Origin of the sequence: Bacteroides sp. AM44-19 (assembly GCF_003603395.1) — a bacterium.
Classification (GTDB): domain Bacteria; phylum Bacteroidota; class Bacteroidia; order Bacteroidales; family Bacteroidaceae; genus Bacteroides; species Bacteroides uniformis.
Genome location: NZ_QTNB01000002.1, coordinates 230687 through 288357, shown reverse-complemented (window position 1 = coordinate 288357; position 57671 = coordinate 230687). Strand labels below are relative to the sequence as shown.

Annotated in this window: 34 protein-coding genes (2 of these 34 running past the window's edge); 11 read left to right on the top strand and 23 right to left on the bottom strand. The window is 46.7% G+C overall.

The window, feature by feature from the left end; translation table 11 throughout:
• From DW947_RS05650 to DW947_RS05610, 9 genes are all read right to left on the bottom strand, one after another.
• A protein-coding gene (locus tag DW947_RS05650) for a RagB/SusD family nutrient uptake outer membrane protein (RefSeq protein WP_117588434.1) crosses the window boundary here: on the bottom strand, positions 1-322 show its 5' portion. Its footprint begins 1652 nt before the window's first position; the window shows 322 of its 1974 coding nt (coding positions 1-322); the start codon lies at positions 320-322; the stop codon falls past the left edge of the window.
• An 11-nt stretch (positions 323-333) separates the two neighbouring features.
• A complete protein-coding gene (locus tag DW947_RS05645) occupies positions 334-3465 on the bottom strand; it encodes a SusC/RagA family TonB-linked outer membrane protein (RefSeq protein ID WP_117865944.1) in 3132 nt (1043 codons plus the stop codon).
• A 297-nt stretch (positions 3466-3762) separates the two neighbouring features.
• A complete protein-coding gene (locus tag DW947_RS05640) occupies positions 3763-4842 on the bottom strand; it encodes a glycoside hydrolase family 18 protein (RefSeq protein WP_229077977.1) in 1080 nt (359 codons plus the stop codon).
• A gap of 40 nt (positions 4843-4882) precedes the next feature.
• Entirely contained in the window at positions 4883-7198 is a 2316-nt protein-coding gene (locus tag DW947_RS05635; protein ID WP_178291849.1) for a glycoside hydrolase family 3 C-terminal domain-containing protein, read from the bottom strand.
• Positions 7199-7688: 490 nt separating this feature from the next.
• Positions 7689-9422: a glycosyl hydrolase family 18 protein gene (locus DW947_RS05630; protein WP_117588431.1), complete on the bottom strand. Its 1734-nt coding sequence runs from the start codon at positions 9420-9422 to the stop codon at positions 7689-7691.
• Positions 9423-9694: 272 nt separating this feature from the next.
• A complete protein-coding gene (locus DW947_RS05625; RefSeq protein WP_117963476.1) occupies positions 9695-10954 on the bottom strand; it encodes an MFS transporter in 1260 nt (419 codons plus the stop codon).
• A 53-nt stretch (positions 10955-11007) separates the two neighbouring features.
• A complete protein-coding gene (locus DW947_RS05620) occupies positions 11008-11739 on the bottom strand; it encodes a 6-phosphogluconolactonase (protein WP_005833056.1) in 732 nt (243 codons plus the stop codon).
• A 22-nt stretch (positions 11740-11761) separates the two neighbouring features.
• Positions 11762-12703 (bottom strand): ROK family protein, encoded by a 942-nt coding sequence (locus DW947_RS05615; RefSeq protein WP_005833057.1) that lies wholly within the window; start codon positions 12701-12703, stop codon positions 11762-11764.
• Between the two features lie 130 nt (positions 12704-12833).
• Positions 12834-16766 (bottom strand): hybrid sensor histidine kinase/response regulator transcription factor, encoded by a 3933-nt coding sequence (locus tag DW947_RS05610; protein ID WP_117963475.1) that lies wholly within the window; start codon positions 16764-16766, stop codon positions 12834-12836.
• Between the two features lie 125 nt (positions 16767-16891).
• On the opposite strand from DW947_RS05610, the gene DW947_RS05605 reads away from it, so the two are divergent.
• Positions 16892-19861 (top strand): PEP/pyruvate-binding domain-containing protein, encoded by a 2970-nt coding sequence (locus tag DW947_RS05605; RefSeq protein WP_005827042.1) that lies wholly within the window; start codon positions 16892-16894, stop codon positions 19859-19861.
• A 1-nt stretch (position 19862) separates the two neighbouring features.
• Here DW947_RS05605 and DW947_RS05600 read toward each other — a convergent pair whose 3' ends face one another.
• On the bottom strand, positions 19863-20930 hold the full coding sequence (locus DW947_RS05600) for a metallophosphoesterase (protein WP_044467338.1): 1068 nt from the start codon (positions 20928-20930) through the stop codon (positions 19863-19865).
• Positions 20931-21000: 70 nt separating this feature from the next.
• Between DW947_RS05600 and menA the strand changes: the two genes are divergently transcribed.
• Entirely contained in the window at positions 21001-21912 is a 912-nt protein-coding gene (gene menA, locus DW947_RS05595) for a 1,4-dihydroxy-2-naphthoate octaprenyltransferase (RefSeq protein ID WP_005827044.1), read from the top strand.
• Positions 21913-21958: 46 nt separating this feature from the next.
• On the opposite strand, the gene rfbB is transcribed toward menA, so the two are convergent.
• From rfbB to DW947_RS05580, 3 genes are all read right to left on the bottom strand, one after another.
• Positions 21959-23101 (bottom strand): dTDP-glucose 4,6-dehydratase, encoded by a 1143-nt coding sequence (rfbB, locus tag DW947_RS05590; protein ID WP_005827045.1) that lies wholly within the window; start codon positions 23099-23101, stop codon positions 21959-21961.
• A gap of 87 nt (positions 23102-23188) precedes the next feature.
• A complete protein-coding gene (gene rfbA / locus DW947_RS05585) occupies positions 23189-24061 on the bottom strand; it encodes a glucose-1-phosphate thymidylyltransferase RfbA (protein ID WP_005827046.1) in 873 nt (290 codons plus the stop codon).
• Positions 24062-24425: 364 nt separating this feature from the next.
• Positions 24426-24920: a metallophosphoesterase family protein gene (locus DW947_RS05580; protein WP_005827049.1), complete on the bottom strand. Its 495-nt coding sequence runs from the start codon at positions 24918-24920 to the stop codon at positions 24426-24428.
• Between the two features lie 155 nt (positions 24921-25075).
• Here DW947_RS05580 and DW947_RS05575 point away from each other — a divergent pair, with 155 nt between their 5' ends.
• Positions 25076-27136 carry an RNA degradosome polyphosphate kinase gene (locus DW947_RS05575; RefSeq protein ID WP_117963474.1) on the top strand — a complete coding sequence of 687 codons (2061 nt, stop codon included), beginning with the start codon at positions 25076-25078 and terminating at the stop codon, positions 27134-27136.
• A gap of 27 nt (positions 27137-27163) precedes the next feature.
• Here the strand turns inward: DW947_RS05575 and DW947_RS05570 are convergent, their stop codons facing one another.
• From DW947_RS05570 to DW947_RS05540, 7 genes are all read right to left on the bottom strand, one after another.
• Positions 27164-29191, bottom strand: coding sequence for a glycoside hydrolase family 97 protein (locus DW947_RS05570; RefSeq protein ID WP_081027257.1), 2028 nt, complete (start codon positions 29189-29191; stop codon positions 27164-27166).
• A 29-nt stretch (positions 29192-29220) separates the two neighbouring features.
• A complete protein-coding gene (locus DW947_RS05565) occupies positions 29221-32253 on the bottom strand; it encodes a M14 family zinc carboxypeptidase (protein WP_022401144.1) in 3033 nt (1010 codons plus the stop codon).
• Positions 32250-33395: a beta-aspartyl-peptidase gene (iadA, locus tag DW947_RS05560; protein WP_009037984.1), complete on the bottom strand. Its 1146-nt coding sequence runs from the start codon at positions 33393-33395 to the stop codon at positions 32250-32252. The genes DW947_RS05565 and iadA overlap by 4 nt, the downstream gene beginning before the upstream one ends.
• 15 nt (positions 33396-33410) lie before the next feature.
• Positions 33411-34805: a C4-dicarboxylate transporter DcuC gene (gene dcuC, locus DW947_RS05555; RefSeq protein ID WP_022401143.1), complete on the bottom strand. Its 1395-nt coding sequence runs from the start codon at positions 34803-34805 to the stop codon at positions 33411-33413.
• A 116-nt stretch (positions 34806-34921) separates the two neighbouring features.
• A complete protein-coding gene (locus DW947_RS05550) occupies positions 34922-36721 on the bottom strand; it encodes a RagB/SusD family nutrient uptake outer membrane protein (RefSeq protein ID WP_022401142.1) in 1800 nt (599 codons plus the stop codon).
• Between the two features lie 42 nt (positions 36722-36763).
• The gene (locus DW947_RS05545) at positions 36764-39799 is read right to left on the bottom strand and encodes a SusC/RagA family TonB-linked outer membrane protein (RefSeq protein WP_118940672.1); all 3036 of its coding nucleotides are present in this window, start codon (positions 39797-39799) and stop codon (positions 36764-36766) included.
• A 296-nt stretch (positions 39800-40095) separates the two neighbouring features.
• Positions 40096-41754, bottom strand: a complete 1659-nt coding sequence (locus DW947_RS05540) for a DUF6377 domain-containing protein (protein WP_220392987.1) — start codon at positions 41752-41754, stop codon at positions 40096-40098.
• A 403-nt stretch (positions 41755-42157) separates the two neighbouring features.
• Here DW947_RS05540 and DW947_RS05535 point away from each other — a divergent pair, with 403 nt between their 5' ends.
• Positions 42158-44410, top strand: a complete 2253-nt coding sequence (locus DW947_RS05535; protein ID WP_034522753.1) for an inorganic phosphate transporter — start codon at positions 42158-42160, stop codon at positions 44408-44410.
• 36 nt (positions 44411-44446) lie between these two features.
• Here the strand turns inward: DW947_RS05535 and DW947_RS05530 are convergent, their stop codons facing one another.
• A complete protein-coding gene (locus DW947_RS05530; protein WP_008664002.1) occupies positions 44447-45877 on the bottom strand; it encodes a CCA tRNA nucleotidyltransferase in 1431 nt (476 codons plus the stop codon).
• Between the two features lie 129 nt (positions 45878-46006).
• Here DW947_RS05530 and DW947_RS05525 point away from each other — a divergent pair, with 129 nt between their 5' ends.
• Entirely contained in the window at positions 46007-46837 is an 831-nt protein-coding gene (locus DW947_RS05525; protein WP_117713856.1) for a hypothetical protein, read from the top strand.
• A gap of 68 nt (positions 46838-46905) precedes the next feature.
• On the opposite strand, the gene DW947_RS05520 is transcribed toward DW947_RS05525, so the two are convergent.
• Positions 46906-47307 carry a response regulator gene (locus DW947_RS05520; RefSeq protein ID WP_044468311.1) on the bottom strand — a complete coding sequence of 134 codons (402 nt, stop codon included), beginning with the start codon at positions 47305-47307 and terminating at the stop codon, positions 46906-46908.
• An 86-nt stretch (positions 47308-47393) separates the two neighbouring features.
• On the opposite strand from DW947_RS05520, the gene DW947_RS05515 reads away from it, so the two are divergent.
• The 6 genes from DW947_RS05515 (at position 47394) to DW947_RS05490 (ending at position 56811) form a co-directional block, all read left to right on the top strand.
• On the top strand, positions 47394-49028 hold the full coding sequence (locus DW947_RS05515) for an ABC-F family ATP-binding cassette domain-containing protein (RefSeq protein ID WP_117713857.1): 1635 nt from the start codon (positions 47394-47396) through the stop codon (positions 49026-49028).
• A gap of 83 nt (positions 49029-49111) precedes the next feature.
• Positions 49112-50488, top strand: a complete 1377-nt coding sequence (locus DW947_RS05510; RefSeq protein ID WP_117713858.1) for an FAD-dependent oxidoreductase — start codon at positions 49112-49114, stop codon at positions 50486-50488.
• A gap of 62 nt (positions 50489-50550) precedes the next feature.
• Positions 50551-50961: a DUF6769 family protein gene (locus DW947_RS05505; protein WP_098032118.1), complete on the top strand. Its 411-nt coding sequence runs from the start codon at positions 50551-50553 to the stop codon at positions 50959-50961.
• 119 nt (positions 50962-51080) lie between these two features.
• Positions 51081-52301, top strand: a complete 1221-nt coding sequence (locus DW947_RS05500; RefSeq protein ID WP_117963457.1) for an efflux RND transporter periplasmic adaptor subunit — start codon at positions 51081-51083, stop codon at positions 52299-52301.
• A gap of 168 nt (positions 52302-52469) precedes the next feature.
• Complete coding sequence (locus DW947_RS05495; RefSeq protein WP_057097545.1) at positions 52470-55592, top strand: efflux RND transporter permease subunit; 3123 nt, start codon at positions 52470-52472, stop codon at positions 55590-55592.
• Positions 55585-56811: a TolC family protein gene (locus tag DW947_RS05490; protein WP_057255759.1), complete on the top strand. Its 1227-nt coding sequence runs from the start codon at positions 55585-55587 to the stop codon at positions 56809-56811. Before DW947_RS05495 ends, DW947_RS05490 begins: the two co-directional genes overlap by 8 nt.
• 56 nt (positions 56812-56867) lie before the next feature.
• Here the strand turns inward: DW947_RS05490 and DW947_RS05485 are convergent, their stop codons facing one another.
• Positions 56868-57671: the 3' portion of a serpin family protein gene (locus tag DW947_RS05485; RefSeq protein ID WP_005827075.1), read on the bottom strand. Its footprint extends 429 nt past the window's final position; the window shows 804 of its 1233 coding nt (coding positions 430-1233); its start codon lies off the right edge, out of view — the gene reads right to left on this strand; it ends in the stop codon at positions 56868-56870.

Below are 57671 nucleotides of genomic sequence, written 5' to 3'. Positions count from 1 at the left end.
AGTACTTTCCGAGATTGTGCCATCCGCAGTACGACTGGCAAATATCGGTCAAAGCATCGGGGTGAGAATACCATACTGCACCTGTATAGGTGAAAGGATTGTGCATGGCACCGTACATGTGCCAGAGGAAACGCTTTGCATTCTCTCCCTTGACAAAGATGGAGTCTACGGTCACGTCGACACCCGGCTGCTTGTCGAGGAAGCCATTTCCGATGTTGATATCATCGACACAGGAGCCCAGCGACCCCATCCCCATCATGATACTTGCTACATATATAATAATAGTAGCAGTTCTTATTTTGAGTTTCTCTATAAGATTCATTGTCTTGAATGTTAGAAGTTTAAGTTGATACCGAAGTTATAAACACGGGTCATAGGATAACGTGTGCTACCATAGCCGGCTTGTGCCTCCGGGTCATTGGCCTTGAAGCTTGTGAAAGTAAGGAGGTTATAGCCATTGGCATAAACACGGATGTTGTTGATGGGCACACCGGGTATGCGGAACGAATAACCAATCTCAAGGTTCTTCAGACGGATATACGATGCATCGACCATCCATGGGTCTGAAAGTGAGCCGTTATGCTCGCGTGCCGATTTCTCAAGAGAGATACGCGGCAGGCTGGCACCGGGGTTATCCTCAGTCCAGGAGTTGTCATAGACCCATTTATTGAGCATGGACTGGTTACCCGTACCGAAGGCCGGAGTATAGAAAGAACTGAGCTGACGGTTGACGTGGGTGGCACCTACCCAAGTCATGGAGAAGTCGAGACCTTTCCAGTTGAGCGTTGCGTTTATGCTACCGGTATACTCAGGAATATCGCTGTAGCCGATAGCATGTACATCGTTGGCATCCACCTTACCATCACCTGTGAGGTCAACGAATACGCTGTCACCAGGACGCAATGTAATCTGCTGGTCCGGCATGTCCACACCGTAAACTTCCTTGTAGCGCTGTTCGGTTTCACCGGGAACATAGAACTCAAAGAAGTCGTAGCCGAAAGGCTGACCTACAGGATGACCGGTACGGTACATGTGCGGGAATTCCTTCTTCACTTCTGCCATTTCCACCACCTTGTTGCGTGCGAAAGCGAATGTAGGAGCTATCGAGTAGTCCACTTTACCTATCTTGTCGGCCCAGCGCAGGGTCATTTCATAGCCATGGTTCTTGACACGGCCAAAGTTGATGGAATTGGGCTTGAGAGCGGAAATACCCGCGATGGTTGTTTCGTTGGAAACGAGGATGTTCTTGCGGTCTTCCCAGAAGAGGTCGACACCGAGACTCAAGCGATCTCCAAAGAAGTGTACATCGGCACCATAGTTCTGCTTGGTGGCTGTTTCCCAAGTAACATCGGGGTTACCGTTGCTGGATTCGCGTGCACCGGGCATGAACACACCGTTGTTGGTACCGAAGTTACCTGTACGGTCGTTGGTCCACCATGCACCACCGTTGTTGGTGTAGAACTGCCATGTACCGGGCAGATAGAGGAAGCGGCCGACACCCTGGTCATTACCTACTTTACCGATAGAACCGCGAAGTTTAAGATAAGAAACCACCTTGCGGATAGGCTCCCAGAATTTTTCAGAGGAGATGATCCAGCCGAGAGAAGCAGAAGGGAAAAAACCAAAGCGTTTACCTTTGGCGAAGTTCTCTGAGCCATTATAGCCCATATTGAGGTCTATCATATACTTAGTCTGGTAGTCGTAAGTGACACGGCCTACCATACCTACATAACCACGGGGGATAGAATTATAGACACCGCCAGGATAGTAGTTTTTAGATTCATTATAAAGAACGAGCGCACCGAAATTGTGGTCACCGAACTTGCGGGTATAGTTGAGACTCGCCTCTGCATACCAGTTCCTGCCCCCCCATTTCTTCTCTTCATAGCCAAGAGGCCATGAGTCACCCTGACGGACATAAACCACCTTTGGAGCACCGTCTTCCTCGTATTCACCCTTAGCGATGGTGGCCTTGTAGCTGATACCACCGGAAGTAGTACGTGCTTTCTGCTGTGTATAGTCAGAGTTGTAGGAACCCTTGATACGGAAATCAAGCCCTTTGGTGATAAAATCGAGCTTGAGCTTGTACTGAAGGTCGAGGTTTACGACATTCTGGCGTTGAACAGTATAACCGTGCTGGTAGATAAGACCGAGACCATCGGAGCCAACCGCGCCAACAAGGTCAGGGTCGGAAACAATGCGATGTCCCTCACTGTCAAGACCGTAGCCTGACATTGGCGTACCATTGTTGAGAAGACCTTCCACGCCAAAGACACCCGACTGACCGTTATACTCACCATTACCGATAGAGTTACGTCTGCCGATGCGGCCACCGATACCGATGGAAAGCGTGCTCAGCTTAGAGAAATCCACATCGAGGTTGGCGCGGAAGTTGTAACGGCGGTATTTGAAGTTTGTGTCATCGCCTTGGTCGAAGGTTTTGAAAAGGCCGTCCTGATTGAGCATGCCGACGGAAACGAAATAGCGGGCACGTTCAGTACCACCCGACACATTAATATTATATTGTTCCTGCCATGCGTGGTCATTCATCAAGTACTTGAACCAGTTGGTGCTTGGATAAACGGTAGGCATATCCATATCCTTCCAGTGCTGTATAGCTTCCTTCGAGAACTTCCATCCGTCCTCGGCTACTCCTTCCACTTCCTGAGCATGATTGTAAGCCGTTGCATACTCGTAGGAGTTTGCCGGCTCAAGGAATTTGGAAATCTGCTGAAGACCTACTGAAGTGGTCAGTGTGATGGCAGGCTTGCCTACCTCGCCGCGACGTGTTGTAACGAGAATAACGCCGTTGGCACCACGCACGCCGAAGACTGCCGTAGCGGAAGCGTCCTTAAGAATAGAAATGTCCTGCACCTCGTTCGGGTCTATCTGGCTGAACTCACGCTCTACACCATCGACAAGCACAAGAGGTTCGGCGCTGTTGAACGAACCGATACCACGGATGCGGATAACAGGGTCGTCGGCACCGGGAACGCCGGTATACTGCACCGACTGGAGTCCCGGAAGCTTACCCGAAAGGGTATTGCCAAGCGATGCGGCCGGCGATTTGAGAAGTTCCTTACCTCCTACGTTGGAGACAGAACCCGTCAGCGTCACTTTACGCTGCTGGCCATAGCCGATGACAACCACTTCATCAAGCAGTTCATCATCCGATTCCATGACAACATTAAGAGAAGCTGATGTCACCTTTACTTCTTTCGACTTGTAGCCGACATACGAAAACACCAAGGTTGAACCCTTGGGAACTCCCGACAAAACATAGTTGCCACCGCTATCCGTTATCGTGCCTTTCGACTTGTCTTTAGTCTGCACGGTAGCCCCGATAAGTGGCTCGTTCTGCTCGTCAGTAACACAACCTTGCACTTTTAAAAGATTTTGTGCGAAGGACACTCCCGGTAGCAACAAAGCCAACAAAAGGAGATGTAATCTGCATAACTTTCCCATTAGCATTAGAATTAGAATTAAATAAAATCATTAGTGTTAGAACTTCTGCAAATGTATTAATGAATCTTTCCAATAGCGGGTAAAAAATAACATTTGAGGTTTAAAATACGACATAACATCGCATAAGTTTAAAAACTATCAAGAAGGTTTAAAATACATCATACCCCCCAGAAAGCATACTGCCTAAAAAAAGAGAGTCCATCTAACTTCTTAGTTGTTAGACAGTCCCGTTTTTCTACCAGAAAGCACCATTCCTATATTAAAGCAATCTACTGATATATATAGCTTATATAGTTGTCAGTTAGATTTAACAAAAAGTTTATTAGCTATAGTCTTATGAAGCGTGTCGTTACTGTCATCGCCGGCATCGTCCCAGAACATGGCTCCAAGAAGTTCGTTTTCGAGAATATAATCACATTTCAAACCTATTGAGCGAGCGTTGTCGTAGCTGAGGACAAAACGTCCATTCTTGTCGGTCACATAAGGGACCTTTGCCTCGTCGTCCCAACAGTTGGTGTACCCCGAGGGCACCTTTACATTCTTAAAATCTGTGGAGTGGTCGTAAATATCGGTTCCATGACCATAAAAAGGCATACCGAGCACAAGCATCGATGCGGGCACTCCCTTGGCACAGTGCGCCTTGACCGCCATGTCACAGTTAAACCATCCGGGGAATTTTGAAGACTGATATAGGGGAGCATTGTGCTTAGGAGGATTCTCCATGTCGTACGCCATGATGTTGACAAAGTCAATATAGGGCATAACGCCTTCAAAATCGATGTAATCGGCAGAGCATACTGTTGCGAGCGTCAGAAGCTTGTTGCTTCCTATAGCCTGACGAATGTCGCGCATCATCAGGTTGTAGTTGCGAGTGTCGTCGGGTGACGAAGAGATACCTGCCATGTTACTCGTAGGAAATTCCCAGTCTATATCAATGCCGTCGAGACCAAACTCATCAATCACGCGCTTACAGTCGGCAGCAAAAGCGAGGCGATTGTCGGCATCTGCTGCCATCTCACTGAAGTTGCCACTGCCCCAACCTCCTATCGACAAGAGCACCTTCAAGTGGGAGGCTTGCTTCTTCAAGGCAACAACCGACCTCAGACGTTCCTCGTTGGAGATTCCGATACCACGGAATGTTCCCTGCACATACCCGAAGGCATAATTGATATGGGTAACATATTCCGGCTTCACCTCATGATTTGACCATGATGTAACATAACCGACAACTATTTTGTCGGTAGAACCAGGAATGGGATTTGGCTCCTCTATCACTGGCTCGTCCGGAAGAGATGGAAGTTCTTTCAGCTCATCGCCCTTTGAAGAGCATGATATCATCGAAACAATCATGAGCAGTATCATTGAAAAGTTTTTCATAATAAAATAGTATTAGTTTATATATAAAAGAGTTATTCAATTACTCCGGTTCATTAAGAGACATTGTTGGTTTCAATACGTCATTAACTTTTTTAGTAAATTCTTTAGATAACCAATAAGCTCCTATACCACGGATATCTTCAATGGAAGCACCAAATTTTACAATATATTTTCCTTTGGCACTTACCCAACTTTGTATACTTTCGTCAAAAGAAGCCAAATCGTAGTCGGATACATTGAATATCAGTATTTCACTCTCACCAGGTTGCAATAGTTTAGTTTTAGCAAAAGCTTTCAATTCACAAGCTGGTTTTTCCAGTCCACCGGCAGGAGCGGAGACATAGAGTTGAACGCTTTCACGCCCTGCCACTTTACCAATATTCTTTACGCGGATACTAGCTTTGAAACCTTTACCGGTAGCTTTTACAACAGAATTGTCATAAGAAAATTCCGTGTAGCTCAATCCGTAACCAAAAGGATAAGAAACCGGTCTGTTTACAGTATTAAAATAACGGTAACCGATATTGATACCTTCTTTGTGCAGAGTATAGTCTATATTTTCACGTCCGGCACTACCTCTTTGTCCTTTATATCCATTGAGTGGAAAGTTACGTGAAGAAGGATGATCCATGACAGTGATAGGAAAAGTCATGGCCAGCTTTCCTGATGGATTTTCTTTACCCAGCAATACATCTACTACAGAGTTTCCTCCTTCCTGACCAGGCTGCCATGCCAACAGAATAGCATCGGGAAGACTTTTCCATGAAGCAGTTTCAACAACACCACCCACATTGAGCACTACAATCACCTTCTTGTCAAGGGCATGAAAAGCGTTGCAGAGGTCACTTAGCAGATTCTGTTCAACTTCACTCAGATTAAAATCGTTTTCAATCGTGCGGTCATTACCTTCTCCAGCCTGACGACCGATGGTAAGGATAGCCACATCAGCTTCCTTGGCTTGATAAACGATACAATCTTTGCTGACAGGCATTTCCAGTATATCCTTTTCTTCACCATAATAACCTTGAGATTTGCCACGGTCGCAACGGTTCTTGGCACGTTGGTAGTCGAGGTATTTATTATATAGCTCTTCCAGATTTCCTGTGGTTTCAAATTCGGCATTATTAAGGCCTTGTTGCATATTCACAACATAAGGCTTAACGACATTACCCGAACCAGTGCCACCTGCCCAAAAGTTGTAAGAGGTACAACCGAAGAGTGCGACTTTTTTCACGTTTCTCAATGGCAATGCGCCATTATCGTTTTTGAGCAACACCATACCTTCGGCGGCCGATTGGCGAGCAAGGAGAGCGTGAGCTTTCAGATCTGGGTTATCGCTATATTTATATCCTCTGAAATGAGGGGTTTTAACAATGTAGTTCAGCATTCGTTTTACACAAATATCAATGTCTGCCACAGAAAGTTGGTTGGTCTTCACTTTGTCGAGAAGGTCATCCACTTGCTTTTGCTCGCCCGGCTGCAGGTGGTCATTGCCGGCATGTATCTGGGCAGCAGTGTTGCGAAGCCGAATCCAGTCGCTCATTACGATACCGTCGAACCCCCATTCGTCACGTAAAACGGTGGTCAGCAGTTCGTAATTTTCCTGGGTATAAGGACCGTTCAGACGATTGTAGGAGGACATGATGGTCCATGGGTGGCTTTCTTTCACAGCTATTTCAAAACCTTTCAGGTAGATCTCGCGCAGCGCGCGTTGGGAAACAATCTCGTTTACTTCCGTACGATTCGTTTCCTGGCTGTTGACGGCAAAATGCTTCGGACAAGCTCCTACACCATTACTTTGGACACCGCGAATATAGGCAGCGGCAATTTTGCCAGTCAATACAGGATCTTCAGAGAAATATTCATAGTTACGACCACAAAGCGGTGAACGGTGTATGTTCATCCCCGGTGCCAACACAACATCTACGCCATATTCCAAAATCTCATTACCTATTGCCTGGCCGATGGTTTCTACCAGCCCTGTGTTCCACGAGCAGGCGAGCAGAGAACCTATGGGAAATCCTGTGGCATAATAATTCTTCTTGCTATCTGGACGCGTCACAACAACAGCACCGGCAGGACCATCGGCAAGTCCGGTGGCAGGAATACCCAACCGGGGAATTACCTGAGTAAATCCGGAAATACTGGAATCCATCACACGAGGAGCCTTATCCAGCTTCTCATATCCTCCAAAAAGATAATCGTTACGCCCCACCAGAAGATTTACTTTTTCTTCCAAAGTCATGGAATCTACAATCTGATCAATATTATCGACTCGCAAAGTCAATGATTGGGCATTTACATGCCCGGTGCAGGAAAACAATAGCGCACCCACAATTAAATTTCTCACTTGCATAGCTTTTATATTAAAGTTTTTTTTGCGCTATAAAAGTAAAGTACAACATGTGGAGCGAGGTTGACAATTAGTCATATAAGGTATATTATTTATCAAAAAAGTCTCTTACCAGCATCATCATACTAATAAATAGCCATTCCCCTATTCCAAATGCCTTTTGAACGGGGCATTCCTCCGACATCGAGGAGCAAGGGGCTCGGCACCGGGGAACACCCCCTTTGGCACCGAGGAGCGGCATGGAGTATCTCTCTAACAAGGAATCAAAGATACCGTACAATGACTGCAAATGGTATTTGAAACGTAAATCGAAGATGAAGAAATAAAACAAAGCTCCCGTATCGTGGCCTGACAACAAGCACGATACGGGAGATACTAAATACCTATTACAAACAATTACCTTAACGATAATCCGTTACCTGAAAAACTATTCTATAAAAAACAACCTGTCCATACTTTGTAAGCCTCTGTCATTTGGAAGCTCGGGCACACGTCATTTACCCAATGTCCACGAAATGGCATTGTGCAACATTGCGGTGAAATCATCCGACTTGAACAGCTTCGGGCTGTGCCCCATCTGGAAATAGACATTACGGGCCTTCACTTTTTCATTGACCCATACCACCGGATGGTCACCCATCTTCACATCCGAAGCAGGGGTATAGGTGAATTCGTCCACATTCGCCAATACACGTACATTGGGGCGCGGACTCTTGTCGTATGTGTACCACTCGTCATCGGGGAGGACGAACGAGGCATCCACATTCTTCATCACAGGGTGCTCCTTGTCTTCCACCACTACCGTGCCGTCGGCAAGCGGAGCAATGTAGTTACGGAAACGGATGCCCCCCATAAAATCGCTGAACCACTGCCACAAAGGATACCCGTCAAACTCTCCAAGCAACGTGGCATGATGGAAGCCTATCCAGCCGCCACGACCTTCATTGATGTAATCCACAAAATTCTGCTCCGCCTCCTTGGGCCATGTATAAGGCGGAAAGTCCAGCTGGATGACAAGATCCGTACCGTCCAGCACACTCTTTTGTGCCAAAAGGCCGGCATTGTTCAGCACTTGAATCTGCAGGTTCTGAACCTTACTTTCATCTACCAGCCATTTCAATGCTGCATCCGAGAAAGGCTTGTGTTGTCCGGCACTCTCAGTGAGTACCAATACCCGGTAGGTCTTATCATAAAAAGGCTTGCGTTCTATCAGGTTCTCATAGACGGTACGGCGCAAGTCACCCTGCTCGTTGTCTCCGTCATAATCCCAATACATACCTCCCAACAGGTTTTGCTTCAGAATATACTGGCACTTGATGGCCAATGAACGCGGATTCTCATAACCGAAAACGAGTGTATCGTTCTTATTCACCAGGTAAGGTACCCGGGCCGTCTCGTCCCAACATTCACGGAATCCTTTGGCATATCCCACCTTGTTGAAGTCTTGAAAATTGGGATATTCCTTTCCACCGCGGCCATAGAAAGGCATCCCCATCACCAGCTTGTCGGCAGGCACACCGGCAGCCAAATGAGCCTTCACAGCCTTGTCACCCGTCATCCGGCCACTGTTGTCCGAAGAGTAGAGAGCAGAATGGTGCTTAGGGGCATTTCCCATATCGTATGACATGATATTCACGAAATCAATATAAGGAAGAATAGCCTGGAAATCAATATATTCACCGGAAGCCACCGTAGCAAGGGTCAACAACTTCTTCGGGCCGATGGCCTTACGGATGTCCCGCATCAGTAATGTAAAGTTCTTCGTGTCGTCAGGAGAAGAAGAAATGCCGGCGGCATTACTCGTAGGATACTCCCAATCGATGTCAATACCATCCAGCCCATACTCTTTCACCACCCGTCGGCAATCTTTGGCAAATGCCTTGCGGTATTTCTCATTCGCGGCCATCTCACTGAAACGTCCGCTGCCCCATCCACCGATGGATAACAGTACATTCAAATCCGGCTTCTGCTTTTTCAATTCCACCATCTGTCTCAAGCGCCCTTCATTGGCAATACCTACACCATCAAAGGTCTCATCGACATGCCCAAAGGCATAATTAATGTGAGTCATGTACTTAGGGTCAGGAATAACGTGACTCCAGGAAGTAACATAAGCCACGACCACTTTACCGTCAAGCGCAGTTTTCAATTCATCTGCAGCCCTCAGATTGCCGCACGACACTAAAACTGCCAATACGGACCAAACAATCAATCTAAAATTTTTCATACTACTATTTATCAATATATTTTCTATATTCGTTGGCGGAATCAATCTCTTTTTCTCTTGTACCGGAAAGGGTCTGAACCGTACCCGGGCCGTGTCTCCTCCGTGTCTCCTCCGTACCTGCTCCACATAAAGGTACCTTTATACGGAGAAAGTACGGAGCAGGTACGGAGCAGATACGGAGCGGCCCCTTTTCAGGACTTCCCTCAAACGAAGTCTGAGCAGTGATTCATTCCACCAACAGGTTTTCCATGGTAATTACCGGCAAACAAAAATCAATCAGCTATCTGACGGACCCGTGAACCCATCAATGCATAATACAGCATAAACGCTTCTCCAAAGAGGACAATGAACCATGACCATCTCCAGCCTCCAAGAACATCGGCAAGCACTCCCTGCAACAAGGGCAATATGGCACCGCCTACCACTCCAATCATGAACACACCCGAAGCCACCGAAGTGTATTTTCCCAAATGGGCAACGGACAATGTAAAGATAGCTCCCCACATGATGGAATGAAACAGACCTACTGCCGTGAGCAGCCACGGATTATTCAGAAGAATAGCCAGCAAAGCAAGTACTCCTGCCGATACCGTAGTAACCGTCAACTGCACGCGAGGAGAAATCTTGCTCAGGCTGCTCCCCACCAGGCGGCCCACAAGCATACCACCCCAATAGAGCGTAGCCATCAGTGCCGGAGAAGCATAATCCATCTCGATGGCATACAGATTGATATTGGCCCCGATACAGACTTCCACTCCTACATAAAAGAAGATAGCCACCACGCCCAATGTCAGATGACGGAAGGACCATACACTTTTTTCCAGCTTTTCTCCCTTCTCTACCCTGGTTCCTTGGATATCGGGCAAAGACAATTTCATCAACAACAATACAATCAAAGAAATAACAGCCATCAATGCCAGGAACGGAACCATCAGCTGGTCAATCTGAATGTCCTCCATAGACAGACCGCCGAACACGACACCAGTCACGAAATAAGGAGCAAGCGTAGTTCCCACAGAATTGGCAGAACCGCCTATAGCCAAACGCTGAATGGACTGGGTACCCTTGACATGGCAAGCCGTCAGATAAGGATTTATAACCACTTGCAGAATGGTGGCCGAAGCCCCTACCACGAAAGAACCCAGTAAGAAAATCAAGAACCCTCCAGGGATAACATTATTTCCTGCATGCCAATTCGCTTCAGGAAAGTGTACTGTGAAATAGGAAGAGGCAAAGAACAAACCAAGCCCCACAATCATCACCAGCAATCCACGCATCAATGTTCCTTTATATCCGTATTTGCTAATCCACGACGAGCCTACCCCTCCACAAACCGGATAAGCAAGGAACCAGGAGAAAGTAATCAAAGTAGCAAAAGTATTTTTCAACCCGCCCACTTCCGAAAGAAAAGTTTCTTTCAGAGGACCCTGAAACTGAGTATTGGCAGTCGTAAGGAAACCTACAATAAAGAACAAGAACACCATCGTGATGAATGGCCCCATATAATTTATTTGTTTTTCTTGTTGTGTCATAGTATTTTGATTATTAATTCAAATAATTAGTTATCAGCCGCCTGCAAGGCGACTTAGCAGTTAAGCATGCTTGCCGCCGCCTCATCCAGCAGAAATTCACAGTTGGGATGAAGCTGAAGGATGGAAGCAGGAACATCTGTTGTCACAGGCCCTTCAAGCATCCGCTTGACAATATCCGCTTTATTAGTCCCTTTGGCAACCAGTACAATCCGGCGTGCCTGCATAATGTTCTTTATTCCCAAAGTAGCCCCTCCCAACTCTTTATCGGGAGGAGTACCCGTTTCTCTACGGATGCGTTCTTCCAGTTCCACATTCATCCGGGTCACCCATGCTTCACCGCCAAAGGGAGATTCCGGCTGGTTGAATCCCAGGTGTCCGTTCTCACCCAACCCTAAAATCAGCAAATCAATACCGCCACGGTTCGCAATTTCCTGCTGGAAATCCCTGCATGACTGTTCAAAATCACCAGAAATGGTAGGCAGCATCAAAAAATTCTCTTCCTTGATGCCCAATGTATCCATCAACTCCGTTTTCAGCATCGTGTAGCATGCTCCGGCATATTCGCGCGGCACATTCGTTACCTCATCCAATCCGAAGAAAGTAACGGTATCCACCTTAAACGGATATTTAGTATAGATTTCTCCCACCAACCGATGAAGATTGCCGGTAGTACGTCCCGTCGAAAGTCCTATCACACTCTCCGGTTCATTCAACATCTGCCCGATGATGCGCCATGCAGCCGTGCAGTCAAACTCCTTTTCATTCTTTGTTATTGTTATTTTCATATTCTTAATCATTAATTCCTAATCACATATTCATCGCCACCGCACCGGCCCCCAGAAGCCCGATAAATCCGGGATTCAGTTTCGTAATGACAACCCCGTTGCTGACAAAACGCATGGTCGTAGGATGAAGTTTCTCCAGAATCTTCTCGTGCATATATCCGTCGGCCACAATGCCTCCACCCAACACCACCGTGTCCGGGTCAATCACACGTACCAGATTCATGATAAGATTGGCAAGCGCCTCAGCTGCATTCTCCACCAGCACCGTACAGAGAGGGTCACCTTTCTGACTAAGTGCAAACACCTCACTCACAATCACCCGTTCCCCTTTTTCAGCCGGAATATGCAGGCCGGTCTCATACTGGTTGCGGAGCAGACGGGCACAATTGTCAAAACCTATGCCGGCAGCAATCGCCTCCACACAGTCCATCCGTCCACAACCGCATTTAATGCCTATGTTCACACCTACACGCACGTGTCCCACTTCGCCGGCATTGAAATGGCTGCCACGGATTTGTCTCCCATTTATCACCGTACCCACGGCAATGCCTGTACCTACATTTACGTATATAAAGTTTTTGGAAATTTGTCCGAATCCCCAGACACGTTCGGCTCTTGTAGCGCTCTTCACATCATTGTCTATATGGCAAGGCATGCCATATATATCCGACAGTTCCTTTGCCAACTCAATCCGCTGTGTCCTGCTCGGGTCAATCTGCAGCCAGACACCTTCGTTGGGATCTACACGCCCTATCAGCCCAACACCCATCGCTACCGGTTTCTGGTCATACCAGCCCACGGTACGGATATAATCATCGAGCGACGACTTGATGATTTCCAGCGCAGCCTGCTGATTAAAGTAACCGGAGTCATATTTCTTATACCTCAAAATGTTGCCACGGCTATCCATTTCGCCAATCAGCAACTTCGTGCCTCCTAAATCAAGACCTAAATACGTTTCCATTTTTTATATGCGTTTTTTAATATTGTTTACTGTCCACAATATTACGCACTATCAGGGAGACAAGGGTTTATTCTCTGACAAAAAAGGTTTAATACTTGTCAGCAGTGGTTCAAAAGCAGTCTTCATGGCTCTAAATTTTGCTGGGACTGGTACCAAACTGCTTTTTGAAGCATGTACTGAAATATTTCGGGTCAGAAAATCCGACCATATTCGCCACTTCCCCTATCGAATATTTCCGGGAAACCAGCAGCTCTTTTGCCTTGTTCAAACGGATAATGCGGATGAAGTCATTCGGTCCCTGCCCGGTCAGCGTCTTTATCTTATTGTAGACAGAAGTGCGGCTCATGCCCAGCATCCGGCAGAAGTCATTGATGGAGAATTCCGAATCGGACAACTCCTCCTCAATCACTTTCATAACCTTGTCCAGGAACTCCTTGTCCAACTGGCTGGTATAGTCTGTCTCTTCGGGCTGCGCATCCATCGCCAACACGGTTTCGCGCAAATGCTGCCTATTCTGAAGAATATTCCTGATACGCACTTTCAGCACAGACAAGTCGAAAGGCTTGATGATGTAGTCATTGGCACCGGCCTCCAGTCCGAAGATGATATTTTCCCTCTCACTCAGTGCGGTCAGTAATATAATAGGTATATGGCTTGTATCTACCGATGACTTCAGAATCCGGCACAATTCATCACCTTCCAGTACCGGCATCACAATGTCCGAGATAATGATATCAGGATTGATTTCCCTTGCCGTCTCCAATGCCTTTCCGCCGTCGGGCACGGCAACTACCTTATATTCGGAAGACAAGCTGTCCACCAGATACTCCCTCATATCCGCATCGTCCTCCGCCAGAAGAAGGACATTCTTCCCGGCACGTTCCGTTTCTTCATGCACAGCCCCGGTAGCGGCCTGAGCTTCTTCCCGGCCGTCAGCCTTCGCTTCCACCGCCACGCTCGCCTTTATCCTCTGCGGGAAAGTTACCGTAAACGTAGTTCCCTGCCCTTCCACGCTACTGAAAGAGATGGTGCCGTGATGCTGTTTCACAATGCGGCGCGTAATCATCAGACCGATACCCGAACCGGTTTCCTCAAAGTTCATGGCATTCTGGGCTCTATAATATTCGTGAAAAATATTGCCCTGCTCCTCTTTCGGAATGCCGATACCCGTATCCTTCACTTCAATAGTCCACTTCTTTCTTGCAGTCTTCACCAGTATATGGATGACTCCCTTCTCTGTATACTTCAAGGCATTGGAGAGCAGATTGTCTATGATATGATCCATCTTCTCCCGGTCAATCCAAACCTTGGGCATATCCGGCTCCACCTCCAACTCTATCCCGACGCTCTTCTGCATGGCGGCTAAATGAAACTCCGCCATCTTTTCCTCCAGATAAGCCTTAATGTCGTATGGAGAAACCTTCAGACACTCCTCGGCATGCAGTTCCGTTTTCTGCAACTCAAGCAGTTGAGTAATCATTCCCATCAGTTTTTCCACATTCTTCATTGCCACCGCAACGGTTTTCTTACCCTGCTCCGGAAGTCCCTCCTGCGCTTCGAGCTCGCTCAGCGGAGCCTTTATTAAAGTAACCGGTGTACGGATATCATGGGCTATACTGATAAAGGAACGTATCTTGTCCCTTATACGCCCCTCGTTCACCTTATGCCTCCTATACTGCACAAACATGTAGACAAAGACAGACAACAAGATGAAATAGAGGAGCAGCGCCCACCACGAAACCCAGTAAGGGTTATGAATGACAATGTCCAGACTTCTTTCTCCCACCTGCTGCCCGGTGTACTTATCAAATGCCCGCAAGCGGAATACATACTTACCGGACGAGAGATTCATATAGCTCACGTTCCGCACTGAATTGGAGCGTTCCCACTCCTCATTGTGATTTTCGAGCCTATACTCATACCTGATACGATGCGGGACTGCAAAGTTGATGGCAGAGAAGGAAATAGAGAAGGAGTTTTGATTATACTTCAAATCTATTTTCCGGGTATCATTGATATTCGTTTGCAAAAGAGAGCCTTTCATTCCCGCTTTGACCGATTCATAAAGCAGTTTAAAGTCTGTCAGAATCAGCTCAACGGGTGCATGAGTCCCCAAGTCCAAAGACGGGAGAAAGGAAAGAACCCCTTCTGCGGTGCCGAAAGCAAGACATCCATTCTTCAACTTAAGGGCAGCATTCGGATTGTAATATCCCCACCTGACATCCAAAAAATCATTGGCACTGATGATAATATCCCGGGAGCAGTCCAAGCAATACAATTCCTTCTCCGTACTGAACCAGATACGCCCTTCGTTATCCTCCAGCAGGCTGTTGATGGAATTGGAAACCAGATTGTCATCTACGGTATAGGCATGCGCCTCTTTCCCATCCGGCCCAACACGTATAAGGCCTTCCCCGTCTGTAGCCAGCCAGGTATCGCCGGATGAGGACTGCATCAGGCAACGGACAGGATAATGCAGAGAGATGTCTCCAAACGTCTGATGCCACTGCGTGTCTCCCGACTTCTTATCAAAGACGGCCAACCCGCTGCAACCGGCAATCAGTAATGAGCCCCCCTTACCCCGCTTTATGTCACCTATGCAATCAATCGGGTAATATGTATAAGTATCCGTCCGTATATCGTAACGGGTAAACTCTCCTTCAATACCACCGAACCAGACATAATCCCCTTCCGCATAAATGGCATAAACATAGTCGGTGGCCATTCCCTTCTCCGGATGTGCATTTCTTTTCTCTTTCTTCTGTACCCGTCCGGTCTGTTTATGAATACAATAGACACCGATACCATAGCCACCTACCCAGATGTTTCCCCCGGAGTCTTCGGCAAGTGCCAATACCACTTTGCCACTATATTCCGTACCGTCCAGATAGTGGGTCCATTTGCGTGACCGAGGTTGATAGAGGCTGACGCCGTTGTTTGTACCATACCAATAATCTCCCTCCGAGTCCTGAAACATCACATTTACATGGTCCGACTTCAGGGAATTATCATTATTGCGTTCGTGCCTGATTCTATAGACATCCGGCATCTCCGGATCCAGATAGCTGATGCCATTCGTAGAAGTGCCAATCCATACAACTCCGGATTCATCCACACAAATATCGGATACCGTATTACCACTCAAGCTTTTGTCATCATCCCCGTTATTCATATAATGGTTCAAAAGTTCTCCGGTAGCGACATCCATGCAAAAAACACCTGCACCGTCGGCTCCCACCAGCAGCAAATTATCCTTTGTCCTTGCAAACGAACGGATAGGTACATGAGGAATCCGGTCATTCAAGGAATGTATTTGCCCTTCGGGACCGTCAAGCACAAATACGCCGTTTGAAAAGGTACCGATGAACAGCTTCGCTCCGAAGACATAGAGCGATTCCACATGCATCTCTGTATGCAGGTCAACCGGCCTCGTCTCAAAAGACGAAGAACCTGCCGCTCCTGCCTTCGTCAGCCGGAAGACACCCTTGTCGGTGCCTGCAAAAAACACTTCATCTTCCATTTGGACCATGCAACGGACAGATTGCCCCTTCAATCCGGCAAAAGACAGTCCTGCACTTTCTTCCCAAGAATAAAGCCCCTTCGACATACACAACCACAAACGGTTTTCGTCATCAAACAGCATATTATACAATACCGGAGAAGGCAGGTAATCGGCCAAGTCCACACGCAATTGGAAAGAGTCCGTCAGTTTGTTGTATGCATAGATTTTTCCATTCTTCAATGCAACCCAGACAATACCCTCCTTATCACACATCATGGTAGTGGAAGACTGGATATTGTCCCTGGAATCAACCATTCCGTCCAGCTTGTAATGCTTGATTTCATTCCCGTCATAACGATCTATCCCGACATGAGTATACACCCAGACAAATCCGGCTGAATCCTTGTTTATCTGGAATACTTGCCGACTGCCCAATCCCTCCTTGATACCCAAGGTGCGGAATGAACCGGCAAACAAGTCAGCGGACAAAAAAACGAACACCCATAACAGCAGAAATGTACATGCAACGGATTTATATGGAAACGGATATGGAGCAGACATAGGTCATATATTGTTTTTCGGATGCAATATTACGCATAAATATAAAAAAAACGGTCGAAAAACTATCCGAATAGGTTCGATTTCTATTACTTTTGCCTTCCGAAACCAACAAATCATGAGAAGCCATGCTCAGTAAGTTCAAATTAAACCAGCTCTATTTCAAGGACACACAGTTTGCCAACCTCATGACACGGCGCATTTTCAACGTCCTTCTGATAGCCAATCCTTACGATGCTTTCATGCTGGAAGATGACGGCCGCATCGACGAAAAGATATTCAATGAATACACTTCGCTCTCCTTGCGCTACCCTCCCCGTTTCACGCAGGTTTCCACTTGCGAGGAGGCGCTGACACAGCTGTCCTCCATCTCTTTCGACCTCATCATCTGCATGCCGGGCACGGGAGACAACGACAGCTTCGACGTGGCACGATACATCAAAAACCTGTATGAACAGATTCCGATGGTGATACTTACCCCTTTCAGCCACGGCATCACCAAGCGTATTGCCAATGAAGACCTCAGTCCCTTTGAGTATGTGTTCTGCTGGCTGGGAAACACCGACTTGCTGGTTTCCATCATCAAGCTGATAGAGGACAAGATGAACCTGGAGCACGACGTCAACGAAGTGGGTGTGCAGCTCATCCTGCTGGTGGAAGACGGCATCCGCTTTTACTCCTCCATCCTGCCCAATCTGTATAAATTCGTATTGAAGCAGAGCCAGGAATTCTCTACTGAAGCACTGAATGCCCACCAGCGCACACTGCGCATGAGGGGACGTCCCAAAATTGTACTGGCACGTACCTATGAAGAAGCCTTTGGCATCTACCAAAAATATAAGAATAATATATTAGGTGTCATCACCGACGTACGCTTCCCCCGCGTAGAACGGGGCGAGAAGGACGGACTGGCCGGTATCAAGCTCTGTGCCGCCATCCGCAAGGAAGACCCGTTTGTACCCCTTATCATACAGTCCAGCGAATCGGACAACGTAGCGTATGCAGCCAAATACGATGCCGCCTTCATCGACAAGAATTCCAAAAAGATGGATGTGGACCTGCGCCGTATTGTATCAGACAATTTCGGCTTCGGCGACTTTATCTTCCGCAACCCGGACACGCTGGAAGAGATTGCCCGCGTAAAGAATCTCAAAGAGCTGCAGAACATTCTTTTTGCTGTTCCGGCAGAATCATTCCTTTACCACATCAGCCGCAACCACGTCAGCCGCTGGCTCTACTCACGTGCCATGTTTCCCGTGGCAGAGTTCCTGCGGCCCATCACCTGGAATAGCTTGCAAGACGTGGATGCCCACCGTAAAATTATCTTCGAGGCTATCGTGAAATACCGCAAGATGAAAAACCAGGGAGTAGTGGCAGTCTTCAGGCGCGACCGCTTTGACCGATACTCCAACTTTGCCCGTATTGGCGACGGTTCGCTGGGAGGCAAGGGGCGCGGACTGGCTTTCATCGACAACCTGGTGAAGCATCACCCCGAGTTCGAAGAGTTTGAGAATGCCCGTGTCGCCATCCCCAAGACCATCGTGCTCTGTACCGATGTGTTCGACGAGTTTATGGATACCAACAATCTGTATCAGATAGCCTTGTCCGATGCCGACGATGACGTCATCCTGCGCTACTTCCTCAAAGCAAAGCTGCCCGACCGCCTGGTGGAGGACTTCTTCACCTTCTTCGACGTGGTGAAGTCGCCGCTTGCCATCCGTTCGTCCTCGTTGTTGGAAGACTCGCACTACCAACCCTTCGCCGGCATCTACAACACCTACATGATTCCCTATCTGGACGACAAGTACGAGATGCTGCGCATGCTGAGCGATGCCATCAAGGGAGTATATGCTTCGGTCTACTTCCGCGACTCGAAGGCATACATGCAGGCAACGAGCAACGTTATCGACCAGGAAAAGATGGCTGTCATCCTGCAAGAGGTAGTGGGCAACCAGTATGGTGACCGCTACTACCCCAGCATGTCCGGTGTGGCACGTTCGCTCAACTACTACCCCATCGGCGACGAGAAGGCAGAAGAAGGTATCGTCAATCTGGCGCTCGGTTTAGGTAAATACATCGTGGACGGTGGCATGACGCTCCGCTTCTCGCCCTATCACCCCAACCAGGTGCTGCAAACCAGCGAAATGGAGATTGCCCTCAAAGAGACTCAGACCCGCTTCTATGCCCTCGACCTGCGCAATGCCGGTCACGACTTCTCCATCGACGACGGCTTCAACCTGCTGAAACTGCACGTCAAAGAAGCGGAAAAGGACGGAGCACTGAACTACATAGCCTCCACCTACGACCCTTACGACCAGATTATCCGCGACGGGCTTTATCCCGGCGGACGCAAAGTCATCACCTTTGCCAACATCCTGCAACACGACGTATTCCCCCTGCCACGCATCCTGCAACTGGCTTTGAAATACGGAGAGCAGGAGATGCGCCGTCCCGTAGAGATAGAGTTTGCCGCCACCATGAGCCGCGAGAAGGACAAAACCGGCACCTTCTACCTGCTGCAAATCCGCCCGATAGTCGACACCAAGGAGATGCTGGATGAAGACCTTACCGCCATTCCGGACGACCAGGTACTGCTCCGTTCCAACAACTCATTGGGACATGGCATCATGAACGAGATACATGACATTATCTATGTGAAGACAGACGACTATAGTGCCTCCCACAACCAGGAGATTGCCTGGGAGATAGAGAAGCTGAACCAGCAGTTCCTGGACGAAGGCCGCAACTATGTCCTTGTAGGTCCCGGACGCTGGGGTAGCAGTGACACCTGGCTCGGCATCCCCGTGAAGTGGCCGCACATCAGCGCTGCCCGCGTGATAGTGGAAGCCGGACTGACCAACTACCGGGTAGACCCCAGCCAGGGAACCCACTTCTTCCAGAACCTGACCTCCTTTGGAGTGGGATACTTTACCATCAACGCCTTTATGAATGACGGCGTATACAACCAGGAATTCCTGAATGCACAGCCTGCCGTACACGAGACGAAGTACCTGCGGCATGTACATTTCCACCAGCCAATGGTGGTAAAGATGGATGGCAAGAAGAAACTGGGAGTGGTGCTGATGCCCGAAGAATAAATCAGTCCGTCAGCCGGTGCAGCACAATCATCACCACCTCTGCGGGAGCAAACATGCGGATGGCTTTCTGCGAAGTGCCGATGCCGTTGGTGACAATCATCGGGATGTTCTTTGAGTTGTACTTCAGCCCGGAGAGGAACCGCTGCCCGTAGTGCGAGGGGACTATCGGTGCATAAAGCCCGAACAGCGTCACCTGCCCGCCATGCGTGTGTCCGGCCAGGATGAGATCGGAGTTTGTCACCGGGACGTCCTCGGCATAGTCTGGCGTATGCGTCAGCAGGATTACGAAATCGTCGGGCGAAAGGCCGAGTGTGGGCGATGTGCCGTTCTTGCCCAAGTCGAAAGGATTGCGCACGCCCGCCACAAGAATCCGCTCGCCGCCACGCCGCAGGGTGTCCACCTTATGCTCCAGCAGATGCATGCCATAATGCCTCATTTCGCGCACGATGTCGTCATAGCAAGCCTCGTAGTCATTGTTGCCAAGCACGGCATAGGTGCCCAACGGCGTCTTCACTTGCGCCAGGGCAGCCATGACGGGCGGCACGTACTGGCAGCCTTCGTGAAAGTCGCCGCCAATCAGCAGCACGTCGGCCTTCTGGTCTATGAGCAGGCGGACCAGGTCCTTCAATCCCTCCTCCTTCAGCAGGCTTTTGTAGTGCAGGTCGGAGACAAAGGCGATGCGGAAGCCCTCGAAGGCGGCAGGCACGTCGCGATGCGTGAAGTCGTACGTCTTAATGCGGCTGACGCCCTTATAGGCCGAGCCTACGTGGGTGGTTTTCGATGTGATTCTTGTACCTCGCTGCACAATTACCTTTTGTACCGGTGCCGTTTTCTTTATCTGCTGTTTCTTTACCTCGCCCTTCGCCGGCTGGCGGCGGACATTACGCAAATCAGACTGGTCAAAGGTGAACATCGGCGAAAGGCGGGCGGGCAACCCGATAGTATCGCCAAGCTGCGTGCTGTCTGCCTGCATGACTGACTGCGGCAACGACACGGTAATCATCCGCTTGGAACGGCAGGAAGACAAGAGCAGCAGAGAAAGAATGGATATGTAGACTAACTTCTTCATCATAAGTGGGTACAAATATAGGGATTTTCAGTATTTTTGCTGGCAGATGCCGAACTAAATTGGAACTACGATGAACGAGATTAAACAGAATTCACCCTACGCATGGTTTCTCGCCGCCCGCCCCAAGACGTTGACGGGAGCCATCATCCCGGTATTGCTGGGCAGTGCCCTTGCCTTCAGCGACGGACAGTTCAAGACCGCACCCGCCCTGCTGTGCGCCCTCTTTGCCTGCGGCATGCAGATTGCCGCCAACTTTATCAACGACCTCTTCGACTTCCAGAAAGGGACCGACCGTCGGGAAGACCGGCTGGGGCCGCAGCGCGCCTGCGCCGAAGGTTGGATTACGCCGGCAGCCATGAAAACCGGCATCGGCATCGCACTGACACTGTCGTGCCTGGCAGGGCTGGCAGTGCTGTTCACCGTCTGGGGGCAGCTGCCCCACGGAGGCTGGGAACTGGTGGTGCTGGGCGTGGTGTGCATACTGTTTGCTTTCCTCTATACCACGCTGCTCTCCTATCGGGGCTGGGGCGACGTACTGGTGCTGGTGTTCTTCGGCTTCGTGCCCGTATGCGGCACCTACTACGTGCAGGCCTATACGCTGAATATGGATGTGGTGGTGCTGTCGCTCGTCAGTGGCCTCGCCATAGACACCTTGCTGATGGTGAACAACTATCGCGACCGCGAGCAGGATGCCGTGAGCGGCAAGTGTACGCTGGTGGTACGCTACGGCAAGAAGTTCGGTGAGAATATGTATCTGGCACTGGGCATCGCCGCCGTGCTGCTCTGCTTCTGGTTTGTCTACACGGGCAAGCTGACTCCGCTGGAATTTATCTGGGCTCCCTGCGTCTATCTCTATATGCACGCACTGACGTGGCGCAAAATGATACAGATAGGTAGCGGTAAAAAGCTGAACAGCATACTGGGCGAGACGTCGCGCAATATGCTGTTCTTAGGATTACTGTTAGCGGTGGCGCTGAATTGAGAGGTTAGAGGTTAAGGATTAGCGGTTAGACCCTAATCCCTAAACCTTAACCTCTACCTCCATACATCTGTTCGTAATACTTCTGATAATCACCGCTGGTCACTTCTTCCACCCACGGCTGGTTGTTCAGGTACCATTCAATGGTCTTGACGATGCCGACCTCGAACTTCGTCTCCGGATACCAGCCCAGGGCATTGGTAATCTTTGTGGGGTCGATGGCATAACGCTGGTCGTGACCTAGGCGGTCTTTGACGAAGGTGATAAGGTCTTCGTTTATCCAGCTGATGTCAATCGTGCCGTCGGCGGCTTTTACTTGTTTCTTCAGCACTGCACGGTAACGGGGTTCTTCCTCCATCAAGCGGCGGACGGTGGCAATAGTCAGCTTCACGATTTCAAGATTGGTCTTTTCGTTGTGACCGCCTACGTTGTAGACTTCGCCTTCCACACCCTCGCGGACAACCAGGTCGATAGCTTTGCAGTGGTCTTCCACGTAGAGCCAGTCACGCACGTTACTGCCGTCGCCATAGACGGGGAGGTTCTTGCCTTCGAGAATATTCTTGATGATAAGCGGAATCAGCTTTTCGGGGAAGTGATAAGGACCGTAGTTGTTGGAACAGCGGGTGATAGTGACGGGCATCTTATAGGTATCGTGATAGGCCATCACTACCATATCGGCACTCGTCTTGCTGGCGCTGTAAGGGCTGTGCGGGCAGAGCGGGGTTTGCTCTGTGAAGTAGCCTTCGGCACCAAGTGAGCCGTAAACTTCGTCGGTAGACACTTGATGGTAACGAACGCCTTTGCGCCAAGTGGGATAACCGGACTCGTCCTTACCCGTGACCCAGGCACGGCGGGCGGCATCGAGCAAGTTTTGTGTACCCAGGATGTTGGTCATCAGGAAAAGCTGGGGATTCTCTATGCTACGGTCTACGTGGCTCTCGGCAGCAAAATTCACTACGTAATCGAATTTATACTTGGCAAACAGTTCGTCGGCAAGCACGCGGTCGCAGATGTCACCTTTTACAAAAAAGCAACGTTCATCGTCAATGTCATTGGCAATGGTGCCCAGATTGCCTGCGTAGGTCAAGGCATCCAGTATCACCACTTTAATATCATTATGTTTTGCCAGGATATATTTAATATAGTTGGCGCCGATAAAACCGGCGGCACCGGTTACGAGATAAGTCTTCATGAGAATTAAAAATTATAAATTAAAAATTAAAGTCAGCGGGCCTTTATAGGAGAACTATTCTCCTTCTCTTTTTGGGGAACAAAGAGTTCATCGCTTCGATTCAGCCAGTTCCATCAGGTATTTGCCATATTCGGTCTTGCCAAGCTGTTCACCCAAGCGATACAGCTGGTCTACATCTATCCAGCCCTTGCGCCAGGCAATCTCTTCGATACAGCTCACGCGGAAGCCTTGACGGTTCTGGATGGTGGCGACAAAATTGCTGGCTTCCAGCAGGCTGTCGCAATTGCCGGTGTCGAGCCAGGCAAAGCCACGGCCGAAGAGCTCCACTTTCAGCGTGCCCTCGTCCAGATAGAGACGGTTGAGGTCGGTAATTTCGTATTCGCCGCGAGCAGAGGGCTTCAAGGAGGCGGCTTTCTCTGTCACGGTGGAGTCGTAGAAGTACAGTCCGGGGACGGCATAGTTGCTTTTAGGATTGGCAGGCTTTTCTTCCAGCGAGACGGCTTTGCCGTTGGCATCAAACTCCACTACACCGTAGGCACGGGGGTCCTTGACGTAATAACCAAAGATGCAGGCACCCTTGTCTATGGAAGCGGCACGCTTCAGCATGGCGGAGAAGCCTTGACCGTAGAACATGTTGTCGCCCAGAATAAGGCAGCCCGGTCCGCCGTCCAAGAACTCTGCACCCAGCACAAAGGCTTGTGCCAGTCCGTTGGGATTCTCTTGTATCTTATAGGAAAAGGACATACCGAGTTCTTCACCGGTTCCCAGCAGCTCGCGGAACATGGGTAAGTCACGTGGAGTAGAGATAATAAGCACTTCGCGAATTCCCGCCAACATCAGTGTAGAGAGCGGGTAGTATATCATCGGCTTGTCGTAGACGGGCATTATCTGCTTGGAGATAGCCTTGGACAACGGATAGAGACGAGTGGCACTGCCACCTGCAAGAATAATTCCTTTCATATTTCAGTTCTTTTTCGGTGATACTTCAAAATGGAGAATAAAATAAGAAGGAGGACGATGCCCCACGGCTCTACTTGCTATTCGGGTACAAAGATAATGGAAAAATTCGATTAAGTGAAGGCTTGGTTTCATCTTTTTACTTCATTGCTTTGCTTACTCCGGTACATTGTTTTGCTTACTTCAGTGCGTAACGGCCGTCACCCCTTGATGAAACGGTCTTTACCTCAGCGTGTAACGACCTTTACCAAATAGTGTAACGGCCTTTACCCAATAGCGTAACAACCTTTACATTAGCATGTAACGGCTTTTACACTATAGCGCAAGCAATCGGTAAATACAATCCATTGAAAATAAACAAACTACATCATCGGTCAGCAAGTTCTATCACCTCCAAATCTTTAAACGTTCCCCCATCAACCGCAAAGCGTACCATCGTACGCACCTTATGGAAACCTTGAATGCCCGCAGCGCCCGGATTGATGTGGAGTACATCCAACGTCTTGTCATACTTCACCTTCAGTATATGCGAGTGCCCGCTGATGAACAGCTTTGGGGGACGCACCAGAATGCTGCCCTTGATGGAAGGGTCGTAGTTGCCGGGATAACCGCCGATATGCTTCATCAGCACCTCCGCCCCATCCACCGTGAAACGGAGAATCTGCGGATAGAGCTGCCGTATCTCCTGCCCGTCAATATTGCCATACACGGCACGGAAGGGACGGAAAGCCGCCAGCTTCTGTGCCACTTCCAGCGAACCGATGTCACCGGCATGCCATATTTCGTCACAGCCCTCAAAATATTGCAGGTACTTTTCATCCCAGTAGCCATGCGTATCCGATAATAAACCAACTTTTGTCATCTTTCCTTTGTTTATTAAAACAAAGGTAATTATATTTGGGAAAGAAATCAATATGCTAATGTGATAATGTGCCAATATGCTAATTGGCTGCGCACCATCCGCGAACTTCTCTTCATTAGCACATTGGCACATTAATCACTTTAGCACATTAAACTATGGAAAACAGATATTTCAAACGTGATATCAGCTGGCTGTCTTTCAACTACCGCGTGCTGCTGGAAGCCGAAGACGATACACTGCCGCTATACGAACGCATCAACTTCATTTCCATATACTCCTCCAATCTGGAAGAATTCTACAAGATACGCGTGGCCGACCATAAAGCCATAGCCACCGGAGCCTCGCAAAGCGATGAAGAGACTGTGCAGTCCGCCGCCGAGCTGGTAGATGAAATCAACCGGGAAGTCAACCGCCAACTGGAAGACCGTATCCGCATCTACGAACAGAAGATACTGCCCGCCCTACGGAAACACCACATCATATTCTATCAGAGCCGCAACGTGGAACCGTTTCATAACGACTTCGTGCGCAACTTCTTCCGCGAAGAGATATTCCCCTATCTGGCCCCGGTACCCGTAAGCAAGGACAAGGTGATTTCATTCCTGCGCGACAACCGTCTCTATCTGGCCGTACGGCTTCATCTGAAAGGAGCTCCCGTCGGTTCTCCAAACCGCATCCAATATTTCGTGATGAAACTGCCGTACAGCAAAGTGCCGCGCTTCATCCAGCTGCCTAAGGTGGGGAAAGACTATTATCTGATGTTCATTGAAGACATCATCAAGGCCAATCTGGATACCATCTTCCCCGGTTATGAAGTGGACAGCAGTTATTGCATCAAGATTTCACGCGATGCGGATATTCTGATAGACGATGCCGCCAATACCTCCGAAATCATCGAGCAGGTGAAGAAGAAGGTAAAGAAACGCAAGATAGGCGCCGTGTGCCGTTTTGTATACGACCGCGCCATGCCCCAGGACTTCCTCGACTTTCTGGTAGATGCCTACCGCATAGACCGCCGGGAGCTGGTGCCGGGAGACAAGCACCTCAACATGGAGGATTTGCGGCATCTGCCTAATCCCAACCAAAGCGTACGTCCCATCAAGAAACCCCAGCCCATGAAGCTGACCTGCCTGGACGAACGCGAATCCATCTTCCGCTATGTGGAGAAGAAGGACCTGCTGCTGCATTATCCCTACCACTCCTTCGACCACTTCATCCATTTTCTATATGAAGCCGTCCACGAACCCACCGTGCGTGAAATCATGGTGACCCAGTATCGCGTGGCAGAGAACTCCACCGTCATCAACACCCTAATAGCCGCCGCACAGAACGGAAAGAAAGTCACCGTCTTTGTGGAACTGAAAGCCCGCTTCGACGAAGAAAACAACCTCGCCACCGCCGAGATGATGAAAGCCGCCGGCATCAACATCATTTTCAGCATACCAGGACTAAAGGTACATGCCAAAGTAGCCCTCGTGCTACGCCGCGACAAGGAAGGGCGCAAACTGACAAGCTACGCCTACATCAGCACCGGCAACTTCAACGAAAAGACCGCCACCCTCTATGCGGACAGCGGACTATTCACCTGCAACCCGGTGATTGTAAACGACCTGCACAACTTGTTCCGTACTCTGCAGGGAAAGGAAAATCCAGTGTTCCACCGCCTGCTTGTGGCCCGCTTCAACCTGATTCCTGAACTGAACCGCCTCATCAATCACGAAATAGAACTGACCCGGCAAGGCAAGCAAGGACGGATTATCCTAAAAATGAATGCCCTGCAAGACCCCGCCATGATAGACCGCCTCTACGAAGCCTCGCAAGCCGGTGTAGAGATAGACCTCATTGTCCGCGGCATCTGCTGCCTCATCCCCGGGCAGGAGTACAGCCACAACATCCGCGTGACACGCATCGTGGATACCTTTCTGGAACATGCCCGTGTGTGGTACTTCGGCAACGGCGGCGCACCCAAGCTCTTCCTCGGCTCGCCGGACTGGATGCGGCGTAACTTGTACCGCCGTATCGAAGCCGTCACCCCCATTCTGGACCCGGACTTGAAGCAAGAGCTCATCGATATGCTATCCATACAACTGTCGGACAAACGGAAAGCCTGCTTTGTGGACGACCGGTTGCGAAACCGCTGGAAGTCGTCGCGACCGCAAAAGGAGAAGGTACGGTCGCAATATAGCTTTTACGAATACTTGAGAGAGAAAATATAAACAACTCTGCCCCAATATACCTCCGGCTCAACTGTCTTTTATAGGACACAGACGTACGGCAGTTCCTCCACTACGTGCTTGCCGAATGGTGAGGGTATCACTATAAGTCACTTCGCGCTCTTCTATAAGTATAGCAGCAGGACATGTCTCATAATCGGCCTCAGGAGCATCACGATAAATAGTAGCCAGATATCTTTTATCTGTATCGAGAAAAGACAGACTGATATTAGCCGTTCGTTCCTCATCTCCCGTGATACTGCCTATATACCAGCATCCCTCTCCTTTATCACAACGGGCAATAGTAACATAACTGCCAATGCATGCTTCCGGCACCACTGTTCTGCTCCAATCTGTAGGACAAGATACTATAAAATTAAAAGGTTCCGGATTAGCCTCGTAATTCTCTATTTCATCCGAAGCCATTTGTAACGGTGAATAGAGCACCACAAACAGCGCCAATTGTTTGGCCAGTGTGGTATGTACACGTGTCTGTGGCATTACATCGTTAACAAACCGAAACGTCACCGGTGTAAAGTCCATCGGGCCTGCCAACCCACGAGTGAAAGGCAATATTACGGTATGAGAGGGAGGATTTCCACCATCTACATCCCAAGCGTCCCATTCTTGTCCACGTACTCCCTCTTGTGTCATCAGATTAGGAAAAGTACGCTGCAAACCTGTAGGAATCACCGGTTCATGATTATCAATACAGATACGGTGACGGGCAGCAGCCTCTATTACCTTGCGATAATGAAGTACACCAAACTGACTGCTATGATATTCTTTCCCATCAAGCAAATCGCCCACATAACCCGTTTTTACTTGATGCACACCATATTTCTCATAGAACTTGAAACCATCTTCCATCTGATTTTCATAATTGGAAACATTACCGCCAGTTTCATGATGTCCTATCAAAGCTACTCCTTTGCTACGCCCATAATCAGTAATACGTTGTATATCAAAATCGGTATAAGGTTTTGTGAAACTAAACTTCCAAGTAGCCCAGTCTTCATTCCACCCTTCCACCAGTACACCTCCCAGGTTATTGGCAGCAGCAAAATCGATGTGACGCATTGTATTCTCTGTTGTGGCCCCATGATGGGGACCGGCATGCCAGGTGTTATGCTTCATGTGATAAGTCCACCAAATTCCAATATAGCGCATAGGTTGTATCCAGGAAGTATCGGTTATACGACAAGGTTCATTAAGATTTAACATGAGACGGGAAAGAAGCAAATCACCGGCAGATTCAGCCACTATCATTGTACGCCAAGGAGATACACGGGTATCGGTAACACGTACTTTCTCACCTGTACTCCAAGGTGTAAGAGCCGCACGTAATGTAACCGTTTTATTATCTTCAACTTGTTCAACCGGCTTCAAGTTCATGGCAGCATAATCTGTAAGATTTGCTTCATGAATAGCCAAATAAAGGCTATCTGTTGTCTCAATCGTCACCGGAGTGCTTACCCATCCCATCTTACTAAGAGTTTTTTTCTCAAATAAGGCCTCGTAAAAACGAACTCCTTTCACTGGAATACTCCAAGCATCATAATCTGCAGGAAAAACGAATTCAGTCACTTCGTCATCAATAAGAAACTCTTGTAGCTGTTGCTGGCGCGGGAACTCATACCGGAATCCCATCCCATCATCAAAAAGACGAAAAATAATATTCAGTTCCCGCTCCAACGATGTTTCTTCCTTGAGGCATACCCTCAATTCATTATAATGATTTACAATTTCAGCCTCTTCCCCCCATACTGGTTGCCACACATCATTATGCGAATCATGCTTAACCTCTTTTAGAACGAAACCAGTCAAAAGATCTGGCGCATCCTTCAAAACCAATCCCAGACGTGAAGGAAGTAAAATATTCTTCCCCGCATGTCTTAAACAATATCGGGGAGCACCTTCTTCATCAAGTGTAAACTCTAAAGAAAGTTTTCCATTTGGAGAGGTCAACTTGATATGTTCCTGCTGGCATGAAATCATCCATAGGCCTAAACATAAAGCAAGTATAATCTGTAGCGTTTTTTTTAGTTTCATAGTCATTACCGAATTTAATTTTATATATCCAATTCTTATTTTATAAGTCTACTGACAAACAGTCCCTTTCCTTCCTCAGCCGGAATAACACAGAAGTTTACGAAACCACAGACAGACTCCGGTTCAAGCAACGTGGCAACCAAATTTCCTAAAGGTTGTGCCAAAGGTACCAACCAACTACCTATTGGAAGTTCTACATTATCTTCATAGACATCCGTTTCTACATTTACCGGATGAATCCCCTCCCATTCCTTCTCTGCACGATACAGACGGGTTACTTTATAACGCTCAACTTTTGCTTTTTGTACACGGGTAACCTGCTCAATGTGTACACCCAACGCTCGAAGCTTACATACTGCTTCTGTACAGGGAGCATCGAGCAGATAAGCCTTAGGGCGAGTACGCATCAATTGAGGTGTTGCCTGCATGGCATCAAGGGTTGGCAGTTCAGTCTTAAACAGTTCATTGGCCTTATAATCGATAAAAGAGACTACATGACGTACAGTATCCGAAGTGAAAGTAACATATATCGGTTCAGTAGCTTTCAAGGTGCGCTTCCTGGCTTGTTCTATCTTACGTTTAATTGAAGCACGATGTTGCGCAGCAGTAACCAACGTTTGCCGTGCCACCAAGAAACCGCACTCACTACGACGTGCAAAACACTCCGGTCCCAATCCAATACCTCTTATTTCGACAAAAAGCGATACAGCCCCCGTCAATGCTTGAAAAGTAGAACTGGACTGCGGACTTTTGGCACCTTTTACAAGAACAAGGGAACCATCTGCCACACGAGGAGTAAAGTAGAAACCGGAAGCATAACCGGCACTATTTAAAACGACCTCTGCCTCACGACGAAAAAGTTCTTCAGACAGCGTACGTAAAGCTAAAGGCGCATTAAGATGTCCTGTAGGTAAAAAAAGTACATCAGCAGCATTTGCTGTCGGCACTCCACGTAATAAGTTAAACTCACGACGTAAAGGTGTATATTCATGAATATCAAGAGCTACGTCCGGATTCCATTGCTGATAGGACTGCTTCAACAGCAAAGTGACAGCATCCTCTAATTTGCTCTGATCGCGATTCAAATCGTAACCATCGGCTGAACGACGTTGCTGAATGGCATAACCATCAACATTGGCTATAGGAACCAAAGCCACAGCTATATGATTCAGCAATTCACGTCCTTCTTTTTCACAAAGTAAGTAACGGACAAGCATGCATACAGCCTCAGCACCTGCCGGCTCGTTACCATGCAGTGCCGCTTGAATCCATACCCTTACCTTCTTCTTGTCGGGAGTACCCAAATAAAGTACCGGAATGGTACGTCCTTGTTTGGTAACACCAATATTCTCCATATATGCCAAACCCGGAGAACGTACAACCAATTGTTGTAAATAGTCCTTTATCTCATCAACCGATGCCAATCCGCTACCGTAAGGTTTACTTAGAGTAGGTGTCTCACGGTCAAATTTGGGGTCAGGATAGAAACTTGCAGTTACTCCGGCAGGTTGCTTCGACTGATTTCTATTCCATAACACAAGATTAGCTAATACCACTTCTTGTGCTATCCTCTGTAAATAAAGAGCCGTTTCAGACGGTAGACCTGCATAATAATCGCTGCTAAAAGGCTCACCAAAAAAAATTGCATAAAAGACACAAGCCGCCAGATAACTGCCTGCAGGACTAGGGTGGCTGCCATCAGAATTATACAACTGCAAACTTGGACACTCTCTACGTACACGTCTCCATGCCTCACCCACAGGAGCACAATAAGCATCAAGGACATCAGCCATTTCCAAATAGTTTTCCGTAAGTTGCTGCTGCATTCCTTCATAAGTATCATTATTACGCCCCCATGTCATATAACAGACACTTTTTCCTTTTGGGGCATAAAGACGGCGTAAACTATCTAACTGCGCCGCAGGATGGAATACATTCTTCTTTACCCATTCCTTTTCACGAGTAGGTGCCTTGCTCTGTTCCTGCATCACCATATAATCCCATCCTCCTTCACGAATCGCCTCTAATGTTTGCGTATTGGCTGCATGCTGTCTCAAGTACCAACCAGGGTTAGCAACCTGGCGCACTGATATTTTTTTTCCACATGAGGATGCTAACGATTGGACTTGCCATGGCAAACGATTAAAAAAAGTATAGCTGTTACCTATAAAAAGTACCCGTAAAGAATCTGTCGTCAATAATGGCACAGCTTGTTTCCCCATAGGGACAGCCTCATGCCCGATGCCGCACTCTTCTATCTTGCGCCAATGGCATTCCCAACCACGGGATGCAGCCAACTGGTGAATATAAAGCCAGAAACTACGCCCACGCTCCATACGGTTTCGTCCTTGTCGTTCAGCTTCAGGAGTCTTGCGTAGAAAAGACTCACGTATCGTATCTCCCAAAGCCAGCTGTAGTATGATAGGTTTTGACAAGTATTTTTTTATCTGTTCAGATGAAATATAGGGGATACCAGCCGTACCATAAGGATATGTCTGGGCCAAATCAGGAAAAGTATACCAACCGGGAGAACTTATAATAGCTTTTTCCACATAAGGACTATCGTGAAAAAGCATGAAACGCTGTACGAATTGCCCACCAGCAGAATGACCATAAATCATATATCCTTTGCGCATGCTTCCCGTAAATTGACGCACATATTCAAATAGTTTATCAACCAACACTGGTGTAATTTTTTCGGGAGCATTAGCTACTGTATGGGCAGCATTCATCACCCCCACCTCCTGATAGTCTGCCAAAGGATAAGATTTCAAATCAAAGTGAGGTATAAAAAGCATAAAACCCTTTCTCTCCGCTTCTTCTTTCCAACCGTCCAAAAGATAACGATAGCCGCGGTCTCCTCCTTCAAAGACAAATACAATAGGCATTTGTTTAATATCCCCCTGGGAAGGTATATAATAATGTACATCTACCGGGCGATCGGCAAAAGGAGGGTATTGACTATAAGTGAAGAAATGTTCACCTCTTGGCCTTTCCAAAGTCTGTTTCGCTATTGCAGATAAACAAATACAGAGGAATCCAATATAAAATATAATCAGCTTCTTCATAATTCGTACCTTCCCTTCTTTACTATTGTACCATCTTGCATTACAAATTTACCACGGGCAATGACATCTGTAAGCTGCAAATCTTCCGCCAAAAAACACAAGTCTGCATCTGCTCCTTGTGCCACAATACCTTTAGCTCGTAATTTCAGATTACGAGCCGGATTGGATGTTATCAATGTAATCGCCTGTTCCAATGGTACCCCCTCCTCATTGACTAATGCAACTACCTCCTTGAAATTTAAATTCAAAGGAGCAGGACGATAAGTTATTTCTCCAGTTTCAGGATTCACTCTGCGTACGCCACCATGGCCATCACTAGAAAAAGTAATGCGATCAAGGGGGACACCAGCTCGCAATGCACGTATCACACAACGATGGGGAGTATCAAACTTTGAGCCACCAGTCGAAAAATCAATCATTCCACCTAATTTACCAAATTCTACAGCCTGCATAAAAAGAGCTTCAGTACGTATCAGATGAGTAGGAGACAGATAAGATATCAGTGTAGGATAGTGACGAGCAATATTGAGTAAGGGCTCAATACCTTCCGGAAGTGCTCCCAAATGAATGTGGAGAATTCCTCCTTTACCAGATGTAAATCCCCCTAAACGTACCTGATGTATAATACGTAATATCTCTTGCTCTGTCGGAAACGGACTACGGTCATCACTCATCGCCAGCTTACAGCCAATAACTTTATCTATGAAGATAAGATCGTCAGCCACACTATTCATCAATGTTTTGGTAGGCAATCCGTAATAACTTGTCAGCATATAAGCCGACAATCCGTCATCGTCAATAGCTTTGGCCTTGGCATAAAGCGTAGTAAGTTCTTTGGCAAATCCATCAGTACCAAGCATACCCAATACAGTAGTAGTACCACATGCCACCAGTTCGCTCATAGTCACCTCGGGGACTAATGAGGCATAACCTTGTTGCCCTCCTCCACCAGTAATATGTACATGCTGATCTATAAATCCCGGAGTAACAATTTTACCTTGCACGTCAATAGTATGGCAAAATGATTCATTCAGTTCAATTGTCTTTGAAATATGCGCAATCTTTTCTCCGCATAGCAAAATGTCTGTTTTACCAAGATAGGCAGGAGCATATAAATTTGCATTCTTTATCAATGTAAACATAGCTGTCGATTAATTTTAGAAAGTGATAAGATGATAAAGTATCAAGAAAACAATTCCTCCTATTAAAGGAAATGTATTACGCCTTGCCAACTCCACTGATGACACACCGGCTACCCCGGCAATGGCAACAATGACTCCGGCAATAGGAGATGCGGCACGTCCCATGCTTGCCGCCAACTGCAAAGGAAGTATCAATGAAAAAACCGGCAAACCAAGCTGAGTGGCTATACCCGGCAATAAAGGACCAAATGAAAAAAAGGCTGCATTGCCACTTCCCATCAGCATGGCAGCTCCAAAAATAATGAGAGTAAAGATTGCGGCAATAGCTAATCCCGAAAGTCCGATATGAGAGGAATAACCCACCAATGAATCAATAAATCCCAAACCAATCAGTCCTTTAGAGAAAACTTCTGAAGCTACAATCAATGTTACAACTGAAGTAAACACATTTCCCATGCCTTTCCAAAAACTTGCAAAAACGTTAAAAGTAGTACGCACACTACGAGTATGAAACAACACAAATACCAATGATAAGAACAGAGAAAAAAGCATAGCAGTAGTGGTACCCAATGTTACAGTAGGCTGAAATAGTCCCACAAAAGGTGAAAAGAAAATGAGAAGAGCCAAAGGTAATACCGGGAGTAGCGCAAAAGCCAATGGAACATCCGGTTTTTCTACTAATGAGGTTGCAGTCACATTTGACACCTGCAATATGCCATCCTGCTGTTTCTTTGCATCTTTTTTATCAAAATAACGGTTATTGAAATAGAAGAGTACCATTACAACCAAGGAAGTAGGAATTACTAAAGGAAGTTGATGAGTGATGAAATATTCCACATTGGATTGTCCTATCAATTCGGCAGCCATAGCAGTATTTGCCGACCCCGGTCCCTGATCAAATAGAGTAGCAGCGGCAATGACTGACAATGCTGTAAGTTGGCTTACTCCCAAACTAATTAAAACAGGATAAACCGAAGCCACAAGCAACAATCCTAATCCGGCAGCTGAAGGAGTAGTAATAAAAAGTAATTGTCCAATAGGAATAACTATAGTAGCCGCCAAATAAGGATAACGTCGAAAAAGACCTAATGGCTTCATGGAAATATAGACCAATGCATTAGTAGCCTTTATGTTATTCATGAAAGCTACATAACCGCCAATTGTCATTATCATAAACCCTGCACGCGCCAAATTAGAAAGAAAAACTTCCTCTATCATCCTTACCAAATCAAACACCACCATTCCCGTAGCTTCACTAGGTACTACCGAATGCACTTGCATGAAAAAAGCAGCTGTAAGCATTAATAAACCGGAAAGCATCAAAAGACCTTGAGGATTGAGCTTACGATAAAGACCTACCGCTGTAATCCCTACCATAAGAAGACTAAAAATGAAAGCCAATTCGGACATGATGTATCAAGATATTAAGTTTTTGTTTTCTTTTGAATATATGAATCTAAATCAGATATAAACACCGATATATACAAAGCCGTTTATATGCGGTATTTATATCTGACTATTATCTATCAATACCCCGGATTATTTTCCAAAGGATTACCAGTATTGGCATCAATGAATGATTGCGGCAGCGGGAAAAGGACAGGAGTTTCATATTCATCCATACCACGTCCTGCAATACCAGCTATCTCATTGAGTTCACGCATGCGACGTTTGAAATAGTTATTGGTATCACGTTCGTCACCACCATTTTCTTGGCAAACACGTACCAATGTATGACGACGTTCTTCCTCCGTAAGCAGTTCACGGCTGCGTTCATCAAGAATGAAATCCATACCACCGATTCTAAGATCATCTTCAGTAATACTTACAGCATTGGAACGATTACGTACTTTATTTATCCATTTAATGGCCTCGCCTACTTGATTACTCTTGTAAAGAGCCTCTGCATAAAGTAAATATGTATCTGCCAAACGTAAATAAACAATGTCCGCATAGTGTCCATCATTAGCTGCATTAGCCAAAATAGGTGGAGTATAATCCCATTTACGAGTAGTAGGCCAATCATATTTTTTAATGGAAGTAGAAGTTAGCATGGCTGCATTAACCGTAGTATCAATAAGTGCAGTACCACCTAAATCAAATACCTTGGTTACATTGCCGGCAGCATCTACATCATTAATACTCCATACGATAGCATTGGCAGATACACGGTCATCTTGTTCTCCCATTCCTTTATAATTGTACAAACGAAGTGCTCCTCTGGAAGGAACTACACGTCCGGCTCCCTTACCACCATTAGCTTGCCAAAAGACTTGTGCAAATGAACCTTCACCACCGTTATTGATATAGTCCGGATTATGCTGGTTTGTCTTTTTACAATCGCCATCATTAGCATAATAGTTCTTATAAGTTGTAGTCATATAGACATTTGCAGTACCATAGGCACTATTCTCCTCTTCTGTGTTAATGAAAGCCAGTAACACCTCCGTATTTCCATCAGCATACATAGGAGTATAAAATACGTCAATAAAAGGACATCCATCATTGGAAGCATTACTACCAAAGCGTTGATTTATAAGGGAATATTCTCCACTTTCCACTAATGGTTTCAGTACTGAAACTGCTTTTTCAGCATTACCTTCTGCCAAATAAAGTTCACCCAAATAGTGACGTGCCACAGCACCAGAGACTTTACTATTATTAGAAGTACGCAAAGGAAGGTTATCGACTGCAAACTGGAAATCTTCTGCCATCACTTCGCGAATACTACTCAAGGAAGCACGGTCCCAATCATCACGATAATTCAATCCTGTAATTTCTTGTGTTGAAAGGGGCACTGCACCAAATGAATAGGTAAGGTGACGGTAAGCCCAAGCACGGAAAAAGCGAGCTTCGGCCAACACCTCATTTTTACGATTTTCAGCATCAGCACCACTTCCCCAGTTAATGCCATCATTGTCAGCTCTTGAGATAACCATATTGGCAGTGTTGATGATACGATATCCCCACTGGAAAATATTATTCCAAATAGCAAGATCAGTGTAAGTTATCTCTTTGGGATTGTAGAGGAACTTCATTTCCGCATGACTATTATTGGCCCATGAATTATCTACCCCTCCACCCCAGGCAGAATGCAGACAGAGCGCAATACTTCCTCCCATTGCATCAGCACGGCGATACTCTGCACGCATAAGACCATAAAGAGGCGTTATCATCGATTTAAATCCATTGTAATCTACAAGTAAATTTTCAGGATAAAGTGCATCACGAGGATCTTCCTTAAGAAACTTATCCTCATTACAGCCGCCCATAGTGAGCAATAATACTGTAAACACTAAGACATTGAAATATGTTATTTTTTTCATATGTGCAATTTCATTTTAGCTTTTTATGATATATTACTCTCATCAAATATCTAACTTTAGTCCAAAAGTGAACGAACGTACTGGAGGAGCAGCCAATTGATCATTGAGAAATTCCGGATCCATACCTGTCCAGCCAGTTATTGTAGCCAAATTCTTAATGTTCATGTAAAGATTGAGCCGTTTGATGAAAGTACGACGCAACCATTGTTGTGGGAAATTATAACCCAATGTAACGTCGGAAATACGTAAGAAATCTGTCTTTTCATAGAAACTGGCTCCCTCTGGATTCACATCACTATTCAAACTATTTTTCGGATAGCTATTCGTAGGATTCTCTGGAGTCCAAAAATCCACCAAAAAGCGGTTCTGGCGATATGAATTATGGCTTGTATCATACAAGGCATTCAGATGGGTTTGTCCTAACTGAGCCGTTAAGAACACACTCAGAGTGAAGTTTTTGTACTCAAAAGTGTTCATCAAACTCATATTTACTTTAGGAATAGCCGACCCTATAATAGTCTTATCAGCCGTTGTAATATCGTTACCATCTACATCAAGGTATTTCACATATCCAGGATACGAATTACGATAGTTAGGATCTTGCTGCCCTGTCGGGTTAGACGGATCAGCAATCTGCCATACACCGATAATTTTATAATCATAGTTCACATTGATAGGTTCACCAATAAACCACTTGGAAGCCACATCATCAACCGGCTTTCCATTAGCATCATACAAACCAACATCTACAATCTCCGAACGATAGTGTGAGAGGTTGAAAGAGGTGCTCCAGCTAAAACTCTTATGTGTAATGTTATTAGAAGTTATCTGGAATTCAAAACCACGATTACGGGTCTGTCCACGATTCTCAGTAATAGAGCCAGTACCATTAATGGTAGGAATAGAACGGGAAAGCAGCAAATCTTTGGTTTTAGACCAATAAATATCAAATGAACTCTGAATACGTCCATTCCAAAGTGCAATATCAAAGCCAGTATTAATAGATGTAGTAGTTTCCCAACCTAAACCGGGCGAAGCTAACTTCGACGGATAGAAACCAAACTGTGCAGTATGATCATCATTCAGATAATTGTAAGTTGAAAGATTAGGTAGTGTACTATAAGCACTGATAGCCTCATTGCCATTTTTACCCCATGACAAGCGATATTTCAGATTGCTAATGGTTTCACTTATAGGCTTGTCTTTAAAAAAAGATTCATTGGAAATATTCCATCCAATAGCGGCTGAAGGAAAAACGCCGAATTTAGAACTTTCACCAAAAGCGGAGTAACCATCACGACGAGCAGTAAGAGTCAACAAGTAACGATCATCATAAGTATAATTCAAACGCCCCATTTGTGAAATATGATTTTCTTTATAATAATTGGAATTACCAGACATTGTGGCAGCTTTAGAAATCTGGTAATAATACATCACATCATTGGGAAAATTCTTACCTTCCATTGTATTCTGTTCATATTCCTTGCTTTGAGCAGAATATAATCCTGTGAAAAATATACGATGTTTGCCAAATTCACGTTGATAAGAAATAATATTCTCCAAAATCCATTCTTCTGAATGCCAGTCATCAGTATTCAATACGCCATTAGCACTAGCTCCTTCGTAGGTATCCAAACCTTGATAATTCTTATAGGAGCTGTTTTGGTAAGTGAAGCCTGTATTCAATTTATAGCTCAGCCCTTTAATAAAGGGAAACTTTACCTCAAGCACATTATTAGTGATAACCTTTGCACGAATATCTTTTGCCTTATTATTAAGAGATCCCAACGGATTAATGCTGAAAGCTGAAGAGGAGTCCTCAGTAGCAGAAAGTGTAAGTGAACCATCCTCGTTATAAGCACGTCCCAACGGAACTTGTTTTATAGCCCGCCAAAAAGAAGCACTGCTACCACTACGATCGTAGCGACCTAACTGTGTAGTAGTAGAAAATTTCAACCAACTATTAAACTCCTGATCAAGATTGAAACGTACATTATAACGCTTGAACTCATTGCCTACCGCAGTTCCTTTCACATCCGTATAGTTCAATGAAATGAAATAGCTGGTTTTGTTAGCTCCACCACGGAAAGAAAGGTTATGCTGTTGTTTTATACCGGTCTGTGTTGCCAACTTCATCCAATCAGTACTCTGACCGGCAGCATACATAGCTAATTCAGTAGGAGTAAAGTTATCTAACCAAGGTTCAGGATTCTCTTCTGTAGGAGGAGTAGTATTGGTAGCCTTGAAAGCTTCAGATTTATACTTATAGAATTCTTTGCCATTCATCATACGAGGTAAATTGATAGGCTGGTCAATAGTAACATAAGTATCGTATGATACCGTCAATCTGTCTTTCTTACCGCGCTTAGAAGTAATAAGGATTACACCGTTAGAACCGCGAGCACCATAAATGGCTGCTGAAGAGGCATCCTTCAATACTTCTATACTCTCTACATCATTGGGATTGATTTCCGACCATGGACCATCAAAAGGTATTCCATCAAGAATAACAAGAGGTTTATTATCGGCCGTAATGGAGTTGTTACCACGAATACGTGTAGTAGTAGACGAACCTTCAGCATTACTACCCGTCACACTAATATTCAATCCTGGAACTGCTCCTTGCAAAGATTGAATCAAATTAGCTTGTGGGCGACTTTCAAGTACATCCGAGTTAACTGAAGCAACCGAACCTGTAAGATCACTTTTGCGCTGTACACCATAACCTACTACTACCACCTCATCCAGTGCCTGGTTATCTTCTTTCAGTACAATCTTTAACGATGATGCGTCTTTCACCTGCAATGTCTTGGATATATACCCAATGAAACTTATCTCCATTACCGCCCCCTTAGTCACTGAAGCGAGTTTAAAGTTTCCTTCTACATCGGTAATGGTGCCCGTACCCGTACCTTGTATCACTACATTGGCACCGATTATCGGTTCTCCTTGTTCATCTGTCACATTTCCGTTAATATTCCATGTCTGTGCATGAAGTGAGCTTGAAAGTGACAGCATCCACATAAGACAGACAAGCAAAATACCACTTGCGTCTCTCGATTTTTGTCTGGTTTTCATAAATTACATTTTTAAGTTAATAGGAACTTGTGTGTAAAAAATCTCGAGAGCAAAATTAGACAATGTAACAACCGATTATATTCACAGGTAGAGGATTTGGTAAATTCACAAAGTTATATATTACTGATTATCTTTCAATTACAGACAGACTCAATAGATTTTCAGTAGTGATTTAAATTAAATCGGTAATCAAAAACATGTATATAGATAATTGCCATTCGATAGTATTAAGCTATTGAATGGCAATTATCTATATACATGTGGGTAAAAAATGAGAGAAACGCTCAGTCTTCAAATTACTTTTTACAAACCTCTTTCACAGCTCGAAGAAATTCCTCCTTACTGAGCGAAGATTTATTTAAAGTTATAGAACGATTATTATATACGGTTTGCAGTGAACAGTGCAAAAATTCTGCAATCTTCTCACTATCCGTTACCCCCATTCGTATCAAAGCATGAATACGAAGTTCTGTATTAAGCCGCCCAGACTTCACTTCAATATGTTCTTCGGGACGTAGCAAACTATTGAAGTGCTCTACAAAATCAGGGTATAAATGTAGAATAATGGAATCAAATTTCTCATAAAAATCCTTCATTTCATCGCTCATGGTAGAAGTAGAACTAATCATCTTCTTTAAATCTTCAAGTTGCCCAGCCTTTAATTTACGGTTTAACTTTTTACGATACTCCTCCATACGGCAAATATAGGATGAACAAAGTTTGAATACCTGACCAATATACTCCTCCTTAATATAATTTGTGTCACGTAGAACCAAATTGAGCTTTTGCAGTTCACTATTAAGACTCTTCAATCTACCATTGGCCACATGTAGCTCAACCAAAGCTTTCCTACGTCTTCTTGTTTGCCTTCTCAAAAAGAAAAGAGCTATCAGCAATACAATAGTGAGAAAACTAATAAATAAAAGGAATAGCTTTAGCTGCTTCTGTTGCATATGATCACGTTCAATGTAGCTTTGATGTATCCTTCTCTGCAACTTCTGCTGATGAAGCAGTCGTACACGGCTCTTAAAAGTTATACCGATATCAGAACAATAAGTACTATAACGATAGGCTCGGTCCAACTGACCTTGTTCATATAAATAGGAAGCCAATGCATACAACGAACCAATATCACGATTCACAGCATATACATCAGCAATACCTGAGAGAATCATATTTTCCAGCCACTTGGTATGGTTGTGTTCTTTTTCATAAAGTAGAGCCAAGTTATAAGCTAAAATAGAATAATTACGACTATTAGGTAGAAGACGTTGTTTTTCCTTTTCCAACTCATCCCTAATGGCAATACGTTGTGCACCGGGAACATCTTGATATTTCCACACACGGCTATAAAGGTAGCGTGGCTCGTCAGGAGTGGCCGTCTGCAATACTGAATCTGAATATAACGCATAAAGTTGACCATAATGCTCATGTAATGCATCATCACCTAATGAATAGAGTTGCAACCGCGAGCAGAGAGTACGCATCTGACCATAATAACGCGAACGTAAGTAGCGAGGCATACTGGAAGAACAGAGTGAATGCATTACTTCAGAGGCTTGACTAAGCAAGCCATTAGCCGTATAAACAAAACCAATACCTAATAAAGATTCAATCTCACGATTCTTATCATGATATTGTCGTGCTAAATCAAGGCTTTGTGTAGTATACTTCATAGCCGAATCTGCATCATACACGCGATATTCTTGATAAATAGCCTGATTAAGTTCATACTGTTTCTCAAATGCCTTAGATTGTCTTAGTGAATGCTTCAACGCCTCTATTCGCTCCTCTTTCTGCAAAATAAGTTTATCAGAATTATCTATCAGACTATCTAATTGAGTAAACAATGCCTCATTTGCCTTAGCAGCACTATCTGAGATATGCTGCTTGCATCCAGCACAAAAAAACAAATATAGTAAGAAGAATAGGTTTAAACAAAAATGTTTTTTCATATTTCTATACTCGTTGGTAGAATTCATTTATTTAATAAATGAATTAAAAAAGTTACATACATCTTTGATTTTTAATATCAAAGTTCTAATTACAATCAATTCTACACACAACTTGTATGCAATATTCGCAAGAATTCTCGACATCTGCAAACAATTAACTAGTAATTTGGCTGCTTAACATAGAAATAACCAAATACGAAACACAAAAGCATCCACTCTTCTATTATACTTATATTGTTACTCTTAAATGCTTAACATTAATGATTATTGGGAGAATAAGAGCAATCGCTCTTAGCACAATACCATTCTATTCCAAAACATTTGTAACATTTCTGTAACATGTATGACATTTCCCTGCAACACCAAACTCTTTCCTTTGCAGCCGGAAATAAAATACATGTCTATGGAAACAATTTATCTGGGTATCGTCATCTTTCTGTTCGTACTCGCGATTTTCGACCTCGTGGTAGGTGTCAGTAATGATGCGGTCAATTTTCTTCAGTCGGCTGTCGGAGCAAAGGCAGCATCTTTCAAAACCATACTGTTCATTGCAGGCATTGGCGTCTTCATCGGTGCGGCACTCAGCAATGGCATGATGGACATTGCACGACACGGCATCTATCAACCGGAGCACTTCTACTTTGCCGAAATCATGTGCATTCTGCTTGCCGTCATGTTGACGGACGTCGTGCTATTAGATGTCTTCAACACTATGGGAATGCCTACCTCCACCACTGTATCCATGGTGTTCGAACTGTTGGGAGGTACGTTCGCACTGGCGCTCATCAAGGTCTATAACAGCGATACATTGGGACTGGGCGACCTCATCAATACAGACAAGGCACTGTCTGTCATCATGGCCATTTTTGTATCCGTAGCCATTGCCTTCTTTTTCGGTATGCTGGTACAGTGGCTGGCACGTATCGTGTTCACCTTCAACTACAAGAAAAACATGAAATACAGCATCGCGCTGTTCGGTGGTATAGCTGCCACCAGCATCATCTACTTCATGCTGATAAAGGGGCTGAAAGACAGCTCATTCATGACCCCTGAAAACAAGCAATGGATACACGACAATACCGCATTGCTGATAACCGGTTTCTTTGTATTCTTCACCATACTGATGCAGATACTGCATTGGTGCAAGATAAATGTCTTCAAAGTAGTGGTTCTGATGGGTACTTTCGCCCTCGCTCTTGCCTTTGCCGGCAATGACTTGGTGAACTTTATCGGTGTCCCCCTCGCAGGATATTCCTCATTTATTGACTATACAGCCAATGGTACGGCCGCCGGCCCCGACGGATTCCTGATGTCCTCACTCCTCGGTGCAGCCAAAACCCCGTGGTATTTCCTTATCGGTGCAGGCGCCATTATGGTTTATGCACTCTGCACATCCAAGAAAGCCCACAACGTTATCAAGACTTCCGTGGACCTTGCCCGCCAGGATGACGGTGAAGAGAACTTCGGAAGTACCCCGATAGCCCGTACGCTGGTACGCTTCAGCATGACTCTGGCTAACGGAATATCCAAAACGATGCCCGAAAGCAGCAAGCGGTGGATGAACACACGCTTCCAGAAGGATGAAGCCATCATAGCCGACGGCGCCGCTTTTGACTTGGTTCGCGCCTCCGTCAATCTCGTATTGGCTGGTCTGCTCATCGCCTTGGGAACTTCCTTGAAACTTCCCCTTTCCACCACTTACGTCACCTTTATGGTAGCCATGGGTACATCGCTTGCCGACCGTGCCTGGGGACGTGATTCGGCGGTATTCCGCATTACGGGTGTGCTCAGCGTTATCGGCGGTTGGTTCATCACTGCCGGAGCAGCGTTCACCATCTGTTTCTTCGTAGCACTGATTATCCATTTCGGCGGTACGGTTGCCATCCTGGCACTGATTGGTCTGGCAGTCTTCATGCTGATTCGTAGCCAAGTGATGTACAAAAAGCGCAAGGAGAAAGAAAAAGGCAACGAGACCCTGAAACAGTTGATGAAGAGTACGGACAACAATGAAGTCATCGAATTGCTCCGCAAGCATACCCGTGAAGAACTGGTGAAGATTATGGAATTCACAGAAGAGAATTTTGAACGTACCGTCACTTCCTTCCTACACGAGAATCTACGCGGACTGCGTCGTGCCATGGGCTCAGTAAAATTCGAAAAACAACTCATCAAGCAGATGAAGCGTACCGGAACACTTGCCATGTGCCGTCTCGACAACAATACCGTACTGGAAAAAGGACTCTATTACTATCAAGGCAACGACTTTGCCAGCGAACTGGTGTACAGCGTAGGCCGTCTTTGCGAACCTTGCTTAGAGCACATAGACAATAACTTCAATCCGCTGGATGCCATTCAGAAAGGAGAATTTACAGACGTAGCCGAAGACATCTGCTATCTGTTACAAGTATGCCGCCACAAGCTGGAAACGAACAATTATGATGAACTGGAAACAGAGATTCGCAAAGCCAACGACCTCAACGGACAGTTGTCTCACCTGAAACGCGAAGAGCTGCAACGCATCCAAAGCCAGAGCGGCAGCATCAAAGTCAGCATGGTATACCTGACTATGATACAAGAAGCCCAGAACGTAGTGACCTACACCATCAACCTGATGAAAGTAAGCCGCAAGTTCCAAGTAGAAAAAGAAGAGTTATGAGTTATAACGCATGGTACATAACATGCAACTTATAACTCATAACTCCTTAAGCCCCATCTTCTCCGCCCGTTGCAACATAAATGCACGGGCGGCTTCGTATTCATTGGGAATGATGCCGTCCAAAATGGCATCCTTAATGGCACTCTTCAAGGCACCTACCTGCTGGCAAGGAGAAAGGCCGAAAGTCTTCATGATTTCTTCACCACTGACCGGAGGCTGGAAATTACGGATACGGTCGCGTTCCTCCAAATCCTTCAGCTTCTGGCGTACCAACTGAAAATTATTAAGGAAGCGTTTCTTACGCTCCATATTCTTGGAAGTAATGTCGGCTTCGCACAGTGTCATCAGGTCGTCTATATCATCACCTGCCTCAAACAAGAGACGACGCACTGCCGAGTCGGTCACTACATCATCCGCTATCACAATGGGACGCATGTGCAGGCTCACCATTTTCTGCACATATTTCATCTTCTCATTCATAGGGAGCTTCATCTTGCGGAAAATATCGGGTATCATCTTCTCGCCAATGAAATTATGGTTATGGAACGTCCAGCCCGCACGGGGTTCCCAACGCTTGGTGGCAGGCTTGGCTATATCATGCAGAAGAGCTGCCCAGCGTAGCCAAAGGTTGTCGGTCTTCTTGCTGATGTTGTCGAGTACTTCGAGCGTATGGTAGAAATTGTCCTTATGGGCGCGTCCATTGCGCGTCTCCACGCCTTGCAGCCTAACAAGTTCCGGGAATATCAGTTCCAGCAGACCACAGCGGTCCAGCTCAATGAATCCCTTAGACGGAATAGGTGACAAGATGATTTTGTTCAGTTCGTCTGCAATGCGTTCTTTGGAGATGATGGAGATGCGTTCGCGATTACGCTCCAGAGAATCGAATGTCTCATCGTCAATATAGAATCCCAGCTGGGTGGCAAAACGGACACAGCGCATCATGCGCAAAGGGTCATCACTGAAAGTTATATCAGGGTCGAGGGGAGTCCGGATGGTCTTTTCCTTCAAGTCTCCAATACCGCCAAAGGGGTCGACCAACTCGCCATAACGCACCCGGTTCAGGCAAACAGCCAGTGCATTGATGGTAAAATCACGGCGGTTCTGGTCATCCTCCAATGTACCGTCCTCTACAATAGGCTTGCGGGAATCGTGTGTATACGATTCTTTTCTTGCACCCACAAACTCAACTTCCGTACCATAGTACTTCAATTGTGCCGTACCGAAATTCTTGAAGACGGAAACATGCGCCCCACGCCCCAGACGCTTACCCAGCGCCTCGGCCATGGCAATGCCACTGCCTACCACCACCACATCAATATCCTTGGAAGGACGTTGCAGGAAAATATCACGTACATATCCACCGACTACGTAACATTCCAATCCCAATTCATCAGCCGTTTCGGATATCCGCTTGAATATATCATCACTAAAATATTGCTTCAGTTCTTCTGCCGTCAAATCTATCATAAATAATGCGCTAATGTAATGAATACGCAAATGTGTTAATGGTCTATTAGCACATTTGCACATTAAAATGCTGCAAAGATAAAGATATTATTTCTATTTTTGTGGACTCTAACTCCAAGAACAACAAATATGAAAAAAGTAATACTCCTTGCATGCCTATGCTGTACACTCTTCTCTTGCGAAGATGTGGAGAAGAAGGCCGGTGAAAAACTACAAGCTGCCCGCGAAGCGTTTGAACTCGGCAACTACAATGAAGCGAAGATTCTGATTGACAGCATCAAGATGCTCTATCCCAAAGCGTTTGAAACTCGCCGTGCAGGCATCGGCCTGATGCAGGAAGTGGAACTGAAAGAGCAGGAAAAGAGCCTGGTCTATCTGGACAGTATGCTTCAAGCCAAGCAAAAGGATTTCGATGCAATCAAAGGGAAATACACTTTTGAAAAAGATGCCGAATACCAGAATATCGGCAATTACCTTCATCCTTCCCAAGTGATAGAAAAAAATCTGCATCGCTCTTTCCTTCGCTTCCAGGTAGACGAAAACGGAGTCATGAGCATGACTTCCATTTATTGCGGAGCCCATAATATCCACCATGTGGCCGTCAAAGTCACTGCTCCCGATGGTAGCTTTGCCGAAACACCCGCCGCCAAAGACAGCTACGAAACCACTGACCTCGGTGAAAAGATTGAAAAGGCAGACTTCAAACTGGGAGAAGACGGAAACGTCATGGGGTTCCTTTATCTGAACAAGGACAAGAATATCAAAGTCAACTATCAAGGGGAACGCCCCTATTCCATCACCATGACTACCGCCGATCGCCAGGCCCTTGCCAGCGTCTACGAACTGGCACAACTGCTGTCATCCATGACGGAAATAAAGAAGAATATGGAAGAAGCCAATCTCAAAATCGAATTTGTAAAAAAGAAGATGGAAGAGAGAAAAGACAATGCACAAGAATAAAAAAAGGGAACCGGATGATAATATTCATTACTTAGTCGTCCGGTTCCCTTTTTATTATCAGTAAAGCCTTACCAAACCAATTTGGGTAAATAACGGCTTAGACATGTACGCAAAGCAGACAGAGTGATGGGTTTTACCAACACTTCCGAGGCTCCACACTCCAAGGCTTTTTCGCGGTCGGCAGTAAAGGCGTAAGCGGTCTGCATGATGATGGGAAGTTCCTTATCCTTCTTGCGAATAATCACCGTAGCATCCAGCCCGTTCATAATAGGCATTTTTATATCCATCAGAATAGCTTCCGCCTTGTCGCGATTCTCTTCGAACAAATTTACAATCTCCTCACCATTCTTTGCCCATAGTATCTCGCATTTCTTGCCGATGATAGCCTTTATCAGTTTAAAGTTACTATCATCATCTTCCGCAACCAGAATAAGCGGACGGTAATCTCCTGACACTTTTTCTATTTCCATGACCTATGCGTTTTGTTTATATAGGGGCAAAGATATAAAAAATAATAGATTTGCACTATCTTTGCAGCTCATTAAAAAAATATATAATGATTTCTATAGACGGACTGGCCGTAGAATTCGGCGGAACTACTTTATTCAGTGACATATCTTTCGTTATCAACGAAAAAGACCGTATCGCCCTGATGGGTAAAAATGGAGCGGGGAAAAGTACATTGTTGAAAATCCTGGCAGGTGTAAGACAACCTACCCGTGGAAAAATCTCAGCCCCCAAGGACAGTGTCATAGCTTACCTTCCACAGCACCTTATGACGGAAGACGGACGTACCGTATTCCAGGAAGCGGCGCAAGCCTTTGCCCACCTGCATGAAATGGAAGCTGAAATAGAGCGCCTCAACAAGGAACTGGAAACGCGTACCGACTACGAAAGCGACAGCTACATGGAACTTATCGAGAATGTCTCCGCCTTAAGCGAAAAGTTCTATGCCATCGACTCCACCAATTACGAGGAGGATGTGGAAAAAGCACTGCTCGGACTGGGCTTTGTACGCGAAGACTTCAACCGCCAGACCAGTGACTTCAGCGGCGGATGGCGCATGCGCATCGAGCTTGCCAAGCTGTTGCTGCAAAAGCCTGACGTGCTGTTGCTAGACGAGCCTACCAACCATCTGGACATAGAATCCATACAATGGCTGGAAGATTTCCTTATCAGCAATGGAAAGGCTGTCATCGTCATCAGCCACGACCGTAAATTCGTAGACAACATCACCACCCGTACCATTGAAGTGACCATGGGACGGATATACGATTACAAAGTAAACTACTCCAAATACCTGGAACTCCGCAAGGAACGCCGCGAACAGCAACAGAAAGCCTACGACGACCAGCAGAAGTTCATTGCCGAAACCAAGGAATTCATCGAACGGTTCAAAGGCACCTACTCCAAAACCCTGCAAGTGCAAAGCCGCGTAAAAATGCTGGAGAAGCTGGAACTGCTGGAAGTGGATGAAGAAGACACTTCAGCGTTACGCCTCAAATTCCCTCCTTCTCCCCGCTCAGGCAATTATCCCGTCATCATGGAGGGAGTAGGGAAAAGTTACGGTGACCATGTGGTCTTCAAGAATGCCAACCTCACCATAGAACGGGGAGACAAGGTTGCTTTCGTTGGTAAGAACGGTGAAGGAAAGTCAACGTTAGTGAAGTGCATCATGAAGGAAATAGAACATGAAGGCACCCTCACGATAGGACACAACGTGCAGATTGGATATTTCGCACAAAACCAGGCCTCATTGTTGGATGAGAACCTGACCGTATTCCAGACCATCGACGATGTGGCAAAAGGGGAAATCCGCAACAAGATACGCGACCTGCTGGGTGCCTTCATGTTCGGTGGCCCCGAAGAGTCCATGAAGAAGGTCAAGGTGCTTTCCGGTGGAGAGCGCACACGCCTTGCCATGATAAAACTTTTGCTCGAACCGGTGAATCTGCTGATACTGGACGAACCGACCAACCATCTGGACATGAAAACCAAAGATATCCTGAAGCAAGCGTTACTGGATTTTGACGGTACCCTGATTCTCGTCAGCCACGACCGCGACTTCCTGGACGGACTGGTAAGCAAGGTATATGAATTTGGCAACAAACAAGTGAAAGAGCACTTGAACGGCATCTACGAATTCCTTGAAAAGAAGAAAATGGACTCCCTCCGCGAACTGGAACGATAGGCATCTGCTAAACCCGGCGTCCGAACAAATGGCCGATACATATTGTTTTCATTTTACTAAACACTTAACTAAGAGATATTAAAATGAAACAATATGATGCCATCATAATAGGATTCGGCAAGGGCGGCAAGTTATTGGCCGTCGAACTAGCCGAACGGAATTGGAAAGTAGCCATCGTGGAACGTTCCCCTCAGATGTACGGAGGAACATGTGTAAACGTAGGATGTATCCCTACCAAAGCTCTGATTCACGAATCGGAATATGCGGAAAAAAGATACTATGACGATTATAAGAACCAGTCCAAACTGTATGCACTTGCCGTGGCGCGGAAAGACAAGCTTGTATCCTTCCTGCGTGAGAAAAATTATGAAAATGTAAAAAACAAGCCTAATATAACCCTCTATGACGGAACTGCTTCTTTCTTGTCCGAAAATACAATCCGTATAGTCTCCGGCAAGGACGAAACGATTCTTGAGGGAAAAGAGATATTCATCAACACCGGGTCCACCCCTATCCTGCCTGCCATCGACGGACTCAAGGAGAGCAAGTACGTATATACCAGTGAGACCTTGCTGCAATCGAACAAACTGCCCGCACACCTGCTCGTCATCGGCGGCGGTGCTGTCGGATTGGAGTTTGCCACTATGTATGCAGGCTTTGGAAGCCATGTCACACTGCTGGAAGCGGGAAACCGCTTTCTGCCTAAAGTGGACCGCGACATTGCCGCCTCCATGCTGGAAGCATTGAACCGAAAGCGTATCAATGTCCGGTTGAACGCCCGTGTCCAATCCGTGTACGACACAGCCGAAGGAATAACTCTGACCTATACGGACAGTGCAAACGGCACTCCCTACTACCTGAAAGGAGATGCCTTGCTGGTAGCCATCGGCCGCAAGCCTATGACTGCAGAGCTGAATCTGGAAAAAGCGGGTATACAAACAGACAAGCGGGGAGCCATCGTTGTCGACAACCAATTACGGACTACAGCCCCACACGTATGGGCCCTGGGGGACGTAAAAGGAGACGAACAGTTCGACTACTTGTCCATCGATGATTTCCGTATCATCCGTAATCAACTCTTTGAAAACAAAAAAAGGAGTACAAAAGACCGGTATCCAATCTCCTTTGCCATTTTCACCGACCCACCGCTGGCACATATAGGACTGACGGAAGAGGAAGCGATGAAGAACGGTTATTCCATACATGTGGCACGTATCCCTGCTGCCATGATTCCACGTGCCCGTACGCTACACAGCATAGACGGTATGCTCAAAGCTATTGTAGACATCCATACCGGACGGATTCTGGGTTGTACCCTACTTTGTGCCGATGCACCAGAAGTAATCAATACCGTAGCATCAATCATGAAAACGGGACAGCGTTACCATTTCCTGCGGGACTTCATTTTCACCCACCCCAGCATGAATGAGGGATTGAATATGTTATTCAAACCTTTTTAGCATTTTCTATTTGGTAATTAAGTCCTTAACCTCTATCTTTGCATCCGTCCAAAGATAGAGGAATGAAAAAGAAACAGTACATAACCTATATTCTTTTTTTCATCAGCTTGATAATGCTGGTGATACCCGTCATTCCCCACCATCATCATGCCGACGGAATGATATGCATGAAGAATGATATCACCGCCGATTGCTGCGGACACCGTCATAGCCCGGGCAACGAGCACTGCTGTTGCGACACGGGATGCATGACAACCCACTTTGTACAACAGACGCCCAGCTCTTCCAATGATGTGTGTGCACATCCGGATGCCTTGTGGGCAGTCACCCTACTCATTGAACCTTTTTCCAAGTTACTCATCCTACCCGAGTTTGACATAAGCAGGCAGGAGTGTATCTATCTGGAATCTCTTCATAGCACATTTATCATATGTGCTACGGGACTTCGTGCCCCTCCGTCTCTTCTTGCTTAACTGTTACCGGAACATCACCGGGACAGATTTCTATCCGGCATAAGGAACAATGCAATTTGGTTGCACGCCCTATGCCCTAACTTTGTATTCAAAATCAAAAAGTAAGAACAAATATCATCATGAAAAAAGTTATTTTCATGGGAGTCTTGGGATTATTCCTTTTAGGCTCCTGTAACAGTAAGTCCGGAGACAGCCACGAAGGACATAATCACGAAACAGAAGAGCACAATCATGGCGGACATGACCACGAGGGACATGACCACGAACATGAGGGACACAACCATGAGCACGAAGAGCAGGAAAACCATGCCGGAGGAAGCGATGAAATCATCCTGCCACCAGCAAAGGCGCAAGCTGCCGGCGTAGCAGTCAGCACTGTTGAACCGGGTAGTTTCCATCAAGTCATCAAGACCAGCGGCCAGGTGATGGCAGCCCAGGGAGACGAGAGCGTAGCCGTAGCTACAGTAGCAGGCGTGGTTTCCTTCAAGGGAAAAGTTATCGAAGGAATGAGTGTCAGCAAAGGTACTCCTTTGGTGGTATTGTCATCCAAAAACATGGCCGACGGAGACCCGGTGCAGAAAGCCCGGATAGCCTACGAGGTTTCCAAAAAAGAATACGAGCGTATGAAAGCGCTTGTAGGCAACAAAATCGTATCTGAAAAGGAATTCGCGCAAGCCGAACAGATTTACGAAAATGCCCGTATCAGTTACGAGGCAGTCGCAAAGAACCATTCGGCAAGCGGCCAGGCTGTTGTTTCTCCCATCAGCGGTTATGTGAAGAATCTGTTGGTGAAAGAAGGGGACTACGTCAGCGTCGGCCAGCCGTTGGTAAGCGTCACCCAGAACCGCAAGCTTTTCCTGCGTGCGGATGTATCCGAAAAGTACTATCCTTACCTAAACAGCATCGGTTCTGCCAACTTCTGTACTCCTTATAATAATAAGGTATATACATTGAAAGAACTGGGCGGGCGCATGCTTTCTTATGGAAAGGCTTCGGGTGAGAACGGATATTATGTACCCGTAACTTTTGAATTCGACAATAAGGGAGACGTTATTCCCGGCTCGTTTGTAGAAGTATTCCTATTATCCTCACCAATGGAGAACGTGTTGTCTCTTCCTCACAGTGCGCTGACCGAGGAACAAGGCAGCTTCTTTGTCTACCTGCAACTGGATGAAGAGGGCTACAAAAAACAGCTTGTCACCCTGGGTGCCGACAATGGCGAAAGTGTACAAATCCTTTCCGGCATAAAAGCAGGCGATCGCGTCGTAACCCAAGGAGCCTATCAAGTGAAGCTGGCATCGGCAACGAATGCTATTCCGGCACATAGCCATGAACACTAATCTCATGTACAATTTGACAATTTACAAAGTACCATTTCGCTATGCAGTATAAGGGTTACGTGACGAATGGGGAGTGTAAAGTCAGATAAACAAGAAATATTAGATAAAACAGCAAGTGCGGCTGACATTGCGCAGCCCAATTGTACATTGTAAATAGTAAATAAAAAGATGTTAAACAAAATAATTGGTTTTTCTCTTCAGAACCGCATCCTGGTGCTGGTAGCATCGGTGCTGTTGCTGATTGGCGGTACTTATACCGCCATGCATACGGAAGTGGATGTGTTCCCTGACCTCAATGCGCCGACCGTGGTCATCATGACCGAAGCAAATGGTATGGCAGCAGAGGAAGTGGAACAGCTGGTCACTTTTCCCGTAGAAACGGCTGTAAACGGTGCAACGGGTGTGCGCCGTGTACGCTCTTCCTCAACGAACGGTTTTTCTGTAGTCTGGGTAGAATTCGACTGGGATACAGATATCTATCTTGCCCGGCAGATTGTCAGTGAGAAGCTGGCAGTCGTCAGCGAATCCTTACCGGCCAACGTAGGCAAGCCGACACTAGGCCCACAATCGTCCATTTTGGGCGAGATGCTGATTGTAGGTCTGACAGCAGATTCGACCTCTATGCTGGATTTGCGTACCATTGCCGACTGGACCATACGTCCCCGCCTGCTCTCTACGGGCGGTGTGGCACAAGTAGCCGTACTGGGTGGCGACATCAAGGAATATCAAGTGCAGCTGGACCCGGAACGGATGCGCCATTACGGCGTAACATTGAGCGAAGTGATGAACATCACCCGCGAAATGAACTTGAATGCCAATGGTGGAGTGCTCTATGAATATGGCAATGAATATATCGTACGCGGCGTACTTTCTACCGACAAGGTAGACCAGATAGCCAAGGCCGTGGTGCGGAGCAACGGGGTCTCCGGTGCCCCTATCCTGCTGGAAGATATTGCCGACGTTCAAGTCGGAGCCAAACTTCCTAAACTGGGTACCGCCTCGGAACGCGGTAAGCATGCCGTACTGCTGACAGTCACCAAGCAACCCGCCACAAGCACGCTGGAGCTTACAGACAAACTGGAAGCTTCCCTGCAAGACCTGCAGAAGAATCTACCGGCGGACGTAAAGGTTTCCACAGACATCTTCCGTCAAAGCCGTTTCATCGAAAGTTCCATCGGAAACGTTCAGAAGTCGTTGTTGGAGGGAGGTATTTTCGTTGTCATCGTGCTTTTCCTGTTCCTTGCCAACATACGTACCACAGTCATCTCGCTGGTGACACTGCCGTTGTCACTGATTGCCTCCATCCTTGCCCTGCACTATATGGGCTTTACGATAAATACCATGAGCCTGGGAGGTATGGCTATCGCCATCGGTTCGCTGGTGGATGATGCCATCGTGGACGTGGAGAATGTCTACAAGCGTTTGCACGAAAACCGACTGAAACCTGCCGGCGAGCAACTTCCTATTCTGGAAGTGGTGTTCAATGCTTCGAAAGAAGTGCGTATGCCTATCCTCAATTCAACGCTGATTATCATTGTCAGCTTCGTACCACTGTTCTTCCTTAGTGGTATGGAAGGTAGGATGTTGGTACCACTGGGTATTGCGTTCATTGTGGCATTGGCGGCTTCAACTGTTGTGGCACTGACCGTAACGCCGGTACTTTGCTCCTATCTATTGGGAAAAGAGAAAACGAAAAAACAAAACAACGAAAACAGCGATTCTGCCGTAGCACGCAAGATGAAGCAATGGTATGGTTCTGCACTGACTTTCGTATTGGGGCATAAGAAAGGGGTACTGGGAGGTACTATCGGACTATTTGTAGTAGCGCTCGGCTGTTTCTTCACCCTGGGCCGCTCGTTCCTGCCGCCTTTCAATGAAGGTTCGTTCACCATCAATATCTCCTCGCTTCCAGGCATTTCCCTGGAAGAAAGCGACAAGATGGGGCACCGTGCCGAGGAGCTGCTGCTTTCCATCCCCGAAATACAGACCGTGGCCCGTAAAACGGGACGTGCAGAGCTGGACGAACACGCTCTGGGAGTAAACGTCTCTGAGATCGAGGCACCGTTTGAGTTGAAAGACCGCTCGCGCAGCGAGCTCGTGGCAGAAGTCCGCGAAAAACTGGGTACCATTGTAGGGGCAAACGTGGAAATAGGCCAGCCTATCAGCCACCGTATAGACGCCATGCTATCCGGTACAAAGGCGAACATCGCCATCAAACTGTTCGGCGACGACCTGAACCGCATGTTCACTCTGGGCAATGAAATCAAGAGTGCCATCCAGGGGATTCCCGGTATTGCCGACCTGAACGTGGAACAGCAGATTGAGCGTCCGCAACTTGTCATTTCACCCAAACGGGAAATGCTTGCCAAATACGGCATTTCACTGCCCGAATTTTCGGAGTTTGTCAATGTCTGCCTGGCCGGTGAAGCCGTTTCCCAAGTTTACGAAAAGGGAAAGAGCTTCGACCTGACCGTACGCGTGAAAGACAACCTACGCGACGAAATGGAAAAAATACGCAACTTGATGATTGATACGGGCGACGGACAGAAAATTCCACTGAACTATGTAGCGGAAATCCGCTCGGCCATGGGTCCGAACACCATCAGCCGCGAGAATGTAAAGCGTAAAATCGTCATCTCCGCCAACGTGGCCGACCGCGACCTGCGAAGTGTAGTCAATGATATACAAGCCCAGGTAGACGCACAAATCAAACTGCCGGAAGGATACCACATCGAATACGGCGGACAATTCGAAAGCGAGCAGGCAGCAAGCCGCACGCTGGCACTTACTTCGTTCATGTCCATCGTGGTGATATTCCTGCTCCTCTACCATGAATTCCGCAGTGTGAAGGAGAGTGCCATCATCCTTATCAATCTGCCGCTGGCATTGATAGGCGGTGTATTCGCCCTGCTCATCACAACGGGAGAAGTGAGTATCCCCGCCATCATCGGTTTCATCTCACTGTTCGGTATCGCCACCCGAAACGGAATGCTGCTCATCAGCCATTACAACCACTTGCAGCAGGAAGAAGGCTATGGCGTCTACGACAGCGTTATCCGCGGTTCGCTCGACCGTCTGAATCCAATCCTGATGACCGCCCTATCCAGTGCACTGGCACTTATCCCGCTGGCTCTCAGTGGCGACCTGCCGGGCAACGAGATACAAAGCCCGATGGCAAAGGTTATCTTGGGCGGCCTTTTAACATCCACGTTCCTGAACGGTTTCATCATTCCGATTGTTTACCTGATGATGCACCATAACCAACAACCTAAAACGTCAGACAATGAATAAAAGATTTTTCATATTCAGCGCCGCCATCCTCGCTTTTGCGGGGATGAGCGCACAAACGTCCGGCATTGATGCCGTGCTCCAGCAGATAGAGGCCAACAACAAGGAATTGCAGGCTAACTCCCACCTCATTTCCTCACAAAAACTGGAGAACAAGACAAACAACAACCTCCCCGACCCTACACTGTCATACGCCCACCTTTGGGACTCCAAGAACAGTGACGAGACAGTCGGCGAAATGGTCATCTCGCAAAGCTTCGACTTCCCCACGCTTTACGCCACCCGAGGGAAGATGAACCGACTCAAGACAAATGCACTGGATGCACAAGCCACCGCCTTCCGCCAGCAGATATTGTTGCAAGCGAAGGAAGTATGCTTGGACATCATCATGCTGCAACGCCAGCAAGCCCTGCTCGACGAACGGTTGAAGAATGCGGAGGAACTGTCGGCCATGTACACCCGGCGTTTGGAAACGGGAGATGCCAATGCACTGGAAACCAACAAGATTAATCTGGAGTTGCTGAATGTACGCACGGAAGCCCGCATGAACCAGACGGCACTTAACAATAAACTGAAAGAGCTGCTTGTCCTCAACGGAAACCAGCCGCTCACACCGGGACGTCCCAGACCCGGTACCACACCCGACGCCCAAACACTCGGATTGACAGAATACCCGGCAGTGCCGTTGCCGGCCGACTTCCACCCGCTGGCCGACGAACTGCTGGCTTCAGACCCCACCCTGCAATCCTTGCAGGGTGAAAGTTCTGCCGCCCGGAAACAGATTTCGGCAAGCAAGCAAGGCTGGCTGCCCAAACTGGAACTGGGTTACCGTAGAAATACCGAATCGGGGCATCCGCTAAACGGTGTAGTAGTAGGCTTCTCTTTCCCGCTTTTCGAAAACCGCAATAAGGTCAAGATAGCCAAGACACAAGCGCTCAACATTGACTACCAAAAGGAGAACGCCGCACTGCAAGCCAGCTCTGCCTTGTGGCAACTCTATGAAGAGGCCAAGAACCTGCACGCTTCCATGGAGGAATACGAGCGCACCTTCCATCAACAGCAAGACCTTTCTTTACTGAAACAAGCACTTATGGGAGGACAAATCAGTATGATTGAATACTTCGTTGAAATATCGGTTGTCTATCAAAGCAAGACAAACCTCCTGCAACTGGAAAACCAGTATCAGAAGGCAATGGCACAGATATACAAGAGCCGGTTATAAATAGAAAGAGCTGTCTGCGGTTGACAGACAGCTCTTTCTATTTCAATATATTGTAGTTATAGTTTTGTGACTTTACCCATAAACAGAATAACTCCCGTACTCTTCTCCTTTATCAGAAAGATGAAAGGACGGTCCACATAGAACGGAATTACCGTACTTGGTCCGGGAGCGGCCACGTCCATTCCTCCGACAGTTACAGCCGCAGCTTCCGTCCCCTCTTCATTCACTTTCACATAAGTGAACTGTTGCAGCAAACTGATAAACAAATCCTCATCCGCCATTCCGGAAAAATCGGCCGATGGAGTAAAAGCCTCCTGCATTCCCATTGCCATCATATCGTCAATGAGTTCTTTATCATATTCCATTTCAAACCGGGGTAACTTAAGGTTCAAGGCAGAGCTTGATAAACTACTGTTCCATTCCCCCCAGCGCTCGTCATTCAGCTGCGGCAGGCACTCATCCAACGATTTTCCCTCTGCCGGCAAGAGCACCACCATACTGAAAGCCTCATTGCCGTAAGGCAACTCTGCCATTGAGAAATACTCATTCTCGGCATAGTTGAATCTCTCGTCACGAAGATTCATCATGTGTACAGTCGATTTGCTTCCGTCAGCATTCGTAAAAGCCTCTTCTGCCGTATCCGATTTTTTGAATTGATTCTTCCAAATCCCCTTGAAATAAAGCGCATTCAACAGATAAAGACGCGCCGTCTCCGGAATCTCATTCAAGACTTTGGGGATGCAATTATTCGTTTTCCCGGCACACCAGCCGTTTATAATGTCCGGAGCCTTGGGAGAGGCAAAATCCAGCTCCTGCACTTGCGCGTCATACATCTTTTTGTTTACGCTTACAAAGTCGTC

Bases quoted from the DNA above. Each gene is read 5' to 3' on its own strand.
- dcuC (WP_022401143.1), bottom strand. From the start codon at position 34,805: ATGTCCGAATTGGCTTTCATTTTTAGTCTTCTTATGGTAGGGATTACA.
- DW947_RS05510 (WP_117713858.1), top strand. From the start codon at position 49,112: ATGAAACAATATGATGCCATCATAATAGGATTCGGCAAGGGCGGCAAG.
- DW947_RS05550 (WP_022401142.1), bottom strand. From the start codon at position 36,721: ATGAAAAAAATAACATATTTCAATGTCTTAGTGTTTACAGTATTATTG.
- DW947_RS05505 (WP_098032118.1), top strand. From the start codon at position 50,551: ATGAAAAAGAAACAGTACATAACCTATATTCTTTTTTTCATCAGCTTG.
- DW947_RS05525 (WP_117713856.1), top strand. From the start codon at position 46,007: ATGAAAAAAGTAATACTCCTTGCATGCCTATGCTGTACACTCTTCTCT.
- menA (WP_005827044.1), top strand. From the start codon at position 21,001: ATGAACGAGATTAAACAGAATTCACCCTACGCATGGTTTCTCGCCGCC.
- DW947_RS05630 (WP_117588431.1), bottom strand. From the start codon at position 9,422: ATGAAAAATTTTAGATTGATTGTTTGGTCCGTATTGGCAGTTTTAGTG.
- DW947_RS05615 (WP_005833057.1), bottom strand. From the start codon at position 12,703: ATGGAAACGTATTTAGGTCTTGATTTAGGAGGCACGAAGTTGCTGATT.
- iadA (WP_009037984.1), bottom strand. From the start codon at position 33,395: ATGTTTACATTGATAAAGAATGCAAATTTATATGCTCCTGCCTATCTT.
- rfbA (WP_005827046.1), bottom strand. From the start codon at position 24,061: ATGAAAGGAATTATTCTTGCAGGTGGCAGTGCCACTCGTCTCTATCCG.
- DW947_RS05600 (WP_044467338.1), bottom strand. From the start codon at position 20,930: ATGAAGAAGTTAGTCTACATATCCATTCTTTCTCTGCTGCTCTTGTCT.
- DW947_RS05570 (WP_081027257.1), bottom strand. From the start codon at position 29,191: ATGACTATGAAACTAAAAAAAACGCTACAGATTATACTTGCTTTATGT.
- DW947_RS05635 (WP_178291849.1), bottom strand. From the start codon at position 7,198: ATGCAAGTGAGAAATTTAATTGTGGGTGCGCTATTGTTTTCCTGCACC.
- DW947_RS05580 (WP_005827049.1), bottom strand. From the start codon at position 24,920: ATGACAAAAGTTGGTTTATTATCGGATACGCATGGCTACTGGGATGAA.
- DW947_RS05565 (WP_022401144.1), bottom strand. From the start codon at position 32,253: ATGAAGAAGCTGATTATATTTTATATTGGATTCCTCTGTATTTGTTTA.
- DW947_RS05490 (WP_057255759.1), top strand. From the start codon at position 55,585: ATGAATAAAAGATTTTTCATATTCAGCGCCGCCATCCTCGCTTTTGCG.
- DW947_RS05520 (WP_044468311.1), bottom strand. From the start codon at position 47,307: ATGGAAATAGAAAAAGTGTCAGGAGATTACCGTCCGCTTATTCTGGTT.
- DW947_RS05625 (WP_117963476.1), bottom strand. From the start codon at position 10,954: ATGACACAACAAGAAAAACAAATAAATTATATGGGGCCATTCATCACG.
- DW947_RS05545 (WP_118940672.1), bottom strand. From the start codon at position 39,799: ATGAAAACCAGACAAAAATCGAGAGACGCAAGTGGTATTTTGCTTGTC.
- DW947_RS05500 (WP_117963457.1), top strand. From the start codon at position 51,081: ATGAAAAAAGTTATTTTCATGGGAGTCTTGGGATTATTCCTTTTAGGC.
- DW947_RS05610 (WP_117963475.1), bottom strand. From the start codon at position 16,766: ATGTCTGCTCCATATCCGTTTCCATATAAATCCGTTGCATGTACATTT.
- rfbB (WP_005827045.1), bottom strand. From the start codon at position 23,101: ATGAAGACTTATCTCGTAACCGGTGCCGCCGGTTTTATCGGCGCCAAC.
- DW947_RS05540 (WP_220392987.1), bottom strand. From the start codon at position 41,754: ATGAAAAAACATTTTTGTTTAAACCTATTCTTCTTACTATATTTGTTT.
- DW947_RS05575 (WP_117963474.1), top strand. From the start codon at position 25,076: ATGGAAAACAGATATTTCAAACGTGATATCAGCTGGCTGTCTTTCAAC.
- DW947_RS05645 (WP_117865944.1), bottom strand. From the start codon at position 3,465: ATGGGAAAGTTATGCAGATTACATCTCCTTTTGTTGGCTTTGTTGCTA.
- DW947_RS05495 (WP_057097545.1), top strand. From the start codon at position 52,470: ATGTTAAACAAAATAATTGGTTTTTCTCTTCAGAACCGCATCCTGGTG.
- DW947_RS05605 (WP_005827042.1), top strand. From the start codon at position 16,892: ATGCTCAGTAAGTTCAAATTAAACCAGCTCTATTTCAAGGACACACAG.
- DW947_RS05530 (WP_008664002.1), bottom strand. From the start codon at position 45,877: ATGATAGATTTGACGGCAGAAGAACTGAAGCAATATTTTAGTGATGAT.
- DW947_RS05620 (WP_005833056.1), bottom strand. From the start codon at position 11,739: ATGAAAATAACAATAACAAAGAATGAAAAGGAGTTTGACTGCACGGCT.
- DW947_RS05515 (WP_117713857.1), top strand. From the start codon at position 47,394: ATGATTTCTATAGACGGACTGGCCGTAGAATTCGGCGGAACTACTTTA.
- DW947_RS05640 (WP_229077977.1), bottom strand. From the start codon at position 4,842: ATGAAAAACTTTTCAATGATACTGCTCATGATTGTTTCGATGATATCA.
- DW947_RS05535 (WP_034522753.1), top strand. From the start codon at position 42,158: ATGGAAACAATTTATCTGGGTATCGTCATCTTTCTGTTCGTACTCGCG.